Here is a 57671-nt window from a genome sequence, read left to right on the forward strand (position 1 = left end):
CACGCCGGCTGTGTGCCAGTCGCGAAGTCGGCGCCAACAGGTTGCCCCCGAGCCGAAGCCGAGCTGGGTTGGCAGATGGTTCCATCGAATGCCGGGCCCGATTCGGAACCGGAAACCGTCCTGGATTCTTCGTTCGCCGCGGTTTCGGCGGCGGGAGCAAAGGTCTGCTGGTAGATCCGGCCTACGCCCTTGATCGTGCCCACGTAGAACGTGTCCTGCGAGCCCAGATAGCCGGGATGGGCGGTTTCGATTTCGCCATGGACTAGATCGTCGTCCTGCTTTCTTTCCAGCGCGGCCACCTGATCGTCGCTCAGCACGATGCCTTTTTCAGCGACCTGCTTCTCCAGCGCCACGAGCCTCAGCTTGAAGGATGACAACTCGTGACGCAGCCCGATCGAGCGAACGCCGGATGGAGATACGAAAATACCGCGTCGGCGTAATTCGTTGCTGACCCGAACCTGTCCGTGGGCCGGCTGCTCGATGGCATAGGCCAGCACGGCGATTTCCGTCGCTTCATCGACGCGATTCTTGGGATTCGGCTTGCGCCGATTGCTGTCGAACAGGGCATCGACGCCGCCCTCAGCCACGGCGTTCTGATAACGATAGAACGCATCGCGCGACAGCCCCATCACCTTGCAGGCTTTCGACACGTTGCCCAGCTCGACGGCCAGATTCAGCAGACCGATCTTGTGGCGGATGACGTTTTGGTTGAGACTACTCACGGGGTTACTCCTTGGCGCTTGCGCGCTGTTTTGATGAAGATTCGCACCTCTATCAAAACGGGTAACCCCACCTCTTTGCAAGGCCTTGCTGTCAGATCAAGTCTGAACTTCTACAACTATGCCAAATTGGTTGTGTGAGCAACCTGTACGAGATGCGCCGCCACGTCGACCTCTTGGCGTCACCTCACGCACCTGATTTACGCGAAAATGCCCATTCCTTCTGAAGAATGGCGTATTGCATTGTGTTTTCATACACGGGCATGCCGAAGCTGTCGTTCCTGAACGATACGAACTCTTTGAAAAGACCTTCCCGCCGCATGCCGAGCCTTTTGCACAATCGCTGTGATGGCAGGTTGGTGTCCTCCACATAGGCATATAACCGACGTGCGGCACGCTCCGTAAAAAGATACTTAACGAGGGCTTCGGCTGCTTCTTGCGCGTACCCCATGCGCCCGAAATGCGGATTGAAGTTCCAGCCAATAGAGAATGTGTCTTCTTCCTGAACGGTAAAAAGATCCCCGATAAGCCTATCGGATTCCTTCAGGCACACCGCGATGTGCTCGTCATTCGCGCTGCGCTTTCTGGCTTCATCCTCAGCAGCCTTCATGTCTTTCAGGGCTAGTGAGTCAAAGCAACTGACGATTGGTTCATGTAGATACTCGAACAGTTGAGCCGCATCTTCTTGGCGAAAGCGCCGCAGCACAAGTCGATGGGTTTCAGTCGTTTTCAAGGCTTTACTCCTGGTAGATGACTCTTTCAAGTCGACCGCTCCTCTGCCTCGCTCCGAGAGAAGATGTCGACTCGGCAGTACATGCGACCGCCGACATGCGTGCACCGTTCCAACGCATCCTGCCGCCAGCAAAACGGCGGTACGGTGTGAAGTTACAGAACGCCGGCCGGTCAGGACGTCCCGCCGCCAAGCGCGCGGTACAGCGTCATCTGGTTGTTGAGTCGGTTCAGGCGCGTCAGTTCGTCGGCGCTTTGTGCGCTCCTCAGCACCTGCTGCTGATCGAGCCACGGCTGTACGGCGGTCGCGCCGGCCGCGAAGCGCGCGGCGGCCAGCCGTTCGGCACGCTGCGCCTGGGCGAGCGACAGCGCGCGCTGTTCGGCCTCGCGTTCGAGCTGCACGCGCGCCGACAGCGCATTCTCGACTTCCGCGAGCGCCGTGTAGAGCCGCTGGCGGAACCCGACGACCGCTTCTTCGTACTGCGACTTCGACACTTTGATCTGCAACCGCATCGTGTTCCACTGGATGAACGGCAGCGCGAGGCCAAGCCCGAGCGTGCCGACCGGGTTCGTCAGCACGCGCACGAGGCTCGTGCTCGTCGTGCCGGCGCTGCCGGTCAGCGTGAAGGTCGGGTAGAAACTCGTGCGCGTTGCGTCGACATGCGCGAGCGATTCGCGCAGCCGGAATTCCGCCGCCCGCAGATCGGGGCGCTGGCCGAGCAGGCTCGCCGGCAGGTCGGCCGCGACGTCGGCCGGTGCGGCGTCGGGCAGTGCCGCGGGCTCGGCCGCGAGCTGCTGCGGCGGCCGGTCGAACAGGATCGCGAGCGCGTGGCGGCTCTCGGCGCGCTGCTGGATCAGTTGCGTCTGCGCCGCGCGTTGCGCGGCGAGGCTCTGTTCGGCCTGCGCGAGATCGAGCCCCGACACGGCGCCGGCCGTGTGCCGCGACCGGACGAGCGCGAGCGTGCGCACCGCATACGCGATGTTCGCGTCGCCGAGCGCGATCTGCCGGTTCAGATAGCCGATCTGCCAGTACAGCGCCGCGGTCGTGCCGATCAGCGACAGCCGTGCGGCTTCGAGATCGGCGGCCGTCGCGTCGGCTTCCCAGTGCGCGGCATCGCGCAGCGCGGCCAGCCGGCCCCACAGGTCGATTTCGTAGCTGAGCGAACCGTTGAGGCCGCTCGATCGGCTCGTCCGGTGCGTATCGAGCGTGCGCGACACGGCGCCGTTCGCGCCGAGCGTCACGTTCGGCGTGAGGTTCGTATCGACGAACCCGGCCTGCAACTGCGCGCGATACACGCGGATCGCGGCGATCGCGAGGTCGTTGTTGGCGCGCAGCGCGTCGTCGATCAGCGCGTCGAGTTGCGGATCGCCGAAGCTTCGCCACCAGTCGCGCGTGGCGGCAGGCGCGTCGGCCGTGACCGGCGCGGCCCAGTTCGCGGGCATCGCAACGGCCGGCAGCGGATCGTGGCGCGCACCCGCGCAGCCGGCGAGCAGCGTGGCCGCGCAGGCGAATGCGCCGAGGCGGCGAAGCGGGAAGGAATATGTGATGGCCATGTTTCGTCAGTCGCGCGCGAGCGCATCGATCGGATCGAGCCGCGATGCGTTGCGTGCGGGCATGAACCCGAAAATCACACCGGTGAGCGTCGAGCACACGAACGCGGTCTCGATCGCGCCGGCCGAGAACACCATCGTCCACTGCGCGACGAACATCGAGAACAGCACACCGAGTCCGAACGACAGCGCGATGCCGATCGTGCCGCCGAGCAGGCACACGAGCACGGCCTCGACGAGGAACTGCTGCAGGATGTCTGACTGGCGCGCGCCGACCGCCATCCGGATGCCGATCTCGCGCGTGCGTTCGGTCACCGACACCAGCATGATGTTCATCACGCCGATCCCGCCGACGACGAGCGAGATCACCGCAATCAGCGACAGCAGCAGCGTCAGTGACTGGCCGGTCTTCTCGACGGTCTTGACCACGCTGTCCATGTTGTACGTGAAGAAGTCCTTGCGGCCGTGGCGCTGCATCATCAGTTTCTCGAGGCATTTCTCGGCAGCGGCGCTCGGCTGCCCGTCGCGAACGCGCACGATGATGCTGTCGAAATAGCGCTGGCCGAACAGGCGCCCGCTGGCGGTCGTGTACGGCACCCACACGTTCAGGCTTTTCACGCTGCCGAATGCGCTTTTCTTGTCGGCGGTCACGCCGATCACGACGCACGGCACGTTGTCGACCAGGATCACTTCGCCGACCGGATCGCGCGTCGCGCCAAACAGCTTGCGGCGCGTGTTCTGGTCGATCACGGCTACCTGCGTCTGCCGGCGCACCGCGTCGTCGTCGAACGCGACGCCGAGCGCGAAGCGCATTCCGCGCGCCTGGAAATAGCTTTCGCCGACGCCGCTCACGAGCGCGGTCACATTGACGTTGCGGAAGCGCAGCAGCAGCGTGCGCGACGTTTCCGGCGTCGCGCTGTCGACGTACGGCTGCTCCGCGAGCGCGGCGACGTCGGCGGGCACGAGCGTCTGGATCGTATCCGCGTGGCTGTCGCCCCAGTCGGCACCCGGATAGAGGCTGATCGTATTGGTGCCGATGCTGCCGATCTCCTCGAGCATGTGGCGCTTCGCGCCTTCGCCGACCGCGACGATCGACACGACCGACGTGATGCCGATGATGATGCCGAGCATTGTCAGCAGCGTGCGCAGCCGGTGCGACACGAGCGCGGTCCACGCCATCCGGCATGCCTCGGCGAAGCGGCCGGTGCCGGCGGCGAAGCGCGGGGCCCGCGGACCGGGACCGGTGTCGGCGGGCGGCGGTGCATCGTGCGGCACGGGCGAGGAAGGCGTTTCAGCTACTTTGGCTTCGCCGATCCCGACTTCCGCGAGCGCCTCCGCGTAGTGGCCGTTCGGCCGGTCGGCGACGATCTCGCCGTCGCTGATCTCGATGATGCGCCGCGCATGGCGCGCCACGGCCTTGTCGTGCGTGACGATCACGATCGTATGACCGAGCGCGTTCAGCTCGTGCAGGATGCGGATCACGTCCTGGCCGCTTTTCGTGTCGAGCGCGCCGGTCGGTTCGTCGGCAAGGATCACTTGGCCGCCGTTCATCAGCGCGCGCGCAATGCTCACGCGCTGCTGCTGGCCGCCGGACAGTTGCCCGGGCCGGTGATGCGTTCGATCCACGAGCCCGAGGCGTGCGAGCAACGCGCGGGCGCGTGCATGCCGCTCGGCGCGCGGGGTGCCCGCGTAGATCGCTGGCATTTCGAGGTTCGCGATCGCGTCGACATGCGGCAGCAGGTGATAGCGCTGGAACACGAAGCCGAAGTGCTCGCGGCGCAACTGCGCGAGCTCGTCGCTGTCGAGCATGTGTGTGTCGCGGCCGCCGACCGTGTAGGTACCTTCGCTCGGATGATCGAGGCAGCCGAGGATGTTCATCAGCGTCGATTTGCCGGACCCCGACGCACCGACGATCGCGACGATCTCGCCCGCGTCGATCGACAGGTTGACGTTGTTCAGGACGACGACGTCCTTGTCGCCGGCCGGAAAGCGTCGCGTGACGGCGGCGAGTTTCAGCAGGGGCTGGCACATCGTTACACCAAGTCCGACAGCGGCGCGCGCTCGTCCGCCGACGCTTCGCCGATCACGACGTGCTCGCCGTCCTTCAGGCCGGCCAGCACTTCGACGCGCACGTTGTTGTTGATGCCGACGCGGACATGGCGCGTTTCCGTGCTGCCGTCCGCGCGCAGTACGCGCACTGCCACGGTGCCGTCCTTGCGCTTCTCGCCGAGCGCGGCGGACGGGATGATCAGCGCGTTGCGCGCGTTGCCGAGCACGATGTTGACCTGCGCGGTCATCGCGATGCGCAGCCGGTGCTCGGGATTCGGCACGTCGAACAGCGCGTTGTAGAACACCGCGCTGTTCGGCTTCGCGCCGCCACCCGCGCCGCCGCCGAGCGGGCTTTGCGCTTCGGCGTAGTTCTGCGGCGCCGGTTCGATCGCGCGCAGCTTGCCGTAGTGACGCTTGTCCGGTTCGCCGAGGATCGTGAAATAGGCGCTCTGGCCGGCGCTCACGCGGATCACGTCGGCTTCCGACACCTGCGCCTTCACGGTCATCGTGTCGAGATTCGCGAGCTTCAATATGACCGGCACCTGCTGCTGCGCGATCACGGTCTGCCCTTCCTGCGTGACGATCGCGACGACTTCGCCGTCGATCGGCGCGACGATGCGCGTGTAGCCTAGGTTGGCCTGCGCGGTTTCAATCTGGATGCGGGCCGAACGGATCTGCGCGGTGAGCGACGCGAGCGTCGCTCGCTGCACGTCGAGCGCCGCACGCGCGGCTTCGAACGATTCGCGCGACGTCGCATCGTCGGGCAGCATCGCCTGCTGGCGACGGAACGCGAGTTCGGCCTGGGTCAACTGCGCGGCGGTCGATTGCTGCTGCGCGCGCAGGCTTTCTTCGCTCGCGCGCGCCTGGCGCAGCGCGTTTTCCGAGATCACAGGGTCGATCTCGGCGAGCCACTGGCCTTTCGTGACCTTGTCGCCTAGCTTGACCTTGAGCGTCTTCAACTGCCCCGACACCTGCGCGCCGACGTCAACCTGCTTGAATGCCTGCAGCGCGCCGGTCGCGAGCACCGCGTTCTCGAGATCGCCGCGCGTGACGAGCGCGGACAGGTACTGCGGATGCTTGTCGGGCGCGCAGGCCTTCAGCGTGACGCCGACTGCGATCGCGACGACGGCAAGGGTAGCCAGTACGATGCGCCGGCGACGATGGGGCTTCTGGGTCATGAGAATGCAGCGAGGATGAAGCGGGCGCCGGCGATGCGTGCGGCCGAACGGAACGATCCGGTTGGCGTCGCATGTCGGGTGTGTTGCCCGCGACGGCATCCGCGTACGCATCGCGCGGGCGTGCCGGGCCGAATCAGGCACCCATGGTAAGCGAGGAATTCGCGCCGATTCGTGTGGAAATTGTGCTGAATTGTGCAGCGAGATACAGCGGCATCTCAATGCCCGGGAGACGCACGCCGGCAGCGACCGAGTCTCGATTGACCCGAGTCCCGGCTGGTGGCCGGCGGCACTTTCGGTCAAGACCTTCAGCCATCGGTTTCGAGTATGCGCGCCGAGCACGAGCTCCTGGCCGGCGACCGGCACTTCGCCGGCCAGGAGCTCGCTGCTTGCGGCGCCAACCGCCAGCGCTCGATAACGGCGATCGGATGCACAACGGTCAGGATCTCTAGCTGCCGTGAAGTGCCTGGAGCGCAGCGACGTCTGATCGTTCTCGCCACTGCCGCAGCCTGCCTCAACCTTCGCGGTTGTTATTTGTGAACTGCAAATGGATCATCTCCCCTGCGAGACAGTCTGAGAGATTTTTCCCCATAAATCACATGCAATTCATTTCCCACGCCTTTAAACATGCCAACAGGATTAATGAAAACACCGTCGACTTTGTTGTCGATGTAGTATTCCTTGATGGACTCTTCTTTTTCTAGAGTCCATACGTAAACCTTTTTTATGATTCCATTTTTGTCGCGCAATTCCGACCCGCGCCTGATCGATTCGGAGACTGCCTTGAGGCCTGCCACGAAGATGCCGTTGCCGTACCAGACATTTTTGCAGTTTATTTCCTTGAAGAAGGATTCAACTTTTTCCGGCTCGCTACTCTCATCGATGGCGATGCCTTCGTTACCGTCTAGATTTTTTGATATCTCACTAAATGCAGATCTATTTTTATACTCAGATATTGAAAAAACAAAATTTATTGGCCATCCATGGCTTGTGAGTTTTTTCCTGATGATTTCACGGGTTTTTACTAGGATTTTGCTACTTTTTTCACCCCCAATGTCGGAGACAAATTTGCAATCAAAAATTATCAAATCAAATTCATTTGGATATGAATTCATGACTTCTTTTGTGTCATCCAGCCAAGCCTCAAGGCTAAATCCGGATGCGTGGTCGTGACTTACATACATAGTCTCGCCTTCGCTGTCATATTTCAAGTCGCATTCAATTGCATTGCATCCGGAGTGAATTGAAAGGGCTACGTCGTACTTATCATTACATTTATGCGCGATCGCGTAAACTGGACGAGCATTGCTTTCCGGAAATGGATAGCCTTGCAGCGAGACAGAAGCGTCGGAGGTTTTCGGGGGGATGATGCGCATTTCCGGACTTCCATTTTCTTTTTCGATGCGGCAAACCACATGTCCGCCATCCTCATAGTCCTCGGAGTATAGGTCGCAATAAAAATTTACCTTGCACATCCAGATTTTATCATCCACCTCAAACTTGACGATCCAATAATCATGACCAATACTTTTGCCGTGAATTCGGAATCTGGCATCAAATGCACCCAATTCCTCACCTTCTTTTATTTCCGGAAAAGTCGCCCGATCAAAAATCTCGCCAGCATAAGTGTGTGATAGCGAAACATTTCCAATCGACGATCCCCACCTATTTTCGATTATTACATTGAGAGAAACCTCTTTCTGCGGCTTTGTCGCATTGATGAGATGATTGGGTAAAAGGGCTGCGTCTTTGATGGTTTTCTCAACGTCATGCCACGCCTTTTTAAGCGAATCAATGATGGACATTATTTTCTCCGAAAAAATTGGCAGCAGACAATGTTGCCGCGCAAGAAATACTAGTTCATTGCGACTTCTTTTCGGCGATTTAAATTAATTTAATTGTTTTACAAAACAATGTTGTGGATTTTTCGAGTTAATGTGACGCGATGCTGGAGCCTGCTATGCACTTTCAAAAATACCGGGCGGCGCGCGAGAGCATCAGGGAGACAAAGACGACGAAGTGCAAGCCGGCCAGCGTTTCAGGCAGACGCTCGTAATCACGCGCCGGCCTGCGAAAGCGATTGAGCCAGCCGAAGCTGCGCTCGACCACCCAGTGTCGTGGCAAAAGCACGAAGCCTTTCCTTGCCTCGGGTAGTTTGACGACCTGCAGCTCGATGCCTTCGGCGCTCGCGGCTGCCGCCGCATCCTTGCCGGTGTAGCGCTTGGTCCGCGGAAGCGAGTTTCACCGCTTTGCCCGTCGCTTGCTGGACTTGTTGCGCCAGTTCCTGAACCTGGGCGCGCTCCTGCTCGTCGGCTGGCGTGATGTAGAGGCCAACAGATATCCCAATGTATCGACAGCGATATGCGTTTTGCTGCCACGCTTGCGTTTGTAGCCATCGTATCCTGCACACGGATCGCTCTCACATGTGGACTGAAGCGCGCTTCCGTCGAGAATGACAGCGCTGGGCTGGCCCTGACGCGCTTGCGCAACGCGAATGATCGAGCGCAGATCGTCGGTCATCGATAACGCTTCGGTACGGTCATCGTTTTTCCATTCACTTTCGACCCTGGTGGGCCAGAAAAGTGCATAACACGCTACAAGGGCTTCCCCGTTGAGCACAAGCTCAATCGAGGTTCGCTGTTGATACATGCTGCAATGCCGCGCCGGTGCGGGTGAGAAGGTGAAGGACTGCGGTTCTACAACCGGTCGTGTTGGGCCAATGGCCCGGACCGTGATGAAAGATGCGTGCAGGGACCTCATCCTCTAGCCGGGAATGGATATCCCCGCCGTGTTAGCCAGGTACGCCCGCGCGGGTCCAACCCGCTTCACATCACCGCTGGCAGTGCAAAGTGATCGTCTCCAGGTGCTCATGATGTCCGTGCTCGCGTCCAGGCATTGGTAGATCGACAGGCTCGAATCGAACTCAGTCTGCCGCAGGTTCAAGCTTAAAGTTCTCGCCATATTTCAACGAGGCCCGGGCCAATCTCGCGTTCTTTACGGCAATCGCGACGGCGGCTCGCCAGTAGCCGCGGCGCTCGACCAGGGCTCTGACCCACCGGCTGATGCGATCCTGTTTATCGCCGAGACCGGCAAATAACGGCGCGGGCGCCGTTGACCGGCAGGCCACGCAGATAGGCCTCGCCTGCCTTCGTGATACTGCCCAGCCGCACCTTGCCGCCCCTGCTGTATTGACCGGGCGTGAGTCCGATCCAGGCTGCTACCTGTCGGCCGTTTCTGAAATCGTGCCCGGCGCCGATACTGGCGAGTAACGCACTGGCCGCGGTTGCGCCAATGCCGCGCAACCGCATCAGCCTCTTGCTGCGCGCAACCTCACGCGCGATCTCGGTGATCGCATGGTCGTGGTCGAGCAGGCGTTCACCGATATGGCCGGCATGCTTGAGCAGATCGCTGATGCTACGCTTCGCCCAGCCTGGCAATGTGTCCAGATGTTCCTGATGTACCTGCGCAACTTCTCCGGACTCTGTGGCAGCACTACACCGAATTCCGAGAGCAGGCCTCGCAACCGGTCGTAGGTCGCGGTCCGCTCTTCAACGAAGCCTTGTCGTGTTCGATGCAGGCAAAGCGTCACCTGCCGAGGTTCGTCCTTCAGCGGCACGAAACACATGCTCGGACGCGCCACCGCTTCGCAGATCGCAGCAGCATCCACTGCGTCGTTCTTGCCGCGCTTGCCCGACATGCGACAAGGCGCGAACAGATTGGGCGCCATGAGCTTGACCGTATGGCGGTGCTGCTGGAGCAGGCGTGCCCAGTGATGCGCACCGGAGCGGGCCGCCATGCCGATGGGGCACGCTGGCAGCTGCGCAATCAACGTCGCCAGTTGATCGCGCGGAACACGAGGCTTGATCAGCCTCGCTTTACCGGTCTCGTCCACACCGTGAACGGCGAACGCATTCTTGGCAAGATCGATTTCGATAGTGACAATAGGCATGAACTTCCCTCTCGCTGGTGTCGATGAACGTTCGCAACTTCATCTTGGCACACTGATGCCGACTCGCGGCTTCCGCCGCAGCCTCGGGACGGGGAAGTCCCTTTCCTTCTCTAGACGTTCGCGACGCGGAAATCGGCCGCCACGCAGCCCGTCAGCACGCGATCGACGTTGGGCAGGTCGTTGCCGTCGAGCTTCTCGACGATCGCCGCCTCGCTCATGCCGTAGCCGTGCCAGCGCGCCGAGAGCCGCTCGACCAGCACCGCGCGCGGCACCTGCAGCATCACGGTGAGATCGAAGAAGGCGCGCAGCGGCGCCCAGGCCGGATCGTCGAGCAGCAGGTAGTTGCCCTCCACCACCACGATGCGCGCGCCGGCCGGGATGATCGCCGCGCCGGCGCGGGCGATCTCGATCGAGCGGTCGAACACCGGCACCGCGATCTCGCGGCCGTCGTCGGCCTTCAGGCGCGCCAGCATGGCGCCCAGCCCGTCGATGTCGAAGGTATGCGGCGCGCCCTTGCGCGGGCGGTCGCCGCGCGCCTCCAGCACGCGATCGTCGTAGTGGAAGCCGTCCATCGCCAGCAGCGCGGCGCGACCCGGCGCCGGCGCGTCCAGCGCCTCGCGCAGGCGCTCGGCGAAGCTGCTCTTGCCCGCGCCGGGCGGCCCGGCCACCGCCACGATGCGGCGCGCGGCCGGATCGGCATCGGCCAGCGCCGCCACCAGCGCCGCGAAATCGACGTCGCGCGTCACGCTCATGGCAGGCGGCTCCGCTCGGCCTGCTTGAGCGCTTCCTGGGCCGACTTGAGTTGGGCGCGCGTGTACATCAGCGCGTGCGAGGCGAGGTCGCGCCCGTCTTCCCAGAGGTTGCGCCAGATCGCGAGGATCCCCTCCAGCGGCTGTCCGACCACGCGCGAGGAAAAGCTCTCGAAGGTGATCGGCCCGGTGTAGCCCGAGAACACCAGCGCGCGGAACACTTCCGCGAAGTCGATGCTGCCCGAGCCCAGGTAACCGCGATGCGAATCGCCGGTATGGAAATAGCCCAGATGCGCGCCGGTTTCGCGTATCGCCGTCATCACGTCGGATTCCTCGATGTTCATGTGGTAGGTATCCAGATGCACCAACACGTTCGGCCGGCCGATCCGCTCGCAGAGCTCGACGCCCTGCGAGGCCGTGTTCAGCACGTTCGACTCGTAGCGGTTGACCACCTCGAGGCCGAGCATGATGCCGCCCGCCTCGGCCGTCTGCGCCACCTGCGCGAGGATCTCGACCGACATCGCGACGCCGGCCGGGGTGGTCGGCACGAAGTTCTTCTGGAATGCGGAGTAGAGGATACCGCAGACATGCTTCGCGCCGCACTCGTGCGCCACGCGGATCGCGGCCTCGAGCTTGCGCTTGCCGCGCGCGGCCTTCTCCGGGTCGCCGCTGGAGATGTCGGAATCGGCATCGAGCCCCAGCGAGAAGCTGCAGCCGATGCCGGCGCGCTCCAGCTCGCGGCGCGTGAAGGCGGTATCGATCGAGGCCGGATCGAGCGCCGGGATCTCGATGAAGTCGAAACCCACCTCGGCCGTGTTCGCGATCGCGCGCGCGGCTTCCTCGTGGCTCCAGCCGGCCTCCCAGACCAGTGCATGTACGCCCAGCTTGTTCATTCGCTCTCCTTGTGTCGACGGGATGCGGGCGCGGCCACCGGAGATCGGGGCCCGCGCTCGCGGATGAGGGATGGCAGCCCGCCTTGCGCCCAGGCCCAGCGGGCCAGCATCACGGCGAGCAGGAAGGCGCCCCACAGGGCGGTGGCCAGGTGCTGGTTGGCGCCCAGCAGGTTCAGGCCCGAGGCGATCACCTGCAGGATCACCAGCGCGATCACCACCGGCACCACCCGGCCGAAGCCGCCGAACGGATCGACCCGGCCGAGGAAGCAGGCCAGCACCGAGATCAGCAGGAAGGCTTCGCCGTGGCCGACGCGCACCGAGTTGAAGCTGCAAAGCATCACCACCCCGGCCACCCCGCACATCAGGCCCGAGAGCAGGTAGATGCGGGTGATCGCGCGCGCCGTGGCGATGCCCGAGTAGCGTGTGGCCTCCAGGTTCGAGCCGACCATGCGGGTGGTGAAACCGAGCCGCAAGCGCGTCATCACCACGTGCCAGGCCAGCGCGCAGGCGATGAAGATCCACAGCGGCACCGGCACGCCGAGCCACAGCCCGTTGCCGAGGTAGCGCACCGAATGCGGGAAGCCGGAAATGTCGCCGCCGCGCGTGAGGAATTCGCCCAGGCCGCGCAGGAAGATCATCGCCGACAGCGACACCAGGATCGGGCTCGCGCCGGTGTAGGCGATGATCGCGCCGATCATCGCGCCGGCCGCGGCGCCCGTGGCCAGCGCCGCGAGGATGCCGAGCAGCACCACGCCGAGGCTGGCGTCGGCGCCGCCGTGCGACTGGATCACCCAGGCCATCGCCAGGCCCGCCATGTTGGCGGTGAAGGTGGCGGCCAGGTTGAAGCCGCCCGAGATCAGCGGCATCAGCATGGCCAGCGCGAACAGGCCCAGCTCGGGCAACTGGTACGCGATCGACTGGAAGGTGCCGGCCGTCAGGAAACGGTCCGAGGCGAGGCTCATGCCGATCACCACCACCGCCAGGAAGCCCAGCAGGCCGGCCACGTCGGCCGGCACGCGGAACACGGACGAAGTACGGGATTGCGACGTGTTCATGAGCCCACCTTGGCGCGAGAAGCCGCGACACGCGTGCCGACCAGGCGCGCGGCGCCCTCGCTGGACAGCGTGATCGCGATCAGGATCACCGCGCCGACGATCATCTTGTACGCATACGAGGAAATGCCGAGCAGGTTCAGGCCGTTGGCCGTGACCGACACCAGCAGGATGCCGAGGATCGCGCCGAGCACCGTGCCGCGCCCGCCGCCCAGGCGCGCGCCGCCCAGCACCACGGCCGCCAGCACCTCCAGCTCGCGCCCGTAGAGCGCGTTGGGCACCACCTCCTGCACGTAGTGCGCCTGCATCAGGCCGGCCACGCCGCTCATCATGCCGAGCCAGCCGTAGGCGAGGTAGTGCATGCGGCCGATGCGGATGCCCACGCGCCGCGCCGCCTCCGGGTTGTCGCCGGTGGCATAGAGCTGGCGGCCCGCCGTGGTCCGGCGCAGCAGGAACCAGGTGGCCGCCACGCAGGCCGCCATCACCGCCACCGGCAGCGACAGCGTGGCCACCCCGCTGGACGTGCTCAGTTGCAGCAGCGAGACGCGGTTCATCCACCAGTCGGGCAGGTCGTAGATCGACACGCCGCCGGTGACGAACATCAGTCCGCCGAAGAACAGGTTGAAGGTGGCGATGGTCACCACGATCGAGACGATCCGGAAGCGGTAGATGATGGTCGCGTTGAACGCGCCGAGCAGGAAGCCGAAGCCGAGCGAGGCCGCGAAGCCGAGCGCCCAGTTGCCGCCGCCGAGGTGGCTCACGGCCAGCGCGGTCAGGTACTGCGTGACCGAGGCGCCCACCGCGAAGGAGATGTCGATGCCGCCGGCGATCAGCACCACCAGCAGGCCGACCGCGAAGATGATGTTGACCGCGCTCTGGTTGAGCAGGTCGAACAGGTTGGACAGCGTCAGGAAGGTCGAGGTGGTGAGGCCGAGGCCGATCGCCATCACGGCGAGCACGGCGATCAGCAGCGCCTCGATCGAGCCGATCCCGGTCTTGCGCAGCAGCTCATGCATGGACGTCTCGCTCGATATGGTCGATCGGAACCGCGCCCGGCACGTACTCGGCGACGAGACGGCCATCGCGCATGTGCAGGATCCGATCGGCGTTGAAATAGACCTCGGGGATCTCGTCGGAGATCAGCAGGATCGCCATGCCCGCCTGCGCCAGCTCGCGGATGATGGCGAAGATGCCGGCGCGCGCGCCGACGTCCACGCCCACCGTCGGCGAGTCGAGGATCAGCACCTTCGGGCTGGTGGCCAGCCACTTGGCCAGCACCACGCGCTGCTGGTTGCCGCCCGACAGCGTCGAGACCGGATCGTCGGGATGGCCGATCTTCACCGCCAGGCGGCGGATCCAGTCGCGCACCAGGGCCTCGCGCCGGCCCGGCGAGATCAGCCGCGCGCCGTCGAGCAGTTCGTCGAGCACGGCGATGCAGGTGTTGTCGCCGATCGACTGCGGCTGCACCAGGCCGAGCTGCAGCCGATCCTCCGAGACGTAGGCGATGCCGGCGCCGATCGCGTCGCGGTTCGAGCGCAGCGCGAGCGCGCGCCCTTCCAGCTCGATCGCGCCCGACTCGGGCCGCGTCATGCCGAACAGCGAAAGCGCCAGCTCGGTGCGCCCGGCGCCGAGCCGCCCGGTCAGGCCGAGGATCTCGCCGCGGCGGATCTCGAGGGAGATCTCACGGTACTCGCGCCCGCGCGTGAGCCGCTCGACGCGCAGCACCACCGGCGCGGCCGACAGGTCGACGTCGCGCACCGCGTAGTCGAGGCTGCGGCCCGTCATCAGCTCGCCGAGCCGCGTCTGCGTCATGCCGGCGGTCGGGAAGGTGCCGACCTGGCGGCCGTCGCGCATCACCGTCACGCGCGTGCACACCGCCAGCACCTCGGCCAGCCGGTGGCTGACGAACACCACCGCGATGCCGTCGGCCGACAGGCGCCGCACGATCGCCAGCAGCGCCTCGGTCTCGGCGTGGCTCAGCGAAGCGGTCGGCTCGTCCATGAACACCAGCCGCGCCTCGGCCACCAGGGCCCGCGCGATCGCCACGATCTGCCGCTGCGCGATCGACAGCTTGCGCACCGGGCGCTCCAGGTCGAGCTCGACGCCGAGCCGCGCCAGGATGCGGCGCGCCGAGGCCTGCATGCGGCCGTAGTCGACCCAGCGCAGCCGCTCGCCGAGGTTCTGCTCGAAGGCGATGTTCTCGGCCACCGTCATCTCGGGAAACAGCGCGAGGTCCTGCCAGATCACCTGGATGCCGAGCCGGCGCGCGCCGGCCGGATCGAGCGCCTCGACCGGCTCGCCGTCGAAGCGCATCCGCGAGCCCGGCTCGGGCTGGTAGACGCCGCTGACGATCTTGATCAGGGTGCTCTTGCCGCAGCCGTTCTCGCCGGCCAGGCACAGCACCTCGCCCGGCAGCACCTCGAAGCTCACCTGCTGCAGCGCCTTCACGCCGCCGAAGGTCTTCGAGACGTTCTCCAGTTGCAGCAGCGGCGGGGCCAGCGCGGCGGCGGGCACCGTGCCGGTGGCGGCCGCGGCCTGCCCGGGGGAAGCTGGATTCATGGCACGAATCTCCAGTACAGGATGCGCGCGCGAGGCGGGGCCGCCCCGCGCGCCGTCACACTTCAGAGGCCGAGCTTGGCGAGATCGTCGACGGTCTTGTCGTTGAGATCGACCAGCTGGTCGACGATCAGGTTGTGGCCGCTCGGGTGCACCACGCCGAGGCCCGGGATCGTCATGCCGTCCTGGATCGGCTGGCCCTTGGCGACCATCGTGCCGAGCGTGACGAACACCTCGCCGGCCTGCTCCGGATTCCACATGTAGCCGCCGGTGAGCACGCCGTCATGCACCAGGCGCCGGCCCTGCCCCGGCGAGAACGGCCCCAGCACGATCACCTTGCCCTTCTGCTCGCGCTCGGCCACCGCGCGCGCCGCGCCGATCGGGCCCTGGCTGCCGAAGGCCAGGATCGCGCGCAGGTTCGGGTGGGCGCGCATCAGGTCCAGCGCGGTCTGGCGCGAGGCGTCGACGTTCTCGGCCACGCCGTAGCGGTCGCCCACCAGGGTCATGCCCGGCGCGTTGGCCTTCAGCCAGGCGATCGCCGCGTCGGCCCAGGCGTTGTGCAGCGGCACCGTCAGCGAGCCGACGAACACCGCGTACTCGCCCTTGCCGCCCACCAGGGCGGCGAGCCGCTTGGCATAGGCCTCGCCGAAACCCTTGGCCGAGGCCAGCTCGAAATCCCAGTCGGCGTTCTTCTGCTGCGGCGACTCGTGCGTGATCACCTTGATGCCGGCCGCGCGCGCGCGCTGCAGCACCGGCTCGAGCACCTGCGCGTCGTTCGGCACCACGCCGATCACGTCGACGTGCTGGGCGATCAGGTCCTCGATGGCGCGCACCTGCAGGGCCGGGTCGGCGCTGGTCGGGCCCACCATGAAGGCCTTCACGCCGAGCTGGTCGGCGCGCTTCTTGATGCCGGCCTCCATCGCGTTGAACCAGGGAATCCCGCCCACCTTCACCACCACGCCGATCACCGGCTTGTCCGGCGAGGCGAGCGCCAAGCCCGTCGCCAGCGCGAATGCCGTCATGCCCACGCAGAACCTGCGCATCAGCTTGCCCACCATGTCTCCTCCCGTTCCAGTGAGGGCCGCTGCCGTGCCGAGGCGCCGGCAAGCGGCGTTCTTACAGTTCGCTTTTTGCTGCTAAATCCATTCAGCAGAAAAAGTTCGTGTATGCTGAATCCATTCAGCGCCAACGGGAAGCATGGGAAAACCCTGATAATGGCAAGCGGAGCGGCCCGCCCTCGCCCCGCCAGGATTCCGAGGCAGGCGCGCACGGGACGACCAATGAACTCCACATCCAGCGGCAAGAAATCGACCATCTACGACATCGCGCGGGCCACCGGCTCGTCGACCTCGACGGTCAGCATGGTGCTGAACGGCAACTGGGCGCGCTACCGCATCAAGGAGGACACCGCGCGCCGCATCCTCGAGTGCGCGCGCGCGCTCGGCTACCACGTCAACCAGAGCGCGCGGGGGCTGCGGCTGTCGCGCTCGGGGCTGGCCGGGATGATCATTCCGCACTACCGCAACCGCTTCTTCGCGGGGCTGGCCGAGACCTTCGAGGAGCGCGCCAAGGGCCGCGCGCTGTGCCCGATCGTGGTGGGCACCAAGCGCGATCCGGAGGTGGAGCTGAACGTGACCCGAACCCTGCTGTCGCAGCGCGTCGAGCTGCTGTTCATCGCCGGGGTACGCGATCCGGGGCCGCTCAACGCGCTGTGCGCCGATGCCGGCGTGCCCTCGGTCAATCTCGACCTGCCCGGCGAGGGCGCGCCCTCGGTGGTGTCGGACAACCGCCAGGGCGCCAGCACCCTGGCCGGCATGCTGCTCGACAAGATGCTCGCGCGCGGCGCGGTGCCCGAGGAACTGATCCTGCTGGGCGGGATCGCCCACGAATACGCCACCGAGATGCGGATCGCCGGCTTTCGCGACGCCTTCGCGGCGCGCGGCCTGCCGGCCCCGGCCGAGGATGCGATCGAGTGCTGCGGCTACGGCCCGGCCGCCACGCGCGAGGCGCTGGCGCGGCGCGTGGCGCGGCTCGGCCGCTTGCCGGCCGGCATGCTGATGAACTCGATCACCGCCTTCGAGGGGCTGGTGCAATACGCTGCCGACCTGCCGCTGGCCGAATGGCAGCGCGCCGTGGTCGGCTGTTTCGACTGGGATCCGTTCGCGGTGCACCTGCCCTTCGACGTGACGATGCTGCGCCAGGACGTGCAGACCATGATGTCGGAGGCCTTCGCGCTGGTGGACCGCGCCGCGGCCGAGGGCATCGCCGGCGGGCCGCATCCGCGCATCGTGGTGCCGACCCGCTTCGGCGAGCGCTTCGACACCAACGATGCCGAACCGCGCGTCGATCCGGACCTGTCCTGAGGCGCACCGCCGGGGCGCGCCGACCGCTGTCCGGCCGGCTCCCCTACAATAGCGGTTTGTCCGTTCAATTCAGGAGTTGCAGATGACTGTCGTTACCACCGAAACCGGCCTCAAGTACGAAGACCTGACCGAAGGCTCGGGCGCCGAAGCCGTCGCCGGCAAGTCCGTCACGGTCCACTACACGGGCTGGCTGACCGATGGTCAGAAGTTCGACTCGAGCAAGGATCGCAACGACCCGTTCGTGTTCGTGCTCGGCGGCGGCATGGTCATCAAGGGCTGGGACCAGGGCGTGCAGGGCATGAAGGTCGGCGGCACGCGCCGCCTGACGATCCCGGCCGAACTCGGCTACGGCGCGCGCGGCGCGGGCGGCGTGATCCCGCCGAACGCCACCCTGGTGTTCGAGGTCGAGCTGCTGGCCGTCTGAGGCCGCGGGCGGGGCGCGAGGCCGGCTTTGTCCAGCCGGCTTCCTGCCAGGTCCATGCGCCGGCTCCCGAGCCGCTCACGCGCCGACGCCCGCCCTTTCCGTTTTCCTTTCTTCCGATGACTACCCGCCTCGCCGCCCCGTCGATCTCGCTGCGCGCCTACGAGCGCGCCGAGGCCTCGGACGTGCATGACTTCCACCAGGTCGTGCTGGGCGTGGACGGGCAGATGCTGATGTCGATCGACGGCGTGGCCGAGCGCATCGACGGCCGCCACGCCTGGCTGATCCCGGCCGGCGCGCGGCACGACTACGCCGGGCTCGGCCCCAATCACCAGCTCGTGCTGGACCTGCCGATCGCCTCGCTGGCGGTGCCCGAGCGCCTGTTCGAGCGCGGCCGGCCGTTCGCGGTGGCGCCCGCGCTGGGCAGCCTGGTCGACGAGCTGGCACGGCTGACTACGCGCGGCGACTCGCGCGCGCTGCATTGGCAGGCGGCCGCGCGGCTCTGCGAGGCCCTGCTTGCCGGCGCGCCCTCGCCCGCCGGCGACGCGGCCCGCCTCGATTTCGCGCGCATCGACCGCTGGCTGCGCACGCGGCTGGCCGAGCCGCTGCGGGTGGCCGACCTGGCCGCGCATTGCGGTTTCGGGATGCGGCGCTTCCATCAATTGTTCGTCGACGCCTTCGGCGAAACACCCCATCGATACCTGCTCAAGCTGCGGCTCGACACGGCCGTGCTGCTGCTCGCCAATCCCTCGCGCGCGCTGGCCGAGATCGCCGCCGACGTCGGGTTCGCCGACCAGAGCGCCTTGACGCATGCCTTCACGCGGCGCTTCGGCGTCGCGCCCGGGCAGTGGCGGGCCGGCCGCCACTGAACGCGAACGGCGCGGGCCCTCGATGGCGCCCGCGCCGTTCTTCGTCACCGCCTGCCCTTCCCTCTCGCCGGCGTCAGGCCGCGCGGATCGCTTCCTCGTAGACCTGCGCCACGCGCCTGGCGATCACCGCATTGTCGAAGTTCTCGCGCGCGTAACGGCGGCAGGCATCGGCATCGGGCAGCTTGAGCGTGCCCGACAGCGCGCCGTCCAGCCCTTGCGCGATCGCCGCCGTGCCGGTGCCGCCCAGCACCAGCTCCTCCGAGAGCCCAGAGACGGCCTCGGGCAGGCCGCCCACCGGCGTGACCAGCACCGGCGTGCCGGAAGCCAGCGATTCCACCGTGATCAGCCCGAAGCCCTCCAGCGCCACGGTCGGCACCACGCTGACGGTGGCGGCGCGATACAGCGCGGCCAGGTGCTCGTCCGGCACGAAGCCGAGCAGCTTCACATGCTCGCCGAGCCCCGCCGCGTCGATGCGCTGCTGCAGTTCCTCGGCCAGCCGCCCCTTGCCGGCGATCAGCAGCAGGATGTCGGGATGGCGGCGGCGCACCTGGTCGACCGCGTCGATCAGGTCTTCCAGCCCCATGCGCCGCACCAGGCGCCGCACCGCCAGCACGATCGGCCGGCCCTGCGGCAGTTGCAGCTTGCGGCGCGCCTCGGCCTGCGTGATCGGCAGGTCGAACTGGGCGGTGTCCACGCAGCCCGGCACGATCCGCACCTTGTCGCGCGCGATGCCGTAGCGCGAGGTCAGGATCTCCGCGAACGCGCTGGACAGCACGATCAGCCGCGAGGAACGCGCGTAGACGGTCTGCTCCAGGTAGCGCTTGGCGCGCTGGCCCAGCGAATCGGCGCCCTCCACCTGGCTCTCGTCGGCCCAGGGGCCCTGGAAGTGCGAGACCTGCGGAATGCCGCGCGTGACGTCGAGCCCCGGAAAGGTATAGAGCGCGAAATGCGAGGACACCACGTCGGGCCGCTCGTGGCGGATCACCTCGCGCAGCGCGCGACGCGCGGCCATCATGCGGCGCGGCAGCGATTGCGCGGCGGAGCCGAAACCGCGGATCGCGCCGCCGGTGTCGGCGGCCACGCGCCCCGAGCCGGCCACCACGCCGCGCACGGCGACGCCCGCGCCGGGCAGCGCGCCGACCAGCGAGTAGTACATGCGGTCCAGGCCGCCGGCGCGCTCGGGGAACCAGTGCATGCCGATCTGCAACGACTTGATGCTCGAAGATTGAGGAAGGGTGCTCATCGGAGGGGCTCCTGGGTGGGCAACGGGCCGGGGCCCTGGGTCGGCACGTGGGCCGGCGGCGGATTCACGGCCTGCGTGCCCGACGAAATCGGTTGAGGTTGGGAAATCAGCCTCCGGTAGAGCGCCAGGTACTGGGCGCCCATCTGGTTCCAGCCGAAATCGTTCATCAGGGCGCGCGCGGCGCGCCCCATCTCGCGGCAGCGTTCGCGCGAATGCGCGAGCGAGCCGATCGCGCCGGCCAGCGCGTTGGCGTCGTCCGGATCGTCGAGCACGATCCCGCAATCGGCCGTGATGATCTCGGCGCCGCCCGCGGTGCGCGCGGTCACCACCGGCAGGCCGGCGGCCATCGCCTCGAGCAGCGACAGGCTCATCGCCTCGTAGCGCGAGGGGAACACATAGGCGTCCACCGAGGACATCAGCTGCGGCATGGTCTTGACCAGGCCGAGGAAGTGCACGCGCGAGGCGATGCCCAGCGCGCGCGCCTCCTCGGGATAGGGGCTGCCGGGCAGGTAGCCGGCCACCGCCAGGTGCACGTGCTCGGGCAGCTCGGTGAGCGCCTTGAGCACGGTGCCGAGGTTCTTGCGCGGCGTGCGCAGGTCGCCCACGAACAGCAGCAGGAAGGCGTCCTGCGGCAGCCCGTAGGCGCCGCGATCGGGCTGCGCGCCGCCGAAGGCCTGCGCGTCCACGCCGTTGTAGATCACGCCGATGCGGTTGCCGTCGATGCCCAGCCGGCGGATCTCGTCGGCCACCTTGCCCGACACCGCGATCACCGCGCGCGAGCGCCGGTAGGCCCAGCGCTCCAGCACCGCGTTGACGCGCGTGTACACGTATTGATAGGCCGACCACAGGCCCCGGCCCGGCGAGAACGGGTAGTAGCGGCTGGCGAACCAGCCGCCGTGCACGAAATGCGCGGTATTGACATCGGCACGCACCCACGAGATGAAGCCGTTCACATGCAGCACGTCGAACTCGTCGCGATGACGGTTGATCCACAGCGCGCTCTTCAGGGCGAACACCTGCTGGCGCAGCAGGTTGCTCGGCCAGAAGCGGCCCGGCTGCACCGGGATCCAGCGCACCCGAGGGTGCTCCAGCAGCTCCGGCGCGACATGCGACGCGACGAGCGTCACTTCGCACTGCTCGGCAAGTGCCGCGCGTGCGATCTCGTAGTTGACGCGGCCTTGCCCGTCGTTGTGACGGACCACGTGCGTGACGATGGCGATTCTCACAGTCCTGCTCCCCGATTGCGTTTGGCGGCGGCACGCTGGATTTTTTGCCAATGCGATGCCGCCAGGATCGAAAACAAACTCATGAACAGCAACAAACCTCCCGTTCCGATCAGCGAATTGGTGAACACCAGCATCGCGAAGATCGAGATCGCGAGGCTCACGCAGGCGGCGACGTATTTGTCGTCGCGCATCCCGAACGACACGCGCAGCGCGCGCGCCAGCAGCCAGAGCGTGCCCGACAGGTAGAGCAGCGTGCCGGGCCAGCCGAGCACGAAGGGCACGTTCATCACGCCGCTGTCGAAGCTGCCGTACTTGCCGAGCTCGCCGCTGTCGCTGGACAGCTTGGTGGAGGCGCCGGTGGCGCCCAGCCCCTCGCCCGCCACGTCGGTGAAGGCGGTCTGCGCGAAGCTGGCGTAGAACTTGTTGCGATCGTCGTAGCTGCGATCGTCCTTGAGGTTGGTGATCGACTCCAGGCGCTGGCCGAGCCGGTCGGCCACCGGGCCCACCGTGAGCAGCGGCACCGACAGCCCGGCCAGCACCATCGCGCCCACCACCATGCGCAGGCGCACGCGGTTCGAGGATTTCGCCAGCTGCACCGCCAGCGCGATCACCCAGCCGCCCCAGGTCGAGCGCACCAGGCACAGCATGAAGGCGATGAAGCCGGCGCCGCCGGCCAGCCAGCGCACCCGCTGGGTGGCCGCCAGCATGAACACCAGCGAGCCCATCATCGCGAAGGCGAACGGCCCCGAGGAGTTCATGGTGCTGAACACGCGCACGCCATAGGGCACCGGCTCGCCCTGCGAGGCCATCTGCGAGCCCACCATCCACAGCACGTCCCAGGCCGGCATGATGAAGAACTGCACCATGCCGTAGGCGCCCATCACCAGCATCCCCCACACGAAGGTCGAGACGATCACGTCGCGGTATTCGGGGTAGTCGCGCGCGTTCACCGCGATGTGGAAGCCGATCAGCACCGGGTAGATCCAGTTGGCCAGGTCGTAGGTGGCGGCCAACAGGCCCGCCGAGACCAGCCCGACGAAATAGGCATAGGCCAGGCCGGCCAGGATCATCAGCATCGGCAGGCCGCGCCGCTGCGCCAGCACGCGGTAGTGGCGCAGCAGGCCGAGCCCGCAGATCATGGTGACCGCCAGCGGCGCGATCTGGATCAGGCTGGTGGGCGTGTAGGCGCCGCGCGACCAGTCGGCCAGGCGCCGCACCTCGGGCGCCAGGAACCACAGCCACCAGACGAAGCCCACGTAGCGCGCGGGGCTGCGGAAGTAGAGCCAGAAACCGGTGGCGATCGACAGCGCGGGGAACGCCAGGGTCAGGATCGAGCCCTGGTGCGCGAGGATCAGCAGCCCGGTGAGCGTCCACAGGCCGGCCTGCGCGGCCCAGTGCTTGGGCTCGGCCAGCAGGCGCCGCTTGGGCTGCTTGCCGCGGCGCGCGCGGGCGAGCGGTTCGACGGGATAGGCGGGCGTACTCATGCGGCTCGGTGCGTCAGTTCGAGGGCGTGCGCGAATCGGCCAGCGGCAGCGGCGCGGCGGCGCCGGCCGTGACGCGGCGGCGCTGCAGCAGCTCGCGCGTGATCCGCACGTGCTGGGCCGCGAAGGCCTCGGTGGTCAGCTCCGCCTCGACCAGCCGCGCCGCGGCCGCGCGGGCCCGCGCCAGCGCCCGCTCGGGCTGGGCCACCATGCGATCGGCCGCGCCGCGCATGGCGCTGGCGTCGAAGGCCGGCACATAGGCCGCGCAATCGTTCGGGAAGTAGTCGCGCAGGCCGCCCACGTCACTGACGATCATCGGCTTGCCCACCGCCGCCGCCTCCAGCATCACGGTGATGCCCGAGGCGTGGTGGTTGGGCCGCAGCGGCACCACGATCACGTCGGCCCAGTCGTAGAACTCGCGCTGCCTCGCGATGCCGGACACCGAGGCGATCTCCACGTTGGGCCGGTGCAGTTCGCGCGGGATGCGCCGCCGCGTGGCCAGCTTGACCTGGTAGCGCGGCAGGCCGCCGAAGGCCTCGATCAGGGTGGCCCAGTCGCGGTCGCGGTCGTTGCCGATCGCGGCGATGCGCAGCGGGCGATGCGGCGTCCAGGTCTCGGGCATGCGCACCGGGAAGTCCTGCGTGTTGAGCCCGTAGTAGACCTGCACCGCGTCGCGCTGCAGGAACTCGCGGCACAGCACGGCGTTGTCGCGCGCCAGCGTGGTCAGCACGTCGGCGCGCGCCAGCAGCTTGCGATAGACCCAGCGGCGCAGCGCGCCGAAGCGCGGCCAGCGATCCAACAGCCAGACGCTCTGCGCCAGCAGCAGCGGCCGCGCGCCGCGCGCGCCGGCCAGCTTCAGCACCAGCGCGGCGGCCAGGTGCTCCTGCTCGGTATGCGTCCAGATCACGTCGGCCGCCAGCAGCGCCTCGCGATTGCGCCAGGCATGGATCGCGTCGAAGCCGAGCGCGGCCTTCAGGGCGCGGCGCGCCACGCTGACCGGGCGCGATTCGCGGCGGTCGCGCGAATAGCTCATGGCGAATTCGTCGGAGGCCGCGTGGTGATAGCCGTACAGGCAGCCGATGTTGTCGCCGGCGCGATAGCTGCGCGGATCGGCGCCGTAAAACAGGTGAACGTGCACGTTCGTGGCGGTCATGCGGAATCTCCGGGTTCGGTGCTCAACAAGCGTGCGCGTGCGCGCCGGCGCGGGGCGTCGTCGCGCGACAGCGGGCGGCAGCGGGCGGGCCGCGCGAGGCGGCCCGGGCGCGCGGGCGCGTTCATGCCGTTCATGCGGTAGCCAGCGGCCGGCCCGTGGCCGAGGTCTCGCGGCGCGCGTCGTGGGCGCCCTCGCGCACCGCGCGCCAGCGCTCGCGCACCCGCGAGCCGCCGCGCGGACCGAACGACAGCAGCACGTGCGCGAAGCCCGGATAGACGCGCGTGCCGACCAGCGCATACCACCACCAGGCGATCTCGCGCCGCGCCGGCGGCAGGTGCTCGCGCAGCGTCAGGTGCAGGTTGTAGGCGGCGTTGACGATCGCCTGGCGCGAGGCGGCATCGCGCCGGTCCTCGTCGAAACGCTCGGCCGGATAGTGGTCGACCGCCACCGCCGGGTCGTAGACCAGCTTCCAGCCGCGCCGCTTGACGGCCATGCTGAAGGCCATGTCGTTGTGGGTCTGGGCGCCCGCGCCGCGCAGGCGCGTGTCGAAGCGCAGCCCCGAGATCGCCGCGCGGCGGTAGATCATGTTGGCGCCCTTGAGCATGTCGACCTCCCGCGCGCCGCCGATGCCCAGGTGATGGTTGCCGATCAGCTTGCCCGAGAGCCGCACGCGGCCCACCTCGGGCCGCTCGCCGTCGATCACGCGGCCCTTCTCGTGCACCCAGTCGCGCCCGCCCAGCGCGCCCAGCCGCGCATCGGCGGCGAACGCGGCGGCGATCCGCTCGAGCCAGTCGGGATGCGGCGCGGCATCGTCGTCGGTGATCGCCACCACGTCGCCCTGCGCGGTGTCGAGGCCGCGGTTGAGCGCGGCCACCTGCCCGCCCACCTCGACCGGCGCGACCACCAGCGGCAGCGCGCCGCGCACGCGCGGATCGGCCAGGCATTCATGGGTGGCATCGTCCTCGGGACGGGCCACCACGATCACCTGGTCGGGCGCACGACGCTGGCGCTGCAGCGCGATCAGGCAGCGCGCGAGATCGGCGGGACGCCGATAGGTCGGGACCAGTACGGAGAGTTTCATCGGTGCATACCTCGTCGTCGTTGTGCGGCACGCCCGTCAGGCGTTCAGGTATTCGTGGACCGAGGCATAACCCCGGCCGTAGCCGCGCGTGCGCGGCGGCACGCCGTTGAAGATGCCGCCCTGCAACTGCACGCCCGCGGTGCGCAGCCGCTTGATCGAATCGCCGATCTCGCCCTCGGTATGCATGCCCGAGCGCAGCACCAGGAAGGTGGAGCCGGCCAGCACGCCGAAGATGGTCGCGTCGGTGACGGCCAGGATCGGCGGCGAATCGACGATCACCGCGTCGTAGCGCTTGCCGAGCCCGTCGAGGTAGAGCGCCAGGCGCGGCGACATCAGCAGCTCGGAAGGATTGGGCGGACGCTGGCCGGTCGGGATGAAGGACAGCCCCGGCACCTGGGTCTCGCGGATCGCCTCCTCCAGCGCGATCTGGTCGCTCAGCAGCTCGGACAGGCCGTTGCGGCGCGGCACGCCGAAGTAGCGGTCGAGCGCGCCGCGACGCATGTCGGCGTCGATCAGCAGCACGCGCTTGCCCGAATGCGCCAGCAACGCGGCCAGGTTGACGGTCAGGAAGCTCTTGCCGATGCCCGGGGTCGGGCCGGTCAGCACCATCACGCGGTTCTTGGCGTCCATCAGCGCGAACTGCATGGCGGTGCGCAGGCTGCGCAGGCTTTCCACGCTGAGGTCCTTGGGCCGCGCCACCGCCAGGATCGGGCGCATGTCGCTGCCGCTCTTCTGGGCCGCCGCGTCGAGCCGTTCGAGCTCGACGCTCTTCGGGATCAGGCCGTACATCGGCAGGTTGAACATGCGCTCGATGCGCTCCGGATCCTCGATGCCGTGGAACAGGTTGCGGCGCAGGAACACCACGCCGGTGCCGACGATCAGGCCCAGGATCACCGCCGCCGACAGGATCAGCGCCTTCTTCGGCTTGACCGGCACGCCGGGGCGCAGCGCCGCGTCCACCAGGCGGATGTTGCCGCCGGTGCCGGCGCGCTGCACCGAGAGCTCCTGCACGCGGTTGAGCAGCAGCACGTAGATGTCCTCGGCGACCTTGGCGTTGCGCTGCAGCGCGACCGCCTTGACCTCGGTGGCCGGCAGGCTGCGGAACTTGTCGGCGTACTTGTCGCGTTCCTTCTGCAGTTGCGCGAGCTGCTGGTTGGCCGCGATCACCATCGGATGCTCGGGCGTGAAGCGCTGTTCGAGCGAGGCCAGTTGCAGGCGCTGCGCGGCGATCTGCTGCTCGTACTGGATGCTGCCCTCCAGGTAGACCTTGGCCTCGTCGCTCGCGTTGATCGAGCCCGAGGTGCTCTGGTACTCGGTCAGCGCGGCCTCGGCGCGCTCCAGGTCGGACTTCAGGCGCGGCTCCTCGCTCTTGAGGAAGTCCAGCATCTTGTTGGCCTCGGCCTGCTTGCTGTTGACGTGCTGCTGCAGGTAGGACTGCGCCAGCGCGTTGGCGATCATCGCGGTCTGCACCGGGTCCTTGCCCTCCAGCGAGATCTGCACCACGCCGGTCTGCTTGCCCTGCTCGCTCACCTGGATCGCCGACTGGAAGGCCGTGATCGCGTCCAGGTCGTTCTGGCGCACCACCACGAACTGCGTGCCGGGCCGCGCCACCAGCTGGCTGACCAGCAGCGACACGCCATTGCCCTCGGCGCGCTCGCCCACGCGGCCGCGCAGCAGCAGGCCGCCGTCCTCGTTGGCCAGCGTGTAGGCGCCGTCGGCGCCGGCCGTCAGCATCAGCTTCTTGCCTTCGAGCGCCGGCGTCACGTCGATCGAGTCGACCGCCGCCTGCTCGCCGCCCCAGGCATAGGAGCTCATGCCGAGCCAGGGCTTGGCCAGCTTGCCCGGCGCGGCCAGGCGCGCCGAGATCGCGCCCAGCAGCGGGAAGGTCTTGGGCGCCACCGAGAAGTTCAGCTTGCACTGCTCGACCACCGGGCCGACCACGCCGCGGCTCTTGATGATCTCGATCTCGGCGTCGGTGGCGGGCGTGGCCGGCCCGCCGTTGATCACCGCGCCGGTCTGGGTCTGGGTCAGCGCCTGCGAGGTGTTGTCGGCGGCCTCGACGCGCACGTGCGCGTCGGCCGAGTAGATCGGCTTCGCGAGGTAGCAGTAGACGCCCGCGAGCGCCACGATCAGCGCGGCGATGCCCAGCAGCAGCCAGATGTCGTCGAGGATCACCTGGATCAGCTGGCCGAGGACCACGTCCTCGTCGTCGGGCTTGGCCGCCATGTCGGCGTAGGGATGTTTGACTTGCGTATTCACGATGGCTATCCGCCTCAGGTTGGTGGGCCGGCGTCGGGGGACGCCGGCCTCGCCAGATCAGCGCGTGATCTGCTTCATGTAGTAGATCGACTGGATCGTCGGGAAGATCTGCTGCAGCAGGCGGTTGAACTGCACCGACCCGGCCGTGCCCACGTAGACCACATCGAGCGGCTTGAGCTGGAACCGGCTCGACAGCATCAGCGCGTCGGGCTGGGTCATGTCCAGGCGATAGATGTCCGGCATGTCGGGCTTGTCCTGCAGGTCGCGCAGCACATAGACCTGGCGCGGATTCGCGTCGGTGTCGAGGATCCCGCCGCCGGCCGTGATCGCGTCCGCGATGGTGAGCTTGCCCTTGAGCATCGGCACCGTCACCGGCTGCTTGACCTCGCCCATGATGAACACGCGGCTGTCGCTGCGGTCCGGCACGTTGATCACGTCGCCCGGCTGCAGCATCACGTTCTCCTTCGCCTCGCCGCGATCGAGCATGGCGTTCGCGTCGAGCACGTAGAACTTGCCGTCGCGCGTGAGCCGCACGCGCTGCAGGTCGGCCTCGGCGGTGGTGCCGCCCGAGCGCGTGATCGCGTCGACCAGGCGCAGCGGCACGTCGGTGATGGCCAGCGGCCCCGGCGTCTTGACCTCGCCGGTCACCTGCACCTTCTGGCTGCGATACGACAGCACGCGCAGGTCGATCTGCGGGTTCTTCACGTAGCGCGCCAGCTTGGCGGCCAGCTCGTCGCGCACGTCCTGCGCGGTGCGCCCGGCCACGCGGATGCGGCCCACGAACGGGAAGTAGATGGTGCCGTCCGCGCCGACCGTCTGGCCGTAAGGATCGGCCTGGCCCGGCAGCGCATTGGTATAGGGCTGCTGCAGCGCGCCGGCGATGGTCTGGGTGGTGTTGCCGCCGGCCGAGAAGGACTGGCCCTGCGGGGTGGTCAGCTCGGGGTGGTCCCAGACCGTCACGCCGAGGATGTCCTGCGGCTCGATGCGGTAGACATACTGGGTCGGATCCGGGAACAGGTCGGCCGGCAGCGGGCGGCTGTCGTGCTGCGCCAGCGCCTGCGAGACCACCAGTTGCGGCGTGATCAGCTTGACGTCGTAGTGCGTGTCGGGCATCGAGCCCTTCTCGTCGAGCCGCGAGGTGTTGATGTAGTTGCCCGGCGCGGTGGCACAGGCGCCGAGCAGCGCGGCCGCCACGAGCGGCGCGAGCGCGGTGAGGAAAGTTCGCTTGAGCAGGCGTTTCAGCATAGTTTGTGCAGCCATCCTTGAACCAGGCGTTCGATCAATTGGCAGCTTTCGCGGTACGCGGCCTCGCTGCGTCCGTGCGGATCGGCGATCTCCGCGTCCTCCCACTTGCCGAGCAGGAACACCTTGCCGCGCGCGCAGGGATCGACCGCCTCGATCGCGTCGATCTGGCACCGCTCGGTGGCCAGCACCAGGTCGGCGTCGCGCACGATCGCCTGGCTCAGGCGGCGCGAGCGGTGCGTCGAGGCATCGACGCCGCGCTCGGCCAGCAGGGCCTGCATCACCGGGTCGATGCCGTCGCCGTCGTTGGCGTCGAGGCCGGCCGAGTGGAAGGCGCAGTCCTCGCCGAGCGCCTCGCGCCCGTGGGTGCGGAACAGCATCTCGGCGGTCGGGCTGCGGCACACGTTGGCATGGCAGACGATCAGCACGTTACGGAACATCGTGTGTCCTCCTCGGGTTCGGGCGCTCAGGCGCCGGCCTCGGCGGCCGGGCTGGCGCTGGCGGCCGGCTGCGCGGCGGCACGGCCCGCGGCCGGCGCCTGCGCCGCGTGCGCGCGGCCGATCGCGTGGTATTCGATGCCGAGCTCGCGCATCGCGAGCGGCTCGTAGAGATTGCGGCCGTCGAAGATCACCGGCGCCTTCCAGCGCTCGGCCAGGGCCGCGAAGTCGGGGCTCTTGAAAGCCTTCCACTCGGTGACGATCACCAGCGCGTCGGCCTGGTCCGCCACCTCGCCCGGCTCGTCGACGAAGCTCAGGCGCTCGAGCCATTCGGGCTGGCCGGCCAGGTCGAGCGCGAACACGCGGCGCGCCTCGGCGGTGGCCACCGGGTCGTAGGCCCGCACTCGCGCGCCGCGCGAGAGCAGCTCGGCGATCAGCGCGCGGCTCGGCGCCTCGCGCATGTCGTCGGTATTGGGCTTGAAGGCCAGGCCCCAGACGCCGAAGCTGAGGCCGGTGAGGTCCTCGCCGTAGCGCGCCACGATCTTGCGCGCCAGCACCTGCTTCTGCCCGGCATTGACCTGCGAGACCGCGCGCAGGATCTGCAGTGACTGGCCGCTGGCATCGGCGGTGCGGATCAGCGCCTCCACGTCCTTCGGAAAGCAGGAGCCGCCGTAGCCCGCGCCGGCGTACAGGAAGTGATAGCCGATGCGCGGATCGGAGCCGATGCCGCGGCGCACCGCCTCGATGTCGGCGCCCACGCGATCGGCGAAATTCGCCAGCTCGTTCATGAAGGAGATGCGCGTGGCCAGCATCGCGTTGGCCGCGTACTTGGTGAACTCGGCCGAGCGCACGTCCATGTAGAGCGTGCGCTCGTGGTTGCGGTTGAACGGCGCGTAGAGCTTCTTCATCAGCTCGCGGGCCTTCTCGCCCGGCACGTCGTCGTTGCAGCCGATCACGATGCGGTCGGGTCGCGCGAAATCGTCCACCGCCGCGCCTTCCTTCAGGAACTCGGGGTTCGAGACCACCGAGAACATGGTGTCGACGCCGCGCGCGGCCAGCTCCGCGGCCACCGTCGCGCGCACGCGCTCGGCGGTGCCGACCGGCACCGTCGACTTGTCGACGATCACCTTGAAGGAGGTCATGTACTTGCCGATGTTGCGCGCCGCGGCCAGCACGTACTGCAGGTCGGCCGAGCCGTCCTCGTCGGGCGGGGTGCCCACCGCGATGAACTGCACGTCGCCGTGCGCCACCGCCGAGGCCACGTCGGTCGAGAAGCGCAGGCGCCCGGCCGCGCGGTTGCGCGCGATGATCTCGGCCAGGCCCGGTTCGTGGATCGGCACGCCGCCGTCGTTGAGCACGCCGATCTTGACGGGATCCACATCGAGGCAGAACACGTCGTGCCCGATGTCGGCCAGGCAGGCGCCCGTCACGAGCCCCACGTAGCCGCTGCCGATGATAGTCAGGTTCATTTGTCAGCCCTTGCGACCGTCGCCGGTCGTCGTCGTTGAAGCGGAAATTCGAGGAGGAGGCGCTGCCGCGGCGCCTCAGTAGGCGTTGCTGCCGGTGAAGCCCTTCCAGAGCGTCAGCACCACGATCTTGATGTCGAGCCAGAACGACCAGTTCTGCATGTAGTAGAGGTCGAGCTTGACGCGGCCCGACATCTTCTCGATGCGGTCGGTCTCGCCGCGAAAGCCGTTGATCTGCGCCCAGCCGGTGATGCCGGGCTTGATCCGGTAGCGGAACATGTAGCCGCGCACCAGATCCTTGTAGATGTCGTCGTGCTCCAGCGCGTGCGGGCGCGGGCCGACCACCGACATCTCGCCCTTGAGCACGTTGATGAACTGCGGCAGCTCGTCGAGGCTGGTGCGGCGCAGGAAGCGCCCGACCGGCGTGATCCGCGCATCGCCCTTGCGTGCCTGGGTGACCTGCCCCTTCACCTCGGCATGGACCTTCATCGAGCGGAACTTGTAGATGCGGAACTCGTTGCCGTCGATGCCCTTGCGGGTCTGGCGGAAGAACACCGGGCCCGGCGAGGTCAGCTTCACCAGCGCCGCGATCAGCAGCATCACCGGCGCCAGCATGGTCAGCGCGACCAGCGCGAACATCCGGTCGAACACGAACTTCGGCAGGATCCGCACGTCGGTGATCGGCGAGGCCGCCAGGTTGATGGCCGGCACGCCCAGCAGCTCGACCACCTCCTGGTTGAAGAAGGACAGGCTGCGCACATCGGGGATCAGCCGGATGTTGACGAAGTCGTGCTGGAACTCGGTGACGATGCGGTGGATCTGGCGCTCCTCGGTGATCGGCAGGGTCAGCCACAGCTCGCGCAGGTGGCGGCAGCGCACCAGCCGCACCAGCTCGGAGAAGCGCCGCTCGACCGGCACGCCGTCGAACTCGCGGGTGTCGACCCTGCCCGTCACGTCGAAGATGCAGGAGGGCGTGAAGCCGGCCTCGGGGCGCGCACGCATCTGCGCGATCAGGCGGCGCGTCACGCCGGTGTCGCCCACCAGGCCCACCGCCTTGTGGTTGTAGCCCTCGCGACGCAGGCTCTGCAGCACCCAGTGCACGCCGGCCTTGGTGGCGATCAGCAGCGCCGAGGTGGTCACCGCCCAGTAGCCGAGCCACAGCCGCGACAGCTCGCCGGAATGGTGGAAGCTGAAGCTCATCAGGATCCCCGCGCCCTCCACCACCAGCCAGCCGATCGCCACGCGCCAGAGCAGCGCGCGGATCGGCTTGCCGCGCCAGGACTGGTAGATGCCGAAGGCCGGGAAGAACGCGACGATCAGCATGCCGTTGAACAGCACCATCGAACGCTGCAGATCGTCGAGCGCGACGATGCCGCCGCGATGCAGCGCGGCCGCGATCAGCGCGCCCAGCACCGCCATCGCGATATCGATCACTCTCGCCAACACGCTCAACATGGTCGCTCCCTCGCCTGACAGATGATCGGATCGCAGTGCATGACGGGCCCGACGCGGAACCGTTTCGCTCTGCTGCAGACGCTATTGAAGCGGTAAGAAAAATGTTGCTGCAAGCGCGCAAGTATTTCTAAAAATATTCGGAAAGTTTTGCGTATTTTCTTTGAATTTTTCTCGGCACTTTTTTCCTGCGACAAGTCGAGATCGGCTTCTTTCTCGGTGCGTCATTTTACAAATCTCATGAATTTCAATGACTTGCCATCATTCACTCCCTATTTTTTACTTTTTTTAGCAAGGCGAACTTTGGGCGCGGCTTAGACATTATTTTTTATATTTTTCCAGGATCTTACGATGCCGCGCCGCAGCAAAAACTTTTTAGCGTCTTTCTGTTGTGCTAAAAACGTTCTGACCGATCCACCGTTTCGAGGAGTGTCCCGATGAATCCTCCGTCCGTCGCCGGCCTCGAGCCGGACGTCGCGTCCCCGTCCTCCCGCGCCAACCCCGCGTCCGCCCCGGCCGACAGCGCGGCGGCCCCTGCCGGCACGCGCCTGGCGGTCCAGCAGGTGGTGCTGGCGGGCGGCTCCGGCACGCGCCTCTGGCCGATGTCGCGCGAGCAGTTCCCGAAGCAGCTGATCGGCCTGCTCGGCAAGGAATCGCTGCTGCAGTCGACCACCCGGCGCCTGGAGGGTTACCAGGGCGATCATCCGGTCTGCGAACGATTGATGGTGGTCTGCGGCGACGATCACCGCTTCACCACCGCCGAGCAGTTGCGGCTGGTCGGCCGCGAGGCCTCGATCGTGCTCGAACCCTTCGGCCGCGACACCGCCCCCGCGCTGACCATCGCCGCGCTGCGCGCGATCGCCTGCGAGGGTGACGCGGTGCTGACGGTGATGCCGGCCGACCACGCGGTGGCCGATCTCGCGCGCTTCCAGGCCGCGCTCGACGCGGCCATCCGCCATGCCGCGCAGGGCCGTATCGCCACCATGGGCATCCTGCCGGATCGCGCGGAAACCGGCTTCGGCTACATCCGCGTCGGCCAGGCGCTCGACACGCAGGGCGAGATCGCCGTGCGCCGGCTCGAGCGCTTCGTCGAGAAGCCGCACCTGGAGCTGGCGCAGCAGTACGTGGATTCGGGCGACTACTGGTGGAACAGCGGCATTTTCGTGGTGCGTGCCTCGGTCTGGCTCAAGGCCATCGGCCATTTCCAGCCGGCCATCCTGGCGGCCTGCGAGCGCGCGGTCTCGCTGGGCCGCGACGACGGCACCTTCTTCCGCCTCGATCGCGACAGCTTCGGCGAATCGCCCTCGAACTCGATCGACTACGCGGTGATGGAGCCGCTGGTGGGCGCGCCGCAGATCTGCGAGAGCGTGGTGGTGCCGCTCGACGCCGGCTGGTCCGACGTCGGCTCCTGGGATGCGATCTGGCAGATCTCCGAGAAGGACGAGGCGGCCAATGTCGGGCGCGGCGAGGTGATGTTCGAGGGCGCGAGCGCGACCTTCGCGCATTCGGAAAGCCGGCTGGTGGCCTGCGTCGGCACCCGCGAGCTGATCGTGGTGGAGACCGCCGACGCGGTGCTGGTGGCCGACAAGGCACACGTGCAGGACGTCAAGAAGATCGTCAAGCGCCTGAAGAGCGAGTCGCGCGGCGAGGCGAGCAATCATCGCAAGGTGCATCGCCCGTGGGGCCATTACGATTCAGTCGACATGGGCGAGCGCTTCCAGGTCAAGCGCATCGTCGTCAAGCCCGGCGCGCAGTTGTCCCTGCAGATGCATCATCATCGCGCCGAGCACTGGATCGTGGTGTGCGGCACGGCCCGCATCACGCGCGGCGAGGAAAGCTTCCTGCTGTCCGAGAACGAATCGACCTACATCCCGCTCGGCGTCAAGCACCGGCTCGAGAACCCCGGCAAGATGCCGCTCGAACTGATCGAGGTGCAGTCGGGCTCGTATCTCGGCGAGGACGATATCGTCCGCTTCGACGATACCTACGGCCGCGGTTGATTCACGGGGCGGGCTTCCGCCCGCCTTTGCGTTCACCGGCCGCTCGCGATCGCGCCGTCCAGGCGCGGCGCGGGCGGCACCGCTTCCCTCCTCGTCCCTCTCCTCTCGCGATCCGCCGCGACGCATGACATGCCGGTGCGATCGACATCGGCTTCCTCGTCATTGGATGACCTGCCGCGTGCGCGGCGTAGCTCGCCAGCATCGCGCATGAGCTCGCACGCATGAAGCCACGAGCAGCGAGGCCGCGGAATACGCGCGCAAAAAAAGCCGGCAGCCCGAAGGCTGCCGGCGCATGATTCGGCGCGCGGCGCCGACCCGGCTTCAGCCGATCTGGTAGGCGAACTCGCGATGCGCGAATTCGGTGGCGAGCGTAGCCGGATCGGTCAGCTCGCCGTCCATCAGATGGCGGCGCTCGGTGCCGAAGTGGCGCACGTTGCCGCGATCGGCCGGCACCAGCGTGGACAGCGTCGCCAGTGCCGCGGCCGAATGCGCGGTGCGCATCGGCAGCAGCGCGGCGGCGGCTTCCGCCTTGGCGCGCGGCGCCGGCACCGAGGCGACGGCGGCCACCGGCTCGGCCCGGACCTCGCGCGGCGCATCGGCCGCGGCATCGGGCTGGACCTCGAGCGCCAGTTGGTGATCGACCCAGTCGCGACCCCAGGCGATCGCATAACGCTCGGCCGCCTCGGGATCGGAGAAGCGCGGGCCGATCAGGCCCGAGCGTTCGACCCGGCGGCCATCCTGCGCGATCTCGGCCCAGGCGCGATACATCATGTTCTGCACCGGCTGCGCGGTGCCGTAGAGCGTGTAGCCGCGATACGGCTCGGACTGCGGCGCGACGGTGGCGAAGCGCACCGACACCGGCCGCGGATGCTCGCCGTGATCATCGTGATCGCCCTGCTCGGCGGTCTCGCCGGCAACCGGCGCGGCCGCCGCGTCGGCGCGGGCCTCGCGCGCGAGCAGAGCCGCGCGCGCCGCGCCGGCCTGCAGCTCCGCTTGCGCGACCTGCTGCGCCAATTGCGCGATGGCGGCCGCCGGCGCCTCGCGCACCGTCTGCCGCATGCCGGCCTCGTCTTCCTCGTCCTGCCATTCGCCCGTCTCGGGCACCGGCAGGCGCCACGATTCGGGATTCTGCCAGAACACGCCGCGCAGGCGGTCGTTGTTGGCCACCGGCTCGGTGCGCGGCGCCGGCACCACCAGCTCGGGCGGAGGCGGCACATAGGCGAACGCGCGCCCGCTCAATTCAGTGAGCATCGCGACCATCTCGCCGAGCGTGCCGCTCGCGAGCCACTCCTCGAAGCGGCGGCGGCAGGTCGGGCCCGAGGGATAACGGCCGGGTAGCTTCGACCACGGCTCGCCCGTGGTCAGGATCCACAGGATCGCGTTCGCGACCACGCGCGTCTCCGCGCGCGGTCGCCCGCGCCGGTTCAGCCGGATCGGTTCGTCCGCGATCAGCGTCGACACGCGTGTCCATTCTTCATCGCTCAACTCATCGAAGAACATAGATCTCTCCACACGCAGCCAGGCCGGGGCTGCGATCAGGGCAACATGACCGTGTGGCACGCACGATCATGGCCAGGTTGCACATTGGACGATACCGGGGGCGCCGCGCCGATGCATTGCGCACTGAAGCGGTGCTGCAATTCACGACGTCGATGCATGAAACCCCTGTCGCAGTGGGATGCGGGATTTAATGTGCATGAAGCATACCACCATCAGGGTTTATCTCAATATGACAATCTCGTATTGTTACCCGCTGAAACAAGGAATTCTCAAGCTCCGCCTCATCCAATCCGACACTGATTGAAATGCTTATCCATTTTGTTGAAAAGCCTTGCCCAGCAAGGGCTTTGAGCTTGGTCATATTTGCTTACGATTTGTTGCAGATTGGAGCCACTGATTGAAAAAGGAATGAATTTCCGATTGATATCTCCAATCGGTAAATTCTCCGGAAATTCGATAAAGAATTTTTGATTCGCATTGCCAATCCGCCTGTCGGTTTCTACAGGAATACAGGTCTGTCAGAGCATGGAGCGGTGTAGACGCGGTTGGCGAAATGGCGTGTCGCCATTGCCGTCGCATACGGCGGAGGAGATGAAAAGGAGACTATCGGAATCGGCGGAGGCCGGAGCAAGGGGGACGGCGCGGAAGCCACGCGCGAGGCGTGGGTCCGCGCCGGTGCTTCAGAACTTCCAGAGCAGGTTGCCGAGCACCGCGTTGTCGCGCACGCCGCTGCCGTACTGGCCGCTGTAGGTCAGGCCCAGCTTGAGCCGCTGCGTGAGGTTCGCGTCGACGCCCAGCTCGACCACCGCCGCATCGCGCGCGATCGGCACGCCCGACACCTGGAACGCCGAGCCGCCGTTCACGAAGGCGAAGGTCGAGTTCGGCGTGGTCGAACCGAAGGCATGGCGCCAGCCGGCCATCGCCCGCGCCGAGAAGCCGCCCCGGGACATCACGTCGAACTTGGTGGCCGCGCGCAGGCCGGCGGTCGAGAAGCCGATGCTGTTCGACTCGTTGGCGCTGCGCAGGGCCGCCGCGCCGCCCGTCTCGGTCATGCCGTCGGTGTGCAGGTTCACGTAGGCGAGGTTGACGAAGGGCTCGAGGGCCACCGCGCCGGCCGGCAGCGCGTAGCCGACTTCGCCGAACACCTGCGCGGTCTGCGCGTTGATGCCGCTTTGCGCGTGGTCCGAGAAGCCCGCGAAGCCCGGGTAGCGATCGGTGTCGATGCGATGCCAGGTGTAGGCCGCGCCGCCGCGCAGGCCGAGCGCGCCGAACTGGCCGCCGCCGTAGATCGACAGCGAGTAGCTGTCGGCGCTGGCCGAGGACTGCGTGTCGTTGTCGAAGCTGCTGTGGGTCACGCCGCCGGCCACACCCGCGCGCCAGTGGTCGCCCAGGCCGACGTCGGCACCGGCGATGAAGCCCGTCATGCTGCGCGAGACGCTCGAGGCGTTGTTGTTGCCGTCGAAGCGGCTGCGGCCGCCGAAGGCCTGGCCCCACACCACCGGCTGATACGGCGTGGACTGGCAGCGCTGCTGCGCGGTGGCCGCGCCGGCCGGGCCGGACAGCACCGAGTTCGCGTCGCCGCACAGCGAGGCGCCGCCCGAGGCGAGCGCCGAGAGCGGTCCGCTGGAGGCCGCCAGGCCCTGCCGCACGCGATCGGTCACGGCATCGCGCACATAGCGGCTGTCGGTCAGCAGCAGGCTCTTCATGCTCGCGTAGAGCTCGCCGTCGAGCGAGTTGTAGGCCGCCCGCGCGGTGGGCGCATCGGTCGACAGCAGCGTGTCGTAGACCGGGTTGCCGGCGCCGAGCGTGCCGATCGCGGTGGCCACCTCGTGCTGGTTCGGGGTCTGCGCCACGTCGGTGAACGAGGTGCCGTTCGCCACCAGGGCCAGCACCGCGCGATTCGCGTCGTAGCTGAGCTGCGGCTTGAGGAAGGCGAGGTTGCTGGTGACGTTGCTGAAGGTGCCGCTCAGGCCGCCGCCGGCGTCCACGATGGTGTAGCTGGTGGACAGCGAGTAGACCCCCGTGTTGGCCAGCACCTGCACCGTGCCGCCGCCGATCTGCGCGGCGCCGGTGGCCTTCACCGAGCCGGCCTGCTGCGGGTTGGCCGCCACCTGCAGCGTCGAGCCCGGCTGGAAGGTGAGGTTGCCGCCCACGTTCAGCGAGCTGCCCGGCTGGCTGGCCGCCGCGGTCGCGCCGTTGCCGACCACCAGGCCGCCGATCGTGCCGGTGCCGGTCACCGTGCCGCCGTTCATCACCGTGACGGTCGACTGCGCCAGCGAGCCGGCCACGTTCAGCGTGCCGGCCGCCACCGTGGTCGGGCCGCTCAGCGTGCTGGCGCCGGTCAGCGTGAGCTGGCCGCTGCCGGCCTGGGTGAGCGAGCCGGTGCCGCTCACCGTGCCGCCGAAGCTGGTGTCGTCGGCGCGGTTGAAGACCAGCGAGCCCGCGTTCGCGACATTGCCGGCCAGGGTGCCCGAGGTGCCGCCGTTGCCGACCTGCAGCGTGCCGCCGGCGATGGTGGTGCCGCCCGCGTAGCTGTTGTCGCCGGTCAGCGTCAGGGTGCCGGTGCCGCTCTTGGTCAGCGAGCCGGCGCCCGTCAGCGCGCCGCCGTAGGTGCCGCCGCCCGCCACGTTCAGGCCGCCGCTGCCGGTGTCGATGGTGCCGCCCGCGGCGCCGTCCAGCGAGCCGAGCGTGAGCGTGGTGCTGCCCAGCAGCAGGCTGCCGCCGTTGACGGTCAGCGCGCCGGTGCCGAGCGCCTGCGCGTTGCCGAGCGCGAGCGAGCCGCCGTTCAGCGTGGTGCCGCCGCTGTAGGTATTGCTGCCCGAGAGCGTGAGCGCCGCGTTGCCGTCCTTGACCAGGCCGCCCGTGCCCGACACGGTGCCGGCCAGCGTCAGGTCCTGGCTGCCGCCGATGGTGGCCGTGTTGCCCAGGTTGACCGCGTTGTTGAGCGTGACCGCCGCCGAGGTGTCGAGCGTGGCCGGGCCGCTGACGCTCAGCGCGCCGCTGCCGAGCGCGCCGTTGCTGCCCACCACCAGGGTGCCGCCGCCGAGCGTGGTGCCGCCGCTGTAGGTGCTGTCGGCGCCCAGCGTCTGGCTGCCGGTGCCGGCCTTGACCAGCCCGCCGGTACCCGTGATGGTGCCGCCGAAGCTGGTGTTGCCGGCGCCGCCGAGCGTCAGCGTGTTGCCGCCGAGGTTGACCGTCGAGCCCGCCGCGCCGGCGAGGCCGCCGACCGTTTGCGGCGTGTTCGCGCCGCTCAGGTCGAAGCGCGTGCCGGTGTTGGCGAGATTGACGGTGCCGCCGGCCGCGAGCGAGCCGCCCGCGCCGATCGCCAGCGTGCCCGCATCGACGGTCGCGCCGCCCGTGAAGCTGTTGGCGCCCGTCAGGGTGGCGGTGCCCGTGCCTTCCTTGGTGATGCCGCCGGTGCCGGCGATGGTGCCGCCGAAGGTTTCGTTACCCGAATCGCCGAAGCTCAGACCGTTGCCGCCGAGGTTGACGGTGGTGCCGGCCACGCCGGTCAGGCCGCCGATGCTCTGCGCGCCGCCCGCGTTGCCGATGTCGAAGGTGGCGCCCGCGTTGGCGAGGTTGACGCCGGTGCCGGCCGCCAGCGAGCCGCCCGCGCCGAGCGCCAGCGTGCCCGCATCGACCGTGGCGCCGCCCGTGAAGCTGTTGGCGCCCGTCAGCGTGGCCGTGCCGCTGCCGATCTTGACGATGCCGCCCGCGCCGCCGATCGAGCCGCCGAAGGTCTCGTTGCCCGAATCACCGAAGCTCAGGCTGTTGTTGCCGAGCGTGACGCTCGAGCCGGTCACGCCGGTCAGCCCGCCGATGGTCTGCCCCGCGCTCGAATTGCTGATGTCGAGGCCCGTGCCCGCGTTGGCGAGGTTGACGCCGGTGCCCGCCGCCAGCGACCCGCCCGCGCCGAGCGCCAGCGTGCCGGCGTTGACCGTGGCGCCACCGGTGAAGGTATTGGCGCCCGTCAGCGTGGCCGTGCCCGTGCCCGACTTGATGATGCCGCCAGTGCCGGCGATCGTGCCGCCAAATGTTTCGTTACCCGAATCACCGAAGCTCAGGCCGTTGCCGCCGAGGTTGACCGTCGAGCCGGCCACGCCGGCGAGGCCGCCGATGCTCTGCGCGCCGCCCGCGTTGCCGATGTCGAAGGTGGTGCCGGCATTGGCGAGGTTGACGCCGGTGCCGGCCGCCAGCGACCCGCCCGCGCCGATCGCCAGCGTCCCCGCGTTGACGGTCGCGCCGCCCGTGAAGGTATTGGCGCCCGTCAGCGTGGCTGTGCCGCTGCCCTCCTTGGTGATGCCGCCGGTGCCGGCGATCGTGCCGCCGAATGTTTCGTTACCCGAATCACCGAAGGACAGGCCGTTGCCGCCGAGGTTGACGGTGCTGCCGGCCACGCCGGTGAGGCCGCCGATCGCCTGCGGCGTGGTCGCGCCGCTGATGTCGAAGCCCGTGCCGGCGTTGGCGAGGTTGAGGCCGGTGCCGGCCGTGAGCGAGCCGCCCGCGCCGATCGCCAGCGTCCCCGCGTTGACGGTCGCGCCGCCCGTGAAGGTGTTCACACCCGTCAGCGTCTCGGTGCCGGTACCGGCCTTGGTGATGCCGCCGGTGCCGGTGATCGCGCCGCCGAAGGTCTGGTTGCCGGCGTCGCCGAAGGTGAGGCCGTTGCCGCCCAGCGCCACCGTCGAGCCGGCCGCGCCGCTCAGGCCGCCGATGGTCTGCGCCGCGCCCGAATTGCTGATGTCGAAGCTGGTGCCCGAGTTGGCGAGGTTGATGCCGGTGCCGGCCGCCAGCGACCCGCCCGCGCCCAGCGCCAGCGTGCCGGCGTTGACGGTCGCGCCACCCGTGAAGGTGTTGGCGCCGGTCAAGGTGGCGGTGCCCGTGCCCTCCTTGGTGATGCCGCCGGTGCCGGCGATCGTGCCGCCGAAGGTTTCGTTGCCGGCATCGCCGAAGGACAGGCCGTTGCCGCCGAGGTTGACGGTGCTGCCGGCCACGCCGGTGAGGCCGCCGATCGCCTGCGGCGTGGTCGCACCGCTGATGTCGAAGCCCGTGCCGGCATTGGCGAGGTTGACGCCGGTGCCGGCCGACAGCGATCCGCCCGCGCCGATCGCCAGCGTGCCCGCATCGACGGTCGCGCCGCCGGTGAAGGTGTTGACGCCCGTCAGCGTGGCCGTGCCGCTACCCGACTTGATGATGCCGCCGGTGCCGGCGATCGCGCCGCCGAAGGTTTCGTTGCCCGAATCACCGAAAGTCAGGCCGTTGCCGCCGAGGTTGACCGTGCTGCCGCCCATGCCGGTCAGCCCGCCGATGGTCTGCGGCGTGGTCGCGCCGCTGATGTCGAAGCCCGCGCCCGAATTGGCGAGGTTGATGCCGGTGCCGGCCGCGAGCGACCCGCCCGCGCCGATCGCCAGCGTGCCGGCGTTGACGGTCGCGCCGCCCGTGAAGGTATTGGTGCCCGTCAGCGTTTCGGTGCCGCTGCCGTTCTTGGTGATGCCGGCCGTGCCGGTGATCGCGCCGCCGAAGCTCTGGTTGCTGCCGTCGCCGAAAGTCAGGCCGTTGCCGCCCAGCGCCACCGTGGTGCCCGCCACACCGGACAAGGCGCCGATGGTCTGGGCCGCGCCCGCGCCGCTCAGGTCGAGTGCCGCGCCCGTGCCCGTCAGCGCCACGCCGCCGGTCGCGGCCAGCGAGCCGCCCGCGCCGATCGCCAGCGTGCCCGCGCCGATGGTGGTGCCGCCCGTGTAGGTGTTGGCGCCCGTCAGCGTCTGGGTGCCGGTGCCCTGCTTGATCAGCCCGCCCGTGCCGCCGATCGCGCCGCCGAAGCTGGCGTTGCCGGCATCGCCGAGCGTCAGCGTGTTGGCGCCCAGATTGACGCTGGCGCCGCCCACGCCCGACAGTTCGCCGATCGTCTGCGGCGTGGTCGCGCCGCTCAGGTCGAAGCCCGTGCCCGAATTGGCCAGGTTGACCGCGCCGCCGGCCGCGAGCGACCCACCCGCGCCGATCGCCAGCGTGCCGGCGTTGATGGTGGTGCCGCCGGTGAAGGTGCTGGTGCCCGTCAGTGTTTCGGTGCCGCTGCCCTCCTTGGTGATGCCGGCCGTGCCGGTGATCGCGCCGCCGAATGTCTGGTTGCTGCCGTCGCCGAAGGTGAGACCGTTGCCGCCCAGCGCCACCGTGGTCCCCGCCACGCCGGACAGCGCGCCGATGGTCTGTGCCGCGCCCGCGCCGCTGATATCGAAGCTCGCGCCCGTGCCGCCCAGGTTCACCGCGCCGCCGGCCGCCAGCGAGCCGCCCGCGCCCAGCGCCAGCGTGCCGGCGTTGATGGTGGTGCCGCCCGTGTAGGTCTGCGCGCCCGTCAGCGTTTCCGTGCCGGTGCCCGTCTTGGTCACGCCGCCGGTGCCGCCTATCGTGCCGCCGAAAGCATGATTGCCCGCGTCGCCGAGCGTCAGGCCGTTCGCGCCAAGGTTCACGCTGGAGCCCGCCGCGCCCGCCAGCCCGCCGATCGCCTGCGGCGTGGTCGCCCCGCTCAGGTCGAGCGAGGTGCCCGCGTTCGCCAGGTTCACCGTGCCCTGGTTCGACAGGCTGCCACCCGCGCCGATCGCGATGGTCCCCGCGTCGATGGTGGTGCCGCCCGTGTAGGTGTTGGCGCCCGTCAGCGTCTCGGTGCCCGAGCCCTGCTTGACGATGCCGCCCGTGCCACCGATCGCGCCGCCGAAGCTCTGGTTGGTCGCGTCGCCGAAGCTCAGCGTGTTGCCGCCCAGCGAGACGGTGGTGCCGGCCACGCCCGACAGCGCGCCGATGGTCTGGTTCGCACCCGAGGCGCTGATATCGAAACCCGCGCCGGCGGTGCCTAGGTTGACGCTGCCGCCGGCCGCCAGCGAGCCGCCCGCGCCCAGCGCCAGCGTGCCGCCGTTGATGGTGGTACCGCCCGTGTAGGTATTGGCGCCCGTCAGCGTTTCGGTGCCGCTGCCCTGCTTGACCAGGCTGCCGGTGCCGCCGATGGTGCCGCCGAAGCTCTGGTTGCTGCCGTCGCCCATGGTCAGCGTGTTCGCGCCGAGCGAGACGGTGGTGCCGGCCGCGCCGGCCAACGCGCCGATGGTCTGGTTCGCGCCCGAGGCGCTGATGTCGAAGCCCGCGCCCGCGCCGGCCAGGTTGACCGCGCCGGTGGCCGCCAGCGAGCCGCCAGCGCCCAGCGCCAGCGTGCCGCTGTTGATGGTGGTGCCGCCCGTGTAGGTATTGGCGCCCGTCAGCGTGGTGGTGGCCGCTCCGTTCTTGACCAGCCCGCCCGCGCCCGAGATCTCGCCGCTGACCGTCATCGCGTTGCTGCCGCCCAGCGCCAGCGAGGCGCCGGCGTCGACGGCCACCTGGTTGGCGACGGTCACGGCCTGGCTGCTGTCGAGCGTGGCGTTGCCGCCCACCGTCAGCGTGCCGGTGCCGAGCGCCTGGTCGTTGCCCATCACGATGGTGCCGGCGTTGAGATTGGTGCCGCCCGTGTAGGTGTTGTTGCCCGACAGGGTCAGCGTACCGCTGCCCGACTGGGTGACCGGCCCGGCGCCCGAGATGGTGCCCGACAGGTTCAGGCTGGAACTGCCCGACACGCCCAGCCCCGCGCCGCTGGTGCCGATGTTGTTGGACAGCGTGAGGCCCGGCGTGGCCGACTGAATCGCGCCGCCGTTGGCGTTGATGGTGCCGGTGCCGAGCGAGGCGGCATTGTTGACCACGGCGGTGGCGCCGTTGCCGAGCGTGGCGTCGGCCGCGCCCGAGGCGCCCGACAGCGTCCAGGTGCCGCTCTGCACGTCGAGGTGGTTGAAGTTGACGTAGTTGCCGTTGTTGATGGTGCCGGTGGCCGAGGTGCCCTGCTGCAGGGTCAGCGTGTTGTTGCCGCCCGCGCCGCCGTCGACGGTGCCGGTGGCCGCGAAGCCGATGGTGATCGCGCCGATGCCGAGATTGACCGCCAGGCCGGTGCCGCCCGAGCTGTTGACCGAGGAATCGGTGGTGGCGATGAACTGGTTGGTGCTGTTGGCGCCCATCGAGACGCTGCCGTTCACCGTGCCCGAATTGGTGAAGGTATTGCCGCCGGCCGAGCTGCCGAGCGCCACGCGCCCGGTGATGGTGCCGGAATTGTTGATGTTGACCTGGCCGCCGCCGTAGGCGGCGATCACGCCCGCATCGGGGCCGAGCAGGGTGGCGCCGATGATGCCGCTGGTCGACATGGTGCCGGTGTTGGTGATGTTGGTGGTGCCGCCCGCGCCGTTCTGCACCGCCAGCGCCATGCCGGTCAGGCCGATCGACAGGCCGGTGGTACCGGCCATGGTGCCGTTGTTGGTGACCGTCTGGGTGCTGGCCGAGGCATTACCCATCACCACGCCCGAGGACAGCACGCCCAGCCCGGTGCCGAGCAGGGTCGGGTCGATGCGGCCGTTGTTGGTCAGCGTATCGTTGCTGCCGGTCAGCGTCATGGCATTGCCGCCGACACCGAGCAGCACACCCACGCTACCGCCCGGATTGACGGTGACGTTGAGGTTGTTGGCGCCATTGGCATAACTGGGCGCCAGCGGATTGGCGGCGCCGGAACAACTGACATTGGAGCCGGCAGCGGTACACGCCGCTTCGGCCGGAATGATTCCGGCCCCGACCAATGCGAGGAATACGCCCATGGTGGGCAGCAGTTTCGGCAATTCGCCGTCTTTCGAATCGCGGGCGCGGACCATCTGTCAATTCTCCTTAACACGGTTTCATACGATGTAAATCTGTTAAGCAATGCAAATCGATGGCGGAAATCGGGTAAACGATCCGGAACGCGCGTGCAAAACCGGGCGAGAAACGCGGGGCGAGCGAAGCCCCGCCGCGTTTATGCGCAGCGCCAAGCACATGAAACAACTGGGAAAATTCAGTACATCAACGCAACGTCTCAGCGGATCAGCTCGGCATGGCCGTATTCCCCCTCAGGAATAAAACGTGCGTCTCGATTGATCGGGTTAGTTCTTTTGCATGACAAAAAGGCTACAACAAAGCACGGCAAATTGACAATTGCCGTCGGAACGAATTTTAAGAATTCGACAGGAAAAACGATCGCATGATCTCCGCGATTCGAACAATAGGCACCTCAAATTTTTCAATTGAAACAATCGGGGAATGAGACAAATCGAGACTCGATTGAATTAAGCCGTGCCGTGTTCAATTGTGCGGATACAGCAATTACGCCGCGTCGAGGCAATGGATAGGCCCATGGCTTGTTCGTCGCAGTGCAGCGAAGGGCGGGATGCATTCGAACGGACGCAATAAACACACCCGGCGCTGGCAGGGCGTTGTCTTGCCCTTGCAGCGGATGCTCACGCTGGATGTGCATGCCGATGCGATCCCTGTGTCGCGACAGGGCGACTGTCGGTGATGCGCAACAGAGAGCCGATCGAAGTGGATCGGGGGCGACCGATGCGCGTGCCGCATTCCATCCGGGCAAGCGTGGACGACACGCGGCGCATGCCAGTCGTCGAAGAGGAGCGGGCCGTCGCAGCGGACAGCCCCGCCCCGCGCTCAGCGCCGCGTGACGGGCAGCGCGGCCGCGCGCGCGAGCAGCAGTTCGCGCTCGCGCGCATTGCGCGTCAGGTCTGCTGCGCGCAGCCATTCGGCACGCGCCTCGTCGTGACGTTCGAGCCGTGCCAGCAGGTCGGCACGCACGCCCGGCAGCCAGGGATAACGCGCCAGCGCGGGATCCCCGGCCAGCGCATCGACCAGCGCCAGCCCGGCCGCCGGGCCCGCGGCCATGCCGACCGCCACCGCGCGATTGAGCGCGACTACCGGCGAGGGCGTTACCTCGGCCAACGCGTCGTAGAGCGCGACGATACGAGACCAGTCTGTATCGTCAGCCGTCCGCGCCTGCGCGTGACAGGCGGCCAGCGCGGCCTGCAGCGCATAGGGACGGCGCGCGCCGCCCAACGCACGCGCGCGCTCGAGCGCGGCCAGCCCGCGCCGGATCAACAGCCGGTCCCAGCGGCCGCGGTCCTGGTCGAGCAGCAGCACCGGACGGCCAGCCGCATCGATGCGTGCATGCATGCGCGAGGCCTGCAGTTCCATCAACGCCACCAGCCCATGGACCTCGCTGTCGCCCGGCGTCAGTTCGGCCAGCACGCGGCCCACGCGCAGTGCCTCGTCGGTCAGGGCCGGGCGGGTCCAGTCGTCGCCGGCGGTGGCCGAATAACCTTCGTTGAAGATCAGGTAGATCACCTCCAGCACCGAGCCGAGCCGAGCCGTGCGCTCGTCGTCGCGCGGCACCTCGAACGGCACCCGAGCGGAGGCGAGCGTGCGCTTGGCGCGCACGATCCGCTGCGCGATGGTCGGCTCGGGCGTCAGGAAGGCGCGCGCGATCTCGTCGGTCGACAGGCCGCCGAGCAGCTTCAGCGTCAGCGCGACCCGCGCGTCCCTCGACAGCACCGGGTGGCAGGCGATGAACACCAGCCGCAGCAGGTCGTCGCCGATATCGTCCTCGCGCGCGGCCTCCAGCGTCTCGGCCACGTCGGGCGCGACCCAACTGCCGAGCGCGTCGAGTTCATGGCCGAGCTGCTCCTGCTTGCGCGTGTGGCGCGTGTCCTGGCGCAGCCGGTCGAGCGCGCGGCGCTTGGCGGCCGTCATCAGCCAGGCGGCGGGATTATCGGGCACGCCTTCGCGCGGCCAGTGCTCGAGCGCGGCCACCAGCGCGTCCTGCGCGACCTCCTCGGCCGCGCCGACGTCGCGCAGCATGCGCGTCAGGTAGGCGACGATCCTGGCCGATTCGATCCGCCACACGGCTTCGATCGCGCGCGAGGCCGCGGCGCCCGTCACGCCGCGGCTCCGCTCGCGCGGGCCGGCGGCCGGTTGTCGATGCGCTGCTGCATGGCTGTCTCCTCGGGGGCATCGGCCAAGCGCGGCCGTGCCCGGTATGCACTCCGAATGAATGCGCCGTTGGTTCTTGCGATCGACGCCGGCATGCGCAGGATGCGTCGTACTCGTCTCGCGCCCGGCCCGGCGCGCCGGCCGCCTGGACACCTACCCGGAGGCCGGCCGTGTCGCGCCGCGACCGGGCCCTTGCCTCAGGCGCGTGCCTTGCGATCGAAGTAGCCGCCCGGCTCGAAGTCCTCGGGCTCGAACAACTGCCTCACCTCGATCGTGCCGTCGTCCTCGCCGAACGGCGAGGGAAAGCGCCGCGACCATTCGAGCGCCTCCTCGCGCGAGCGCACCTGGATCATCGTGTAGCCGGCGATCAGCTCCTTGGTCTCGGCGAACGGCCCGTCCAACACGGTGCGCCGCCCGCCCGAATGCTCGACGCGCCAGCCTTCGTCGCTGGGCCGCAACCCGGCCGCGTCGAGCAGCACGCCCGCCTTCGCGAGCTCCACGTGAAAGACCTCCATCGCCTCCATCAGCGCCTGGCCGGGCCGCATGCCGGCCTCGCTCGCGCGGGTCGCCCGCACCATGATCATGAATCGCATCGCTTCGTCCTCCGTTGGTCGTGGATCGGTGCCGCGCCGTCTGGCGGGCTCCTGTCGCTACGACGCACGAGCCGGCACGATTTCGACATCGCCTCGGGAAAACCACGAGCGTGCCACTGCCGCTACAGGAAACAGGGGCCGAGCTCGCGAACCTCCACCGTGCACCATTCGGCCGCCGGGCAGGTCTTGGCGATCGCCACCGCCTCGCCTTCGGTCGCCACGTCGAGCAGGAAGAAGCCGCCGATCATTTCCTTGGCCTCGGCGAACGGCCCGTCGACCACCCGCGCCTCGCCGTTGCGGACCTGCACGCGCGTGCCCTTGTCCTCCGACACCAGCGATTCGGCCGCGCGCAGCACGCCGCGCGATTCCAGTTCGCCGGCGAAACGCAGCATCCGCTCGTACAGCGCGCGGCCCTCCTCCTGCGTGCGCTGCGCGCGCTGGCCGACGGGTTCGGCAATCAGAAGCATAAAAGCCATGATCTTCTCCGGTGATCGAACGGTGGACGAAGCAGCGCGGCAATGCGAATGAGCGCGGCGCCGGGCCCGAGCCGCCTATTCTGGGCGCGCGTGCGGCGAGCGTCCATCAGGGCCGGCCCACTCGCGAGCGATGCGCCAGGCCGCTGCGCCGGCCAGCCACAGGCAGGCGGCCGCGATGCCGGCCAGATGCCCCTCGACCCGCACCGGCCCGCCCAGCCAGGCGGCTTCGGCCGCGGGTGAGCCGACGACGGCCTGCCAGCCGACCCTGGCCAGCACGGCGAGCAGCAACAGCCGCGCCGGCCAGCCCCGGCGCGCGAGCGGCGCCAGCCCCAGCACGGCCAGCGCATAGATCACGCCCGACAGGCCCACGTAGTGCGCGACGCCGGGCGCGCCGGCCCACAGCAACAGGCCGCTCGAGGCTGCCAGCCCGGCCAGGGTCGGCAGCGCGCGCCGGCGATGCGCCATCAAGGGCATGCAGGCCGCCAGGCAGGCCAGGTTCAGCGCCGCATGCCGCCAGCCCAGATGCACGAAATGGCCCGTGACGAGCCGCCAGAGCTCGCCGCCGCGCAGCGCGGCGCGATCGAAGGCGAGCGCCTCGCGCCAGGCCGGCGGCAGCGCCTGCAGCAAGGCGATCGCCAGTCCGGCCACGAGCCAGCCGCTCCAGCCGGCCAGCGCCTCGCGCCCGGCACCCGGCACGACCGGCGACGCGCGCCCCGCCACCGCTTCCAGCCCCTCCATGCCCGCCTCCCTTGCCTCGACCGACGATCCAGCCCAGGCCCCAAGCGTACCGGCGCCAAACCTCGGGCACATCCTGGCCGAATGGCCAGGTTTCGCGGCGTCCCGCGAATCATTACATTTCACTGTCACCATGCAAACGTAATCTCGCCGATTCCTTTCATAACCATAAAAATCCCATGACACTAGCCATTCCTCGTTTCCTTCTCGTGTCGCTGTGCGCCGCGCTGGCCACCCTGCCGGCCCGGGCCGCCGTGGTCAGCGCCGCCTGCGGCGACGCCGCCACGCCGATCGCCGAGATCCAGGGCAGCGGCACGCCCTCGCCGCTCAACGGGCAGACGGTGTCGATCGAGGCCGTGGTCACCGCCGATTTCGGCGGCACCGACGGCTTCGGCGGCTTCTTCGTCCAGCAGGACGACAGCCGGCGCGTCCACCAGCCCGGCGTGTCCGAAGGCCTGTTCGTCTACGCGCCGAAGCTGCGCGCCAAGGCCGGCGACATGGTCCACCTGAGCGGCAAGGTCGAGGAGAAGTACGGCCAGACGCAGCTCACCCTCGCCGGCGCGATCGCCGTCTGCGCGAGCGGCCAGAGCGTCACGCCGGCCACCCTGACGCTGCCGGTCGCCGATCCGGCCGCGTTCGCCGCCGTCGAGGGCATGCTGGTGCGGGTGCCGCAGAAGCTGACCGTCAGCGAGGTCTACGAGCTGGGCCGCTACGGCAGCGTGCTGCTCTCGAACGGGCGCCTGCCGGTGCCCACCAACGTCGCCGCGCCGGTCGAAGCGAAGGCACAGGCCGCCGCCAACGCACGCAACCGGCTGATCCTCGACGACGGCTCGAACAAGCAGAATCCGCTGGCGGTGCCCTACCCGGCGCCGGGCCTGTCGGCCGCGAACACCCTGCGGGTCGGTTACACGGTGGAGAACGTCGAGGGCGTGATGGAGAAGCGCTACGACGCCTGGCGGCTGCAACCCGTGCCCGGCGCGGCCGTGCCGAACTTCGACGCGAGCGCCAATCCGCGCGGCGAGGCGCCGGCGCGCCATGCGCAGGCCGACCTGCGGGTCGCCTCGTTCAACGTCCTCAACTACTTCAACGGCGACGGCAAGGGCGGCGGCTTCGACGCGCCCGACAATCGCGGCGCGCCCACCTACAAGGAGTTCCAGCGCCAGGAAGCGAAGATCGTCAAGGCCATCACGGCCTTGCAGGCCGACGTGATCGGCCTGATGGAAATCGCCAACAACGGCTACGGCGAACTGAGCGCGGTGCACCAGCTCGCGGCCCGGCTCGGCGACGGCTGGCGCGTGGTGGATCCGGGCACGGAGAGGCTCGGCGGCGACGCGATCAAGGTCGCCCTGCTCTACAACAGCCGCTCGGTCGAGCCGATCGGCAAGCCGGCCACGCTCGCGATCGACAACAAGAACCGCCAGCCGCTCGCGCAGACTTTCCGCCGCATCGGCGGCGCGCGCGCGGTGACGGTGGTGGTCAACCACCTGAAGTCGAAGGGCTGCACCGACGCGAGCGGCGGCGATGCCGACCAGGGCGACGGCCAGAGCTGCTGGAACCCGACGCGCGTGCGCGCCGCCGGCCTGGTTGCCGACTGGCTGGCCGGCAATCCGACCGGCGTGGACGGCGCCGGCGTGCTGCTGATCGGCGACATGAACAGCTACGCGAAGGAAGATCCGATCGCGCTGTTCGAGGCGCGCGGCTACGCGAACCTGGCTGCACGCTTCATCGGCGCGGGCGCCTACAGCTACGTGTTCGGCGGTGAGACCGGCTATCTCGACCACGCGCTGGCCTCGGCCTCGCTGCTGCCGCGCGTGAAGGCCGTGCACGAATGGCACATCAATGCCGACGAGCCGGTGGTGCTGCAGTACACGCTGGCCTACAAGAGCGCCGAGCAGCAGAACAGCTTCTATGCGCCCGATGCCTATCGCTCCTCGGACCATGATCCGGTGGTGGTCGACCTGGCGATGGCCGTCGACGACAGCGCGGCGGGCCCCGGTGCCGCGCCGGGCAGCAGCGGCGGCGGCGGCGCCGATCCGTGGCTGCTGCTCGCGCTCGGCGCGGGGGCGGCGCTCGCCTGGCGAGCCAGGCCGCACCGCGCCTGAGTCGCCGCAACCGCGAAGGAATGCCGGGCCAGCGGCTCGCCCGGCACGGGAAAAAACTACAAACCCGCCAGTTTCTTCGTGCAAAAAAGCACCATCGGCCCACGATTTCGCGGCAAATGTGAAATTCCGTCAAATCCGGCCGGGACGGGGCCCGGCACGCGCCACGCGAGGCGCGCCGGGCGGCTGTCGCCGATCACGCCTCGATGGCGTCGCGATCAGGCCCGACAACGCCCGGCGGGGATCTCGCAACTCGCGCGCCCGTTGTCGACCGGCCTTTCCTGCCGGGTCCCGCCGCCCGACGAACGGAAAAATCTACCGCTCTGGAAGCTTCCGTCGAAAGCGCCACGAAAATTTGTTTCATTTTCGCAAGCCCCTGTCGCGAAAGGACTTTTCCATCAGGGAGCGCGACATGGCACGCGAGTTGCGAAACTCGAGGGGAGAATGCGAATCACACCCGAGCAGTGTCTCGCACCATCGACCCTTTTCTCGATCGTAAGGAGAACGACCATCATGGCACTCACGAACAGCATCGAAGACAAACTCGACCGGGGTTTCACGGAGCTGCGCCGCACCGGCCGCCGTGTGGCGCGCGATGCACGCCACAACGCCCACAACCTCAATGCCGACGTCAAGGACGACGTCCGCTCGCTGGTCGAGGAACTCGAAGATCTGTTGAAGAAGGAAGACGCCGACGTCGAATCGCTGCGCAAGCGCCTGCACGGCCGCCTCGCCGAAGTGCGCGGCACGCTCGACGACGCCACCGACGATGCGCTCTATCGCCTGCGTGCGCAGGCCGACCGCGTCTCGCAGGCGGTCCACGAGAATCCGTGGCAGACCGCCGGCGTGGTCGCCGGCCTCGCCTTCGTCGCGGGCCTGCTGCTCGCGCGCCGTTGATCCGGCACTCCGCCCCCTTTGGCCAACACGTAAAAATCCAACCTTCAACGAGGGAGAACAAACCATGCGTCAAGCACTTGTGATGAAAGCCGCCGCCGCCGTCGTGATCGGTGGTCTCGCCCTGGCCGGCTGCACCACCACCCCGCCGAACGAACCGCAAAGCGCCGCGGCCAATGCGTCGAAGCGCCAGGCCATCAATTCGAGCGTCGACGCGACGCTCTCGCGCCTGTACACGACGGTGCCGGGCTCGCGTGAGCTGGTCGCGAAATCGCGCGGCGTGCTGGTGTTCCCGAGCGTGCTGCAAGCCGGCTTCATCCTCGGCGCCCAGTCGGGCAACGGCGCGCTGCGCGTGGGCGGCAGCACGGTGGGCTACTACAACACCTCGTCGCTGTCGGTCGGCCTGCAGGCGGGCGCGCAGTCGAAGGCGGTGATCTTCCTGTTCATGACGCAGGAGGCGCTCGACAAGTTCCGCAGCACGGACGGCTGGTCGGCCGGCGCCGACGCCTCGGTGGCGGTCGTGAAGATCGGCGCGAACGGCGCGGTCGACTCGAACACGGTGCAGTCGCCGATCGAGGCGATCGTGCTGACCAACGCCGGCCTGATGGGCGACCTGTCGGTAAACGGCACCAAGGTCACGCGCATCAACCCGTAAGGGCAAGGCGCCGTTCGCGGCGCGCCTGCCTGACCCGCGCCGCGGACTGGCTCCGCGGCGTTTTTTTCCCGCGTGCCACGGCCGGGCGGCAACCGCCGCCCGGCCGTGGCGCATCTCGCCGCGCTACCCGGACGCCGCGCTTGCAGGCATACTCGCGGGAATTCGAAACCTAGCAGCGAAGGCGCGCAGGCGCCTTCGCCCAACCCGGGCCGTCCGAGCGACCACATGGAAAGCGGCAAAGACCACCAAAAATTCTTCCACCTGCTGCTGGCGATCGTCACGATCGGCTTCTGCTGGATTCTCCTGCCCTTCTTCGGCGCGATCTTCTGGGGCACGATCCTGGCGATCCTGTTCCAGCCCGTGCAACGCTGGTTCGCCGCGCATTTCGGCAAGCGCCGCAATCTCGCCGCGCTGGTCACGCTCTCGCTGATCGTGCTGATCGTGATCCTGCCGCTGAGCTTCGTGGCCGGCACCCTGGTGCAGGAGATCGCCTTCGCCTACCAGCAGATCAAGGCCGCGCAGCCGAACATGACGGGCTGGCTCCAGGAGATCGTCCACGCGCTGCCCGCCTCGCTGCAGCGCATCCTGCACAGCTACGGGCTGACCGACATCGCCGGGATCCAGAAGAAGCTGACCGACGGCGCGGCCGCGATCAGCCAGTTCGTCGCCGCGCAGGCATTCAGCATCGGCCAGAACACCTTCCAGTTCATCGTCAGCTTCGGCATCATGCTCTACCTCGTGTTCTTCCTGCTGCGCGACGGCGGCGAGATCGGCCGGCGCGTGCGACGCGCGCTGCCGCTCGACGAGGACCACAAGCAGTTGCTGCTGACCAAGTTCACGACCGTGGTGCGCGCCACGGTGAAGGGCAACATCGCGGTGGCGATCGTGCAGGGCGCGCTGGGCGGCCTGATCTTCTGGATCCTCGGCATCGAGGGCGTGCTGCTGTGGGGCGCGCTGATGGCCTTCCTGTCGCTGCTGCCGGCGATCGGCGCGGGGCTGGTGTGGGCGCCGGCCGCGGTCTACTTCGCGGTCACCGGGCAGATCTGGAAGTGCGTGATCCTGGTGGCCTTCTGCGTCGGCGTGATCGGTCTGGTCGACAACCTGCTGCGCCCGATCCTGGTCGGCAAGGACACCAAGATGCCCGACTGGGTGGTGCTGATCTCCACGCTCGGCGGCATGGCGCTGTTCGGCATCAACGGCTTCGTGATCGGGCCGCTGGTGGCCGCGCTGTTCATGGCGAGCTGGGACATCTTCGCGCGCGCCGACCAGAACGGCTGAGCCGGCCGCGCACGCCCAGCCACGGGGCCGGAAACGACAAGGGCACGCGGATCGGATCCGCGTGCCCTTGGTCTTTTGCGCCGTCGCGCCGGCGCCCGGTCGAACCAGTCGATCTAGTCGAACTTGAACTGCATGTCCTTGACCACCGCCTGCTGCCCCCATACGAAGGAGCACACGCGCCCGGTCTCGACGCTGACCGCCTCGCCGCCCTTGCCCTGCGTCTCCGTCAGCGGGTGGCAGCCGCCGGTGATCGTCACGGTTCGCATGCCCTGCCTCGAGAGCGGGAATTCGTTGCTGTCGTCCTCGGGCACCGTGTGGGTGAGCGAGACGTTCTCGACGTAGTCGTCGGGCAGCATGAACACCGGCGCGTCGTCGACCCACAGCGTGTAGTAGTCATGCTTGAAGGGCGTCTGCTCGATGCAGAGCTTGGATTTGTGGCTGCCCTGCGTCTGCGTCTGGCAGAGCGGCGCGGCCAGCACCGCCGTGGCGCCGCCCAGCAGCAGCGCGGCCACGCCCGCGCGCAACGCGTCTCGTGTCTTCATGTTTTTATCCCGGAATAAGAGGCCCTGTGGAACGGCCAGGCACGTGGCGCGCGCGGTGAAACCACCGCGTGCGCGACATGCGCTGCCGCGATCCGCCTTCGGTACGTCTTCGGCGGCTGCCATCTTACCTAAGTCCGGGCGCCCGCCAAAGCGGGCTCGAGCCCTTCCTCGACGCGCGGGCCGGGATCAGAAGGTGGTGCGCAGGCCCACCATCACGCTGCGCCCGCCTTCCGGCGCGATATCCCGCACCACCGAGCTGGCGTAGCGGATCTCCTGGTTGGTGAGGTTGTCGCCGCGCACGTAGGCCAGCCAATGGGTCGAGCCGACATGGAAGCGATAGCTCAGCACCAGGCCCAGCGAAGTGTAGCTGTCGGTGGGCAGGTCGTTGTCGGGCACGCGATGCTGGGCCCAGGCGTGGGTGAGCTGCGCGCGCGCGCCGAACGGCCCGTAGCCGTAGTCGGCCGCCAGCGAAGCGCGCAGCGGCGAGATCCGCGGCAGCGGCTCGCCCGTCTCGGCGTTGCGCGCATGCGTGTAGTCGCCCGTCAGTTCGATGTCCAGACGATGCGCGCCCTTCTCGAAGGCGCGCCACTTGCCTTCCCATTCGAGCCCGTAGAACTCGGCGCGCACGCCGCGGTAGACGGCTTCCTTGAGCGCGTCGTCGGTGCCGGGCGCGACCACCTCGCCGTCGTCGTCGACCAGGCGCCCGGTGTTGAACTCGGTCAGGTAGTTCGAGAAGCGCGTGTAGAACACGCCGATGCTGCCCTTGTTCGGACCGGCCGCGTAGCGCAGCGACAGGTCGGTCGAGACCGCCTTCTCCTTCTGCGCGCCGGGCGCGCCGATCAGGTACTGGCCGGTCGCGTCGTGCGGGCCGTTCGCGTAGAGCTCGTAGAAGGTCGGCGCGCGTTCGGTGTAAGACACGCTGCCGGCCAGCGACCACACCGGGTTCAGCTTGTAGAGCGTGCCGAACGAGACGCTGCCGGTATTGAAGCCGTGGCCGCTCGCGCCGGCGAAGCGCTCGTTGCCGGCCGGCGTCGGATCGAGCTTGACGTGCTCGATGCGCCCGCCGAGGCTGAACTTCAGCGCCTGGGTGGCCTGCCATTCCTCGAGACCGAACAGCGCCACGTTGGTGGTCTGGGTGGTCGGCACCAGGGCCTCGTCGCCGAGTGCCGAGAAGGTGTTCTGCGAGACCTGGATGCCGAATGCGCCCTCGAACGGCCCGATCTTGCGATGGCGCGCCTCGATGCGCGCCTCGTAGCCGTGGTTGCGGAAGGTGGTGCTGGTCTCGCCGTTGTCGATTTCCTTGTGTTCGTAGTCCGTATAACCGAAGTCGAACTTGAGCTGCGAGATCGGGCCGGACAGGTTGCGGATCTCGGACGAGGCCGCCAGGTGCTGCTGGCGCATGCGCAGCCGCACGTCGCTCTCGGCCACCGAGCCGTAGTTCGATTCGAAGCCGCTGTACGACAGGCCCGCGTAGCCGTCGGCCCAGGTGTAGGCGCCGCCGACCGCGCCGCCGTGCGAACGGCCGTCGCTGTTGGGGATGCTGCCCGAGGCTTCGCTCGCGTCGGGACCGTCGAGCGCGCGCTGGCGGTCCGAATGCGCGAAGCCCGGGATCCGCAGCTTGCTGGTCTCGCGATCGAAGGCATCGACGTGGAACGCGAAACGGCCATTGCCGCCCTCCACCAGCGCGGCGCCGGCACGCGCGTCGTTGGCGCCGCCGTAGCTCGCGTCGACCGCGCCCGACACGCCCTTGATCGCCTCGCGCGGAATCCGGTTGTCGATGGTGTTGACCACCCCGCCGATCGCATTGCCGCCATAGAGCAGCGCCGCCGGCCCGCGCACGATCTCGACGCGCTCGACCGTCAGCGGGTCCTGCGGCACCGCGTGGTCGTAGGACAGCGAGGAGGCGTCGAAGGCGGCCACGCCGTTCTGCAGCAGCCGGATCCGGTCGCCGTCCATGCCGCGGATGATCGGGCGGCCCACCATCGGCCCGTAGGTGGTGGTCGACACGCCCGGCAACCCGTCGAGCGTGGCACCCAGCGAATCGGCGCGGCGCAGCGCCAGCGCGTCGCCGCCGATCGAGGCGGTCGGCGAGATCAGCTCGGTGTCGCCGATCGGGTTCGCCGTGACGAACACCGGCGCCAGCGTCGGGGTGGGCGTGGCGATGGCGGGCGCCGCGGCAGGCACGCCCGTCACGCCGTTGGCCGCCGACTGCGCATAGGCCAGGCTGGCGACGAACATCAGAGTCAGGGGAGGCAGCCCGCGCGCGGCGGACAGGGGTCGAAAACGGGCGGAGTCGCGCATGATGAAGGTGGTTGTCGTGAAATGAGCCGGAATGCGCCGCCGGCTGATTCGCGCGACGTTATAACGTATCATCGCGAATCCGTGGTTCGCCGTATCGATTCGACGTCATCCACGCGACCGGGCCGAGAGAGAGGAGCTCGGGGTCGGAAGAAGCAGCACTAGGATATGTTATATCATTTCAGAATGTAACAACAAGCACGGACTTCGAAAGATTCATGAATAGATTTCGTCATCGAGGAAAATGCCCGGGCGAGCACGCGTAACACGGCCGCGGCCGGCGCGGCGCGGCCGCGCGGATCAGGCGCCGCGGGCGGTGAGGGATCGGGAAGGAAGGTCGAGGGATGCAAACGCGCCGCTCGGGCGCAAGACTCCGTAAGCCTCGTTAATCACGCTTAATCGCGCGAAATTGACTCTACGGCGGCGCAGCAGAAGAATGAAGTCTGTCTCGTGATCATCTTCCGGCCACCCCGGTACACGGTGATCAGAGGCGGCCAGACCTCCAGTCATACCCCCCTCTTGACTGGGAATTGCAAGCCACGGAGCAATCCGTGGCTTTTTTTTGCCTTCTTTTTGCCTCTTGGCGACGCGGCCCTCAGGCGTCCTCGGCCACACGCAGCACGAGCTTGCCGACATGGCTGCCGTCGAACAGGCGATTGAGCACCTCGGGCGCGTTCTCCAGCCCCTCGGCGACGGTCTCCTCGGCCTTGATGCGCCCCTCGCTCAACCAGGCGGCCAGTTGCTGCACGGCCTCGCGGTTCTTGCGGTAGTCGAGGATCAGGAAGCCGCGCATGCTCAGGCGCTTGGAGATCACCGTGCCGAAATCGTCGCCGGCGCGGCCGTTGTTGTTGTAGTTCGAGATCACGCCGCACAGCGCCACGCGCCCGCCGATCACCATGCGCGAGAGCACGGCGCGCATCACCTCGCCGCCCACGTTCTCGAAGTTCACGTGCACGCCGTCGGGCGTGGCGGCCTTCAGCGCGGCCTTGAAGTCGGGCGCCTTGTAGTCGACCGCGGCGTCGAAGCCGAGCGTCTCGGTCAGGTAGCGGCACTTCTGCGGGCCGCCGGCGATGCCGACCACGCGCGCGCCCTGGATCTTGCCGATCTGCCCCGCGATCGAGCCCACCGAGCCGGCCGCCGCCGACACCACCAGGGTCTCGCCCGGCTGCACCGGCGCGATGTCGGTCAGTCCGTAATAGGCGGTCAGGCCGCTCATGCCGCAGGCGCCGAGCAGGGTCGGCAGCGGCAGGCCCACCTCGGGCAGCCGGGTCAGCCTGGGCACCTCGTCGGCGAGCACGTGGGCATAGTCCTGCCAGCCCACCAGCCCCTGCACCAGGTCGCCGACCGCGAACTTGTCGGCGCGCGAGGCGACCACCCGGCCGAGGCCGAGCGCGCGCATGGTCTCGCCGATCGCCACCGGCGGCAGGTACTGCGGGATGTCGCTCATCCAGACCCGGTTGGTCGGGTCCATCGACAGGTAGAGCACGCGCACCAGCACCTCGCCCTCGCCCAGTTCGGGCAGCGGCGCTTCGACGAGCGAGAAGTGTTCGGCGCCGACGCGCCCTTCGGGGCGCGCCTTCAGGCGCAACTGGCGGTTGAGGGTTGCGGACATCGTGCCTCCTCGGC

At 68.3% G+C, this 57671-nt stretch carries 42 protein-coding genes and 2 pseudogenes; 8 read left to right on the forward strand and 36 right to left on the reverse strand.

From position 1 onward, the window contains the following. The 16 genes and pseudogenes from FB600_RS31000 to FB600_RS31070 form a co-directional block, all read right to left on the reverse strand. The coding region (locus FB600_RS31000) for a transposase (RefSeq protein WP_261383521.1) at window positions 1-126 on the reverse strand (126 nt) is incomplete at its 3' end. Between the two features lie 32 nt (window positions 127-158). After that, window positions 159-722: pseudogene (locus FB600_RS31005) on the reverse strand (helix-turn-helix domain-containing protein); the annotation flags it as partial. A gap of 184 nt (window positions 723-906) precedes the next feature. After that, window positions 907-1452 carry a GNAT family N-acetyltransferase gene (locus FB600_RS31010; protein WP_098183224.1) on the reverse strand — a complete coding sequence of 182 codons (546 nt, stop codon included), beginning with the start codon at window positions 1450-1452 and terminating at the stop codon, window positions 907-909. Between the two features lie 170 nt (window positions 1453-1622). Beyond that, entirely contained in the window at window positions 1623-3002 is a 1380-nt protein-coding gene (locus FB600_RS31015; protein WP_145757921.1) for an efflux transporter outer membrane subunit, read from the reverse strand. Window positions 3003-3008: 6 nt separating this feature from the next. Continuing rightward, window positions 3009-5030 carry a MacB family efflux pump subunit gene (locus FB600_RS31020; RefSeq protein WP_145757922.1) on the reverse strand — a complete coding sequence of 674 codons (2022 nt, stop codon included), beginning with the start codon at window positions 5028-5030 and terminating at the stop codon, window positions 3009-3011. A 2-nt stretch (window positions 5031-5032) separates the two neighbouring features. Continuing rightward, a complete protein-coding gene (locus tag FB600_RS31025) occupies window positions 5033-6226 on the reverse strand; it encodes an efflux RND transporter periplasmic adaptor subunit (protein ID WP_145757951.1) in 1194 nt (397 codons plus the stop codon). A gap of 527 nt (window positions 6227-6753) precedes the next feature. Continuing rightward, window positions 6754-8028: a hypothetical protein gene (locus FB600_RS31030; RefSeq protein WP_145757923.1), complete on the reverse strand. Its 1275-nt coding sequence runs from the start codon at window positions 8026-8028 to the stop codon at window positions 6754-6756. A 163-nt stretch (window positions 8029-8191) separates the two neighbouring features. Continuing rightward, window positions 8192-8746 (reverse strand): annotated as a pseudogene (locus FB600_RS31035) (transposase); the annotation flags it as partial. Window positions 8747-9297: 551 nt separating this feature from the next. Then, window positions 9298-9531 (reverse strand): transposase, encoded by a 234-nt coding sequence (locus FB600_RS37930; protein WP_261383509.1) that lies wholly within the window; start codon window positions 9529-9531, stop codon window positions 9298-9300. Then, window positions 9531-10172, reverse strand: a complete 642-nt coding sequence (locus tag FB600_RS37935; RefSeq protein ID WP_261383510.1) for an IS110 family transposase — start codon at window positions 10170-10172, stop codon at window positions 9531-9533. Before FB600_RS37935 ends, FB600_RS37930 begins: the two co-directional genes overlap by 1 nt. Window positions 10173-10282: 110 nt before the next feature. Next, complete coding sequence (locus FB600_RS31045; RefSeq protein ID WP_145757924.1) at window positions 10283-10924, reverse strand: nucleoside/nucleotide kinase family protein; 642 nt, start codon at window positions 10922-10924, stop codon at window positions 10283-10285. Further along, the gene (locus FB600_RS31050; RefSeq protein WP_013690930.1) at window positions 10921-11814 is read right to left on the reverse strand and encodes a sugar phosphate isomerase/epimerase family protein; all 894 of its coding nucleotides are present in this window, start codon (window positions 11812-11814) and stop codon (window positions 10921-10923) included. The genes FB600_RS31045 and FB600_RS31050 overlap by 4 nt, the downstream gene beginning before the upstream one ends. Then, a complete protein-coding gene (locus FB600_RS31055; protein WP_145757925.1) occupies window positions 11811-12869 on the reverse strand; it encodes an ABC transporter permease in 1059 nt (352 codons plus the stop codon). Before FB600_RS31055 ends, FB600_RS31050 begins: the two co-directional genes overlap by 4 nt. Continuing rightward, complete coding sequence (locus FB600_RS31060; protein WP_098152907.1) at window positions 12866-13882, reverse strand: ABC transporter permease; 1017 nt, start codon at window positions 13880-13882, stop codon at window positions 12866-12868. Before FB600_RS31060 ends, FB600_RS31055 begins: the two co-directional genes overlap by 4 nt. Continuing rightward, window positions 13875-15425 carry a sugar ABC transporter ATP-binding protein gene (locus FB600_RS31065; RefSeq protein ID WP_145757926.1) on the reverse strand — a complete coding sequence of 517 codons (1551 nt, stop codon included), beginning with the start codon at window positions 15423-15425 and terminating at the stop codon, window positions 13875-13877. Before FB600_RS31065 ends, FB600_RS31060 begins: the two co-directional genes overlap by 8 nt. 62 nt (window positions 15426-15487) lie before the next feature. Further along, window positions 15488-16480 (reverse strand): substrate-binding domain-containing protein, encoded by a 993-nt coding sequence (locus FB600_RS31070; RefSeq protein WP_145757927.1) that lies wholly within the window; start codon window positions 16478-16480, stop codon window positions 15488-15490. Window positions 16481-16702: 222 nt separating this feature from the next. Here FB600_RS31070 and FB600_RS31075 point away from each other — a divergent pair, with 222 nt between their 5' ends. The 3 genes from FB600_RS31075 to FB600_RS31085 all read left to right on the forward strand — a co-directional run bounded on the left by FB600_RS31075 (window position 16703) and on the right by FB600_RS31085 (window position 19075). Further along, window positions 16703-17785, forward strand: a complete 1083-nt coding sequence (locus tag FB600_RS31075; RefSeq protein ID WP_036055712.1) for a LacI family DNA-binding transcriptional regulator — start codon at window positions 16703-16705, stop codon at window positions 17783-17785. Window positions 17786-17867: 82 nt separating this feature from the next. Next, complete coding sequence (locus FB600_RS31080; protein ID WP_013690936.1) at window positions 17868-18209, forward strand: FKBP-type peptidyl-prolyl cis-trans isomerase; 342 nt, start codon at window positions 17868-17870, stop codon at window positions 18207-18209. A gap of 116 nt (window positions 18210-18325) precedes the next feature. Beyond that, on the forward strand, window positions 18326-19075 hold the full coding sequence (locus tag FB600_RS31085; RefSeq protein ID WP_098152911.1) for an AraC family transcriptional regulator: 750 nt from the start codon (window positions 18326-18328) through the stop codon (window positions 19073-19075). Window positions 19076-19148: 73 nt separating this feature from the next. On the opposite strand, the gene FB600_RS31090 is transcribed toward FB600_RS31085, so the two are convergent. From FB600_RS31090 to FB600_RS31135, 10 genes are all read right to left on the reverse strand, one after another. Then, window positions 19149-20318, reverse strand: a complete 1170-nt coding sequence (locus FB600_RS31090) for a glycosyltransferase family 4 protein (protein ID WP_060005942.1) — start codon at window positions 20316-20318, stop codon at window positions 19149-19151. Beyond that, window positions 20315-21544 (reverse strand): glycosyltransferase family 4 protein, encoded by a 1230-nt coding sequence (locus FB600_RS31095; protein ID WP_017919993.1) that lies wholly within the window; start codon window positions 21542-21544, stop codon window positions 20315-20317. Before FB600_RS31095 ends, FB600_RS31090 begins: the two co-directional genes overlap by 4 nt. Further along, window positions 21541-23028, reverse strand: coding sequence for a glucose-6-phosphate isomerase (locus tag FB600_RS31100; protein WP_096751524.1), 1488 nt, complete (start codon window positions 23026-23028; stop codon window positions 21541-21543). Before FB600_RS31100 ends, FB600_RS31095 begins: the two co-directional genes overlap by 4 nt. Window positions 23029-23041: 13 nt before the next feature. Further along, window positions 23042-24178, reverse strand: coding sequence for a glycosyltransferase (locus tag FB600_RS31105; protein ID WP_036055710.1), 1137 nt, complete (start codon window positions 24176-24178; stop codon window positions 23042-23044). Between the two features lie 130 nt (window positions 24179-24308). Further along, window positions 24309-25259: a glycosyltransferase family 2 protein gene (locus tag FB600_RS31110; protein ID WP_013690942.1), complete on the reverse strand. Its 951-nt coding sequence runs from the start codon at window positions 25257-25259 to the stop codon at window positions 24309-24311. A 36-nt stretch (window positions 25260-25295) separates the two neighbouring features. Further along, the gene (locus tag FB600_RS31115; protein ID WP_098183232.1) at window positions 25296-27521 is read right to left on the reverse strand and encodes a polysaccharide biosynthesis tyrosine autokinase; all 2226 of its coding nucleotides are present in this window, start codon (window positions 27519-27521) and stop codon (window positions 25296-25298) included. Window positions 27522-27575: 54 nt separating this feature from the next. Continuing rightward, window positions 27576-28763 (reverse strand): polysaccharide biosynthesis/export family protein, encoded by a 1188-nt coding sequence (locus tag FB600_RS31120; protein WP_013690944.1) that lies wholly within the window; start codon window positions 28761-28763, stop codon window positions 27576-27578. Then, on the reverse strand, window positions 28757-29200 hold the full coding sequence (locus tag FB600_RS31125; protein WP_145757928.1) for a low molecular weight protein-tyrosine-phosphatase: 444 nt from the start codon (window positions 29198-29200) through the stop codon (window positions 28757-28759). The genes FB600_RS31120 and FB600_RS31125 overlap by 7 nt, the downstream gene beginning before the upstream one ends. A gap of 26 nt (window positions 29201-29226) precedes the next feature. Beyond that, window positions 29227-30666, reverse strand: a complete 1440-nt coding sequence (locus FB600_RS31130) for a UDP-glucose dehydrogenase family protein (protein WP_145757929.1) — start codon at window positions 30664-30666, stop codon at window positions 29227-29229. Between the two features lie 75 nt (window positions 30667-30741). Next, window positions 30742-32118 carry an undecaprenyl-phosphate glucose phosphotransferase gene (locus FB600_RS31135; RefSeq protein WP_164467642.1) on the reverse strand — a complete coding sequence of 459 codons (1377 nt, stop codon included), beginning with the start codon at window positions 32116-32118 and terminating at the stop codon, window positions 30742-30744. 434 nt (window positions 32119-32552) lie between these two features. Between FB600_RS31135 and FB600_RS31140 the strand changes: the two genes are divergently transcribed. Beyond that, complete coding sequence (locus FB600_RS31140; protein ID WP_145757930.1) at window positions 32553-34115, forward strand: mannose-1-phosphate guanylyltransferase/mannose-6-phosphate isomerase; 1563 nt, start codon at window positions 32553-32555, stop codon at window positions 34113-34115. A 321-nt stretch (window positions 34116-34436) separates the two neighbouring features. Here FB600_RS31140 and FB600_RS31145 read toward each other — a convergent pair whose 3' ends face one another. The 7 genes from FB600_RS31145 to rrtA form a co-directional block, all read right to left on the reverse strand. Then, on the reverse strand, window positions 34437-35615 hold the full coding sequence (locus tag FB600_RS31145; RefSeq protein ID WP_145757931.1) for a transposase: 1179 nt from the start codon (window positions 35613-35615) through the stop codon (window positions 34437-34439). Window positions 35616-35802: 187 nt separating this feature from the next. Next, entirely contained in the window at window positions 35803-35976 is a 174-nt protein-coding gene (locus FB600_RS37380) for a hypothetical protein (protein ID WP_161500278.1), read from the reverse strand. A 319-nt stretch (window positions 35977-36295) separates the two neighbouring features. Further along, a complete protein-coding gene (locus FB600_RS31150) occupies window positions 36296-44317 on the reverse strand; it encodes an autotransporter-associated beta strand repeat-containing protein (protein WP_145757932.1) in 8022 nt (2673 codons plus the stop codon). Between the two features lie 823 nt (window positions 44318-45140). Beyond that, window positions 45141-46424, reverse strand: coding sequence for an RNA polymerase sigma factor (locus FB600_RS31155; RefSeq protein ID WP_145757933.1), 1284 nt, complete (start codon window positions 46422-46424; stop codon window positions 45141-45143). A gap of 248 nt (window positions 46425-46672) precedes the next feature. Next, window positions 46673-47068, reverse strand: a complete 396-nt coding sequence (locus FB600_RS31160) for a YciI family protein (RefSeq protein ID WP_025100978.1) — start codon at window positions 47066-47068, stop codon at window positions 46673-46675. 122 nt (window positions 47069-47190) lie between these two features. After that, window positions 47191-47544, reverse strand: a complete 354-nt coding sequence (locus FB600_RS31165; RefSeq protein ID WP_025100977.1) for a YciI family protein — start codon at window positions 47542-47544, stop codon at window positions 47191-47193. 75 nt (window positions 47545-47619) lie between these two features. Then, window positions 47620-48282: a rhombosortase gene (gene rrtA / locus FB600_RS31170; protein ID WP_096751533.1), complete on the reverse strand. Its 663-nt coding sequence runs from the start codon at window positions 48280-48282 to the stop codon at window positions 47620-47622. 176 nt (window positions 48283-48458) lie between these two features. Here rrtA and FB600_RS31175 point away from each other — a divergent pair, with 176 nt between their 5' ends. The 4 genes from FB600_RS31175 (at window position 48459) to FB600_RS31190 (ending at window position 53205) form a co-directional block, all read left to right on the forward strand. Beyond that, complete coding sequence (locus FB600_RS31175; RefSeq protein ID WP_145757934.1) at window positions 48459-50381, forward strand: ExeM/NucH family extracellular endonuclease; 1923 nt, start codon at window positions 48459-48461, stop codon at window positions 50379-50381. 510 nt (window positions 50382-50891) lie between these two features. Continuing rightward, a complete protein-coding gene (locus tag FB600_RS31180; protein ID WP_013690956.1) occupies window positions 50892-51275 on the forward strand; it encodes a YqjD family protein in 384 nt (127 codons plus the stop codon). A gap of 64 nt (window positions 51276-51339) precedes the next feature. Beyond that, on the forward strand, window positions 51340-51927 hold the full coding sequence (locus FB600_RS31185; RefSeq protein WP_047836378.1) for a YSC84-related protein: 588 nt from the start codon (window positions 51340-51342) through the stop codon (window positions 51925-51927). A gap of 225 nt (window positions 51928-52152) precedes the next feature. Further along, window positions 52153-53205, forward strand: coding sequence for an AI-2E family transporter (locus tag FB600_RS31190; protein ID WP_013690958.1), 1053 nt, complete (start codon window positions 52153-52155; stop codon window positions 53203-53205). A 113-nt stretch (window positions 53206-53318) separates the two neighbouring features. Here FB600_RS31190 and FB600_RS31195 read toward each other — a convergent pair whose 3' ends face one another. The 3 genes from FB600_RS31195 to FB600_RS31205 form a co-directional block, all read right to left on the reverse strand. Next, window positions 53319-53747, reverse strand: coding sequence for a hypothetical protein (locus FB600_RS31195; protein WP_013690959.1), 429 nt, complete (start codon window positions 53745-53747; stop codon window positions 53319-53321). A 186-nt stretch (window positions 53748-53933) separates the two neighbouring features. After that, window positions 53934-56048, reverse strand: coding sequence for a TonB-dependent receptor (locus tag FB600_RS31200; RefSeq protein ID WP_186467891.1), 2115 nt, complete (start codon window positions 56046-56048; stop codon window positions 53934-53936). 592 nt (window positions 56049-56640) lie between these two features. Then, window positions 56641-57657: an NADP-dependent oxidoreductase gene (locus tag FB600_RS31205; protein ID WP_036055702.1), complete on the reverse strand. Its 1017-nt coding sequence runs from the start codon at window positions 57655-57657 to the stop codon at window positions 56641-56643. Window positions 57658-57671 lie beyond the last annotated feature (14 nt).

It is taken from the genome of Burkholderia sp. SJZ089 (assembly GCF_007828315.1).
GTDB classification, from domain to species: Bacteria; Pseudomonadota; Gammaproteobacteria; order Burkholderiales; family Burkholderiaceae; genus Burkholderia; species Burkholderia gladioli.

Excerpts from the sequence above, each read along its gene's own strand:
- FB600_RS31015 (WP_145757921.1), bottom strand. The coding sequence starts at position 3,002 with ATGGCCATCACATATTCCTTCCCGCTTCGCCGCCTCGGCGCATTCGCC.
- FB600_RS31020 (WP_145757922.1), bottom strand. The coding sequence starts at position 5,030 with ATGTGCCAGCCCCTGCTGAAACTCGCCGCCGTCACGCGACGCTTTCCG.
- FB600_RS31025 (WP_145757951.1), bottom strand. The coding sequence starts at position 6,226 with ATGACCCAGAAGCCCCATCGTCGCCGGCGCATCGTACTGGCTACCCTT.
- FB600_RS31030 (WP_145757923.1), bottom strand. The coding sequence starts at position 8,028 with ATGTCCATCATTGATTCGCTTAAAAAGGCGTGGCATGACGTTGAGAAA.
- FB600_RS37930 (WP_261383509.1), bottom strand. The coding sequence starts at position 9,531 with ATGCGGTTGCGCGGCATTGGCGCAACCGCGGCCAGTGCGTTACTCGCC.
- FB600_RS37935 (WP_261383510.1), bottom strand. The coding sequence starts at position 10,172 with ATGCCTATTGTCACTATCGAAATCGATCTTGCCAAGAATGCGTTCGCC.
- FB600_RS31045 (WP_145757924.1), bottom strand. The coding sequence starts at position 10,924 with ATGAGCGTGACGCGCGACGTCGATTTCGCGGCGCTGGTGGCGGCGCTG.
- FB600_RS31050 (WP_013690930.1), bottom strand. The coding sequence starts at position 11,814 with ATGAACAAGCTGGGCGTACATGCACTGGTCTGGGAGGCCGGCTGGAGC.
- FB600_RS31055 (WP_145757925.1), bottom strand. The coding sequence starts at position 12,869 with ATGAACACGTCGCAATCCCGTACTTCGTCCGTGTTCCGCGTGCCGGCC.
- FB600_RS31060 (WP_098152907.1), bottom strand. The coding sequence starts at position 13,882 with ATGCATGAGCTGCTGCGCAAGACCGGGATCGGCTCGATCGAGGCGCTG.
- FB600_RS31065 (WP_145757926.1), bottom strand. The coding sequence starts at position 15,425 with ATGAATCCAGCTTCCCCCGGGCAGGCCGCGGCCGCCACCGGCACGGTG.
- FB600_RS31070 (WP_145757927.1), bottom strand. The coding sequence starts at position 16,480 with ATGGTGGGCAAGCTGATGCGCAGGTTCTGCGTGGGCATGACGGCATTC.
- FB600_RS31075 (WP_036055712.1), top strand. The coding sequence starts at position 16,703 with ATGAACTCCACATCCAGCGGCAAGAAATCGACCATCTACGACATCGCG.
- FB600_RS31080 (WP_013690936.1), top strand. The coding sequence starts at position 17,868 with ATGACTGTCGTTACCACCGAAACCGGCCTCAAGTACGAAGACCTGACC.
- FB600_RS31085 (WP_098152911.1), top strand. The coding sequence starts at position 18,326 with ATGACTACCCGCCTCGCCGCCCCGTCGATCTCGCTGCGCGCCTACGAG.
- FB600_RS31090 (WP_060005942.1), bottom strand. The coding sequence starts at position 20,318 with ATGAGCACCCTTCCTCAATCTTCGAGCATCAAGTCGTTGCAGATCGGC.
- FB600_RS31100 (WP_096751524.1), bottom strand. The coding sequence starts at position 23,028 with ATGAGTACGCCCGCCTATCCCGTCGAACCGCTCGCCCGCGCGCGCCGC.
- FB600_RS31105 (WP_036055710.1), bottom strand. The coding sequence starts at position 24,178 with ATGACCGCCACGAACGTGCACGTTCACCTGTTTTACGGCGCCGATCCG.
- FB600_RS31110 (WP_013690942.1), bottom strand. The coding sequence starts at position 25,259 with ATGAAACTCTCCGTACTGGTCCCGACCTATCGGCGTCCCGCCGATCTC.
- FB600_RS31120 (WP_013690944.1), bottom strand. The coding sequence starts at position 28,763 with ATGCTGAAACGCCTGCTCAAGCGAACTTTCCTCACCGCGCTCGCGCCG.
- FB600_RS31125 (WP_145757928.1), bottom strand. The coding sequence starts at position 29,200 with ATGTTCCGTAACGTGCTGATCGTCTGCCATGCCAACGTGTGCCGCAGC.
- FB600_RS31130 (WP_145757929.1), bottom strand. The coding sequence starts at position 30,666 with ATGAACCTGACTATCATCGGCAGCGGCTACGTGGGGCTCGTGACGGGC.
- FB600_RS31135 (WP_164467642.1), bottom strand. The coding sequence starts at position 32,118 with ATGTTGAGCGTGTTGGCGAGAGTGATCGATATCGCGATGGCGGTGCTG.
- FB600_RS31140 (WP_145757930.1), top strand. The coding sequence starts at position 32,553 with ATGAATCCTCCGTCCGTCGCCGGCCTCGAGCCGGACGTCGCGTCCCCG.
- FB600_RS31145 (WP_145757931.1), bottom strand. The coding sequence starts at position 35,615 with ATGTTCTTCGATGAGTTGAGCGATGAAGAATGGACACGCGTGTCGACG.
- FB600_RS37380 (WP_161500278.1), bottom strand. The coding sequence starts at position 35,976 with ATGACCAAGCTCAAAGCCCTTGCTGGGCAAGGCTTTTCAACAAAATGG.
- FB600_RS31150 (WP_145757932.1), bottom strand. The coding sequence starts at position 44,317 with ATGGTCCGCGCCCGCGATTCGAAAGACGGCGAATTGCCGAAACTGCTG.
- FB600_RS31160 (WP_025100978.1), bottom strand. The coding sequence starts at position 47,068 with ATGCGATTCATGATCATGGTGCGGGCGACCCGCGCGAGCGAGGCCGGC.
- FB600_RS31165 (WP_025100977.1), bottom strand. The coding sequence starts at position 47,544 with ATGGCTTTTATGCTTCTGATTGCCGAACCCGTCGGCCAGCGCGCGCAG.
- rrtA (WP_096751533.1), bottom strand. The coding sequence starts at position 48,282 with ATGGAGGGGCTGGAAGCGGTGGCGGGGCGCGCGTCGCCGGTCGTGCCG.
- FB600_RS31175 (WP_145757934.1), top strand. The coding sequence starts at position 48,459 with ATGACACTAGCCATTCCTCGTTTCCTTCTCGTGTCGCTGTGCGCCGCG.
- FB600_RS31180 (WP_013690956.1), top strand. The coding sequence starts at position 50,892 with ATGGCACTCACGAACAGCATCGAAGACAAACTCGACCGGGGTTTCACG.
- FB600_RS31185 (WP_047836378.1), top strand. The coding sequence starts at position 51,340 with ATGCGTCAAGCACTTGTGATGAAAGCCGCCGCCGCCGTCGTGATCGGT.
- FB600_RS31190 (WP_013690958.1), top strand. The coding sequence starts at position 52,153 with ATGGAAAGCGGCAAAGACCACCAAAAATTCTTCCACCTGCTGCTGGCG.
- FB600_RS31195 (WP_013690959.1), bottom strand. The coding sequence starts at position 53,747 with ATGAAGACACGAGACGCGTTGCGCGCGGGCGTGGCCGCGCTGCTGCTG.
- FB600_RS31200 (WP_186467891.1), bottom strand. The coding sequence starts at position 56,048 with ATGCGCGACTCCGCCCGTTTTCGACCCCTGTCCGCCGCGCGCGGGCTG.
- FB600_RS31205 (WP_036055702.1), bottom strand. The coding sequence starts at position 57,657 with ATGTCCGCAACCCTCAACCGCCAGTTGCGCCTGAAGGCGCGCCCCGAA.